The sequence below is a fragment of the Pseudonocardia hydrocarbonoxydans genome (assembly GCF_006539565.1).
Taxonomy (GTDB): domain Bacteria; phylum Actinomycetota; class Actinomycetes; order Mycobacteriales; family Pseudonocardiaceae; genus Pseudonocardia; species Pseudonocardia hydrocarbonoxydans.
Genome location: NZ_BJNG01000001.1, coordinates 227772 through 272805, shown reverse-complemented (window position 1 = coordinate 272805; position 45034 = coordinate 227772). Strand labels below are relative to the sequence as shown.

37 protein-coding genes (1 of these 37 running past the window's edge) are annotated in these 45034 nt (G+C 75.1%); 21 read left to right on the top strand and 16 right to left on the bottom strand.

Annotation, left to right across the window (positions count from 1 at the left end; translation table 11 throughout):
* Positions 1–814: coiled-coil domain-containing protein (locus PHY01_RS01230; protein WP_507763224.1), on the bottom strand; the 814-nt coding region annotated here is incomplete at its 3' end.
* A gap of 248 nt (positions 815–1062) precedes the next feature.
* Between PHY01_RS01230 and PHY01_RS01225 the strand changes: the two genes are divergently transcribed.
* Entirely contained in the window at positions 1063–3885 is a 2823-nt protein-coding gene (locus tag PHY01_RS01225) for an aconitate hydratase (RefSeq protein ID WP_141276282.1), read from the top strand.
* A 219-nt stretch (positions 3886–4104) separates the two neighbouring features.
* Here the strand turns inward: PHY01_RS01225 and PHY01_RS01220 are convergent, their stop codons facing one another.
* From PHY01_RS01220 to egtA, 6 genes are all read right to left on the bottom strand, one after another.
* A complete protein-coding gene (locus PHY01_RS01220; RefSeq protein ID WP_141276281.1) occupies positions 4105–4953 on the bottom strand; it encodes a GntR family transcriptional regulator in 849 nt (282 codons plus the stop codon).
* A gap of 208 nt (positions 4954–5161) precedes the next feature.
* Positions 5162–5617 carry a cupin domain-containing protein gene (locus PHY01_RS01215; RefSeq protein ID WP_246085603.1) on the bottom strand — a complete coding sequence of 152 codons (456 nt, stop codon included), beginning with the start codon at positions 5615–5617 and terminating at the stop codon, positions 5162–5164.
* A gap of 144 nt (positions 5618–5761) precedes the next feature.
* Positions 5762–6739, bottom strand: a complete 978-nt coding sequence (egtD, locus tag PHY01_RS01210; RefSeq protein ID WP_141276280.1) for an L-histidine N(alpha)-methyltransferase — start codon at positions 6737–6739, stop codon at positions 5762–5764.
* Positions 6736–7497: an ergothioneine biosynthesis protein EgtC gene (gene egtC, locus PHY01_RS01205; protein ID WP_141276279.1), complete on the bottom strand. Its 762-nt coding sequence runs from the start codon at positions 7495–7497 to the stop codon at positions 6736–6738. Before egtC ends, egtD begins: the two co-directional genes overlap by 4 nt.
* A gap of 6 nt (positions 7498–7503) precedes the next feature.
* Positions 7504–8877 carry an ergothioneine biosynthesis protein EgtB gene (gene egtB, locus PHY01_RS01200; RefSeq protein WP_141276278.1) on the bottom strand — a complete coding sequence of 458 codons (1374 nt, stop codon included), beginning with the start codon at positions 8875–8877 and terminating at the stop codon, positions 7504–7506.
* Positions 8874–10223: an ergothioneine biosynthesis glutamate--cysteine ligase EgtA gene (egtA, locus tag PHY01_RS01195; protein WP_246085602.1), complete on the bottom strand. Its 1350-nt coding sequence runs from the start codon at positions 10221–10223 to the stop codon at positions 8874–8876. Before egtA ends, egtB begins: the two co-directional genes overlap by 4 nt.
* Positions 10224–10331: 108 nt before the next feature.
* On the opposite strand from egtA, the gene PHY01_RS01190 reads away from it, so the two are divergent.
* The gene (locus PHY01_RS01190; protein ID WP_141276276.1) at positions 10332–10895 is read left to right on the top strand and encodes a TetR/AcrR family transcriptional regulator; all 564 of its coding nucleotides are present in this window, start codon (positions 10332–10334) and stop codon (positions 10893–10895) included.
* 13 nt (positions 10896–10908) lie between these two features.
* Here PHY01_RS01190 and PHY01_RS01185 read toward each other — a convergent pair whose 3' ends face one another.
* From PHY01_RS01185 to PHY01_RS01170, 4 genes are all read right to left on the bottom strand, one after another.
* On the bottom strand, positions 10909–12843 hold the full coding sequence (locus PHY01_RS01185; RefSeq protein WP_174824072.1) for an ABC transporter ATP-binding protein: 1935 nt from the start codon (positions 12841–12843) through the stop codon (positions 10909–10911).
* Positions 12844–13058: 215 nt separating this feature from the next.
* The gene (locus PHY01_RS01180) at positions 13059–13850 is read right to left on the bottom strand and encodes an enoyl-CoA hydratase/isomerase family protein (protein WP_141276275.1); all 792 of its coding nucleotides are present in this window, start codon (positions 13848–13850) and stop codon (positions 13059–13061) included.
* 25 nt (positions 13851–13875) lie between these two features.
* A complete protein-coding gene (locus PHY01_RS01175; RefSeq protein ID WP_141276274.1) occupies positions 13876–14085 on the bottom strand; it encodes a helix-turn-helix domain-containing protein in 210 nt (69 codons plus the stop codon).
* A gap of 291 nt (positions 14086–14376) precedes the next feature.
* On the bottom strand, positions 14377–15999 hold the full coding sequence (locus PHY01_RS01170; protein ID WP_141276273.1) for an ABC-F family ATP-binding cassette domain-containing protein: 1623 nt from the start codon (positions 15997–15999) through the stop codon (positions 14377–14379).
* Positions 16000–16113: 114 nt separating this feature from the next.
* Between PHY01_RS01170 and PHY01_RS01165 the strand changes: the two genes are divergently transcribed.
* A complete protein-coding gene (locus PHY01_RS01165; protein WP_141276272.1) occupies positions 16114–16893 on the top strand; it encodes an SDR family oxidoreductase in 780 nt (259 codons plus the stop codon).
* Positions 16894–16905: 12 nt separating this feature from the next.
* Here the strand turns inward: PHY01_RS01165 and PHY01_RS01160 are convergent, their stop codons facing one another.
* Positions 16906–18318, bottom strand: coding sequence for a deoxyguanosinetriphosphate triphosphohydrolase family protein (locus tag PHY01_RS01160; protein WP_141276271.1), 1413 nt, complete (start codon positions 18316–18318; stop codon positions 16906–16908).
* A gap of 51 nt (positions 18319–18369) precedes the next feature.
* Here PHY01_RS01160 and PHY01_RS01155 point away from each other — a divergent pair, with 51 nt between their 5' ends.
* The 5 genes from PHY01_RS01155 (at position 18370) to PHY01_RS01135 (ending at position 23509) form a co-directional block, all read left to right on the top strand.
* Positions 18370–19548: a lycopene cyclase family protein gene (locus PHY01_RS01155; RefSeq protein ID WP_141276270.1), complete on the top strand. Its 1179-nt coding sequence runs from the start codon at positions 18370–18372 to the stop codon at positions 19546–19548.
* Positions 19549–19613: 65 nt separating this feature from the next.
* Positions 19614–20063 (top strand): universal stress protein, encoded by a 450-nt coding sequence (locus tag PHY01_RS01150; protein WP_141276269.1) that lies wholly within the window; start codon positions 19614–19616, stop codon positions 20061–20063.
* A 2-nt stretch (positions 20064–20065) separates the two neighbouring features.
* Positions 20066–21106 carry an adenylate/guanylate cyclase domain-containing protein gene (locus PHY01_RS01145; protein ID WP_246085600.1) on the top strand — a complete coding sequence of 347 codons (1041 nt, stop codon included), beginning with the start codon at positions 20066–20068 and terminating at the stop codon, positions 21104–21106.
* A gap of 75 nt (positions 21107–21181) precedes the next feature.
* Positions 21182–21982, top strand: coding sequence for an arylamine N-acetyltransferase family protein (locus PHY01_RS01140; protein ID WP_170183589.1), 801 nt, complete (start codon positions 21182–21184; stop codon positions 21980–21982).
* Positions 21983–22159: 177 nt separating this feature from the next.
* Positions 22160–23509 carry an MFS transporter gene (locus PHY01_RS01135; protein ID WP_174824068.1) on the top strand — a complete coding sequence of 450 codons (1350 nt, stop codon included), beginning with the start codon at positions 22160–22162 and terminating at the stop codon, positions 23507–23509.
* Here PHY01_RS01135 and PHY01_RS01130 read toward each other — a convergent pair.
* From PHY01_RS01130 to PHY01_RS01120, 3 genes are read right to left on the bottom strand one after another with little or no spacing between them, the layout of a single operon-like run.
* A complete protein-coding gene (locus tag PHY01_RS01130; RefSeq protein ID WP_141276267.1) occupies positions 23436–24485 on the bottom strand; it encodes an ABC transporter ATP-binding protein in 1050 nt (349 codons plus the stop codon). The two genes, PHY01_RS01135 and PHY01_RS01130, sit on opposite strands and share 74 nt — an antisense overlap.
* Positions 24482–25183: an ABC transporter permease gene (locus PHY01_RS01125; protein ID WP_141276266.1), complete on the bottom strand. Its 702-nt coding sequence runs from the start codon at positions 25181–25183 to the stop codon at positions 24482–24484. The genes PHY01_RS01130 and PHY01_RS01125 overlap by 4 nt, the downstream gene beginning before the upstream one ends.
* Before the next feature lie 3 nt (positions 25184–25186).
* Complete coding sequence (locus tag PHY01_RS01120; RefSeq protein WP_141276265.1) at positions 25187–26026, bottom strand: ABC transporter substrate-binding protein; 840 nt, start codon at positions 26024–26026, stop codon at positions 25187–25189.
* Positions 26027–26088: 62 nt separating this feature from the next.
* Between PHY01_RS01120 and PHY01_RS01115 the strand changes: the two genes are divergently transcribed.
* The 13 genes from PHY01_RS01115 to PHY01_RS01055 all read left to right on the top strand — a co-directional run bounded on the left by PHY01_RS01115 (position 26089) and on the right by PHY01_RS01055 (position 44623).
* Positions 26089–27003, top strand: a complete 915-nt coding sequence (locus PHY01_RS01115; RefSeq protein ID WP_141276264.1) for a GntR family transcriptional regulator — start codon at positions 26089–26091, stop codon at positions 27001–27003.
* A gap of 99 nt (positions 27004–27102) precedes the next feature.
* Positions 27103–27960, top strand: a complete 858-nt coding sequence (locus tag PHY01_RS01110) for an NTP transferase domain-containing protein (RefSeq protein ID WP_218029953.1) — start codon at positions 27103–27105, stop codon at positions 27958–27960.
* Positions 27961–27976: 16 nt separating this feature from the next.
* The gene (locus PHY01_RS01105; protein ID WP_141276263.1) at positions 27977–29812 is read left to right on the top strand and encodes an aldehyde ferredoxin oxidoreductase family protein; all 1836 of its coding nucleotides are present in this window, start codon (positions 27977–27979) and stop codon (positions 29810–29812) included.
* A gap of 116 nt (positions 29813–29928) precedes the next feature.
* Complete coding sequence (gene fdhF, locus PHY01_RS01100; protein ID WP_141276262.1) at positions 29929–32856, top strand: formate dehydrogenase subunit alpha; 2928 nt, start codon at positions 29929–29931, stop codon at positions 32854–32856.
* On the top strand, positions 32853–34610 hold the full coding sequence (locus PHY01_RS01095) for an NAD(P)H-dependent oxidoreductase subunit E (protein ID WP_218029952.1): 1758 nt from the start codon (positions 32853–32855) through the stop codon (positions 34608–34610). The genes fdhF and PHY01_RS01095 overlap by 4 nt, the downstream gene beginning before the upstream one ends.
* A 55-nt stretch (positions 34611–34665) precedes the next feature.
* Positions 34666–35886 (top strand): molybdenum cofactor synthesis domain-containing protein, encoded by a 1221-nt coding sequence (locus tag PHY01_RS01090; protein WP_141276261.1) that lies wholly within the window; start codon positions 34666–34668, stop codon positions 35884–35886.
* Positions 35887–35950: 64 nt separating this feature from the next.
* On the top strand, positions 35951–37855 hold the full coding sequence (locus PHY01_RS01085; RefSeq protein WP_141276260.1) for a molybdopterin biosynthesis protein: 1905 nt from the start codon (positions 35951–35953) through the stop codon (positions 37853–37855).
* A gap of 27 nt (positions 37856–37882) precedes the next feature.
* Positions 37883–38710, top strand: coding sequence for a formate dehydrogenase accessory sulfurtransferase FdhD (fdhD, locus tag PHY01_RS01080; protein ID WP_141276259.1), 828 nt, complete (start codon positions 37883–37885; stop codon positions 38708–38710).
* Between the two features lie 155 nt (positions 38711–38865).
* Positions 38866–39897: a LacI family DNA-binding transcriptional regulator gene (locus PHY01_RS01075; RefSeq protein ID WP_141276258.1), complete on the top strand. Its 1032-nt coding sequence runs from the start codon at positions 38866–38868 to the stop codon at positions 39895–39897.
* A gap of 133 nt (positions 39898–40030) precedes the next feature.
* Positions 40031–41335, top strand: a complete 1305-nt coding sequence (locus tag PHY01_RS01070; protein WP_141276314.1) for an ABC transporter substrate-binding protein — start codon at positions 40031–40033, stop codon at positions 41333–41335.
* Positions 41336–41337: 2 nt separating this feature from the next.
* On the top strand, positions 41338–42291 hold the full coding sequence (locus PHY01_RS01065; RefSeq protein WP_246085599.1) for a carbohydrate ABC transporter permease: 954 nt from the start codon (positions 41338–41340) through the stop codon (positions 42289–42291).
* The gene (locus PHY01_RS01060; protein ID WP_246085598.1) at positions 42288–43175 is read left to right on the top strand and encodes a carbohydrate ABC transporter permease; all 888 of its coding nucleotides are present in this window, start codon (positions 42288–42290) and stop codon (positions 43173–43175) included. Before PHY01_RS01065 ends, PHY01_RS01060 begins: the two co-directional genes overlap by 4 nt.
* Positions 43172–44623 (top strand): GH1 family beta-glucosidase, encoded by a 1452-nt coding sequence (locus PHY01_RS01055; protein WP_141276257.1) that lies wholly within the window; start codon positions 43172–43174, stop codon positions 44621–44623. Before PHY01_RS01060 ends, PHY01_RS01055 begins: the two co-directional genes overlap by 4 nt.
* A 77-nt stretch (positions 44624–44700) precedes the next feature.
* Here the strand turns inward: PHY01_RS01055 and PHY01_RS01050 are convergent, their stop codons facing one another.
* Positions 44701–45034, bottom strand: the 3' portion of a protein-coding gene (locus tag PHY01_RS01050; protein ID WP_246085610.1) for a metal-sulfur cluster assembly factor. The gene runs 14 nt beyond the window's last position; 334 of the gene's 348 nt are visible here — the last part of the coding sequence; the start codon falls outside the window, past its right edge; the stop codon is at positions 44701–44703.

The window sequence follows — 45034 nt, the reverse complement described above, 5'->3', positions numbered from 1 at the left end:
GGCGGGCGGCCTCCTGCTCGGCCAGCACCCGCTGCCACTCGTCGTAGCGGGCCCGCTGGTCGCGCAGCCCGGCGTCGGAGGCGACGGCCGCATCGAGCTGGGCCTGGACCTGCTCGCGCTCGGCCTGCACCGCGTCGAGCAGGGCCGCCTGCTCGCGGGCGGCGGCGTCGGCCGCGGCGTACGCGGCGTCGGCGCTGTCCTTGGCCCGCGCCGCCTCCTCCTCGCGGGCCCGGGCCTCGTCCAGCAGCGCGCGGGCGGTGGAGTCGGCGTTGGCCTTGTCGACCCGCGCCCGCTCCAGCCCGTCCTGGGCCGCGAGCTGGGCCCGGGCGAGCAGGTCGGTGAACTCGGCGCGGGCGACGAGCTCCTCGGGTGTCTGCGCCGAGGTGAGCAGGCCGAGCGGGCCGGTGTCGAGACCCTCCTGGTAGGTGGCGGTGACGAAGTCGTCGAGCCGGGCGCGGGCCTCGTCGATGGCGAGGGTGGCGGCGTCGGTGGCGACGCGCGCGGCCGCGGCGCGCTCGCCGGCCTCCGCCGCGGCGGACTCGGCCGCCTGCAGGTCGACGAGTGCGGCCTCGGCGTTCTCGCGCTGCCCGGCCAGCTCGGCGGCGAGGTCGTCGGCCTGCGCGTCGAGCTCGGCGAGCCGGCCGGTGAGCGCGCCGAACTGCCCGGCCCGGTCCTGCACGGCCTGCTGGCTGTTGCGCAGCTCGTCGTCGCTGGGGTTCGGCGGGGGCGGCGGCTCCTGCGCCAGGGCGGGGGCCGTTCCCCCGAGCAGGGCGAGCAGCAGGACGAGCACGACCACCCGAACGGACCTGTGCACCGGACGACCTTCCCTGACTCGGCGGTTGAACCGCGCCGAACTGTGCCACCGGTGTCGTCACCCATCCGGTTGCCACGCGCGCCCGGATCACGAACTACTCCATCGGGGTCAGTGTGATCGTCACCCCGGCCCTGCCGTTTTAACCGGACAAGCGTACTGTTTGGAGGTGAGAGGGGTCTCGTACCCGCCACGGATGCGGTACGCGAGACTCCGAGCAACCCGCGCCCACCACCGCAGGAGGACAACCAGTGGCCAGCACCGACAGCTTCGGAGCGAGAGGGACCCTGCAGGCCGGCGGGGCCGAGCACGAGATCTACCGGCTCTCCGCCGTCGAGGGCTCCGAGAAGCTCCCGTTCAGCCTCAAGGTGCTGCTGGAGAACCTGCTCCGCACCGAGGACGGCGCCAACGTCACCGCCGACCACATCCGCGCGCTCGCCGGATGGGACCCGTCGGCGGAGCCGGACACCGAGATCCAGTTCACCCCGGCCCGCGTGATCATGCAGGACTTCACCGGCGTGCCGTGCGTCGTCGACCTCGCGACCATGCGCGAGGCCGTCACCGAGCTGGGCGGCGACCCGGCCCGGGTCAACCCGCTCGCCCCCGCCGAGCTGGTCATCGACCACTCGGTGATCATCGACGTGTTCGGCACCCCGGACGCCTTCGAGCGCAACGTCGACTTCGAGTACGGCCGCAACAAGGAGCGCTACCAGTTCCTGCGCTGGGGCCAGGGCGCCTTCGACGAGTTCAAGGTCGTCCCCCCGGGCACCGGGATCGTGCACCAGGTCAACATCGAGCACCTCGCGCGCGTGGTCATGACCCGTAACGGGCAGGCCTACCCCGACACGCTCGTCGGCACCGACTCGCACACCACGATGGTCAACGGCCTGGGCGTGCTGGGCTGGGGCGTCGGCGGCATCGAGGCCGAGGCCGCGATGCTCGGGCAGCCCGTCTCGATGCTCATCCCGAAGGTCGTGGGCTTCAAGCTCACCGGCGAGATCCCGCCGGGCGCCACCGCCACCGACGTCGTGCTGACGATCACCGAGATGCTGCGGCGCCAGGGCGTCGTCGGCAAGTTCGTGGAGTTCTACGGCGAGGGCGTCGGCGCGGTGCCGCTGGCCAACCGCGCCACGATCGGCAACATGAGCCCGGAGTTCGGCTCCACCGCCGCGATCTTCCCGATCGACGACGAGACCATCCGCTACATGAAGCTCACCGGCCGCCCCGCCGAGCAGCTCGAGCTCACCGAGGCCTACGCCCGCGAGCAGGGCCTCTGGCACGACCCGAGCCGCGAGCCGGTGTTCTCCGAGACCCTGGAGCTGGACCTGTCGACGGTGGTCCCGTCGATCGCCGGCCCGAAGCGCCCGCAGGACCGGATCGAGCTCACCGACGCGAAGTCGGCGTTCCGCAAGTCGATCCACGACTACACCGACGACGCCACGGGCGAGGCCTCGCTCACGGGCGTCGACGAGTCCTCGGACGAGTCGTTCCCGGCCAGCGACGCGCCCGCGCTCTCCTTCGCCGACGACGAGGCGGCCCCGGTCGTGATCTCCGCGGCCGACGGCTGCGACGGCCGCCCGACCAAGCCCACCACGGTGCGCTCGGAGACCCGCGGCGAGTTCGTGCTCGACCACGGCGCGGTCGTGATCGCCTCGATCACCAGCTGCACCAACACCTCCAACCCGTCGGTGATGCTCGGCGCGGCGCTGCTGGCGAAGAACGCGGTGGACCGCGGGCTCGCCGTCAAGCCGTGGGTGAAGACGTCGATGGCGCCGGGCAGCAAGGTCGTCACCGACTACTACGAGCGGGCCGGCCTGTGGCCGTACCTGGAGAAGCTCGGCTACCACCTGGTCGGCTACGGCTGCACCACCTGCATCGGCAACTCGGGCCCGCTGTCCGACGAGATCTCCGCGGCGGTGAACGAGGCCGACCTCACGGTGGTCTCGGTGCTCTCGGGCAACCGCAACTTCGAGGGCCGGATCAACCCCGACGTCAAGATGAACTACCTGGCGTCGCCGCCCCTGGTCATTGCCTACGCCCTCGCGGGCACGATGGACTTCGACTTCGACAACCAGCCGCTGGGCACCGCGACCGACGGCACCGAGGTATACCTGCGCGACATCTGGCCCTCGGCCAAGGACGTGCAGGACACCATCGACTCCGCGATCGACCAGGAGATGTTCGGCTCGAGCTACGCCGACGTCTTCGCGGGTGACGAGCGCTGGCGGTCGCTGCCCACGCCGGAGGGCAAGACCTTCGAGTGGGACCCGCAGTCCACCTACGTGCGCAAGCCCCCGTACTTCGACGGCATGTCGCCCGACCCGTCGCCGGTCACCGACATCTCCGGCGCGCGGGTGCTGGCCCTGCTGGGCGACTCGGTCACCACCGACCACATCTCCCCCGCCGGGGCCATCAAGCCCGGCACGCCCGCCGCCGAGTACCTCATCGAGAACGGCGTGGAGAAGAAGGACTTCAACTCCTTCGGCTCGCGGCGCGGCAACCACGAGGTGATGATCCGCGGCACGTTCGCCAACATCCGGCTGCGCAACCAGCTGCTGGACGCGATCGTCGACGGCGGGGTGAGCGGCGGCTACACCCGCGACTTCACCCAGGACGGCGGCCCGCAGGCCTTCATCTACGACGCCGCGCAGAACTACTCCGCCGCAGGCACCCCGCTGGTCGTCCTGGGCGGCAAGGAGTACGGCTCGGGCTCGTCGCGCGACTGGGCGGCCAAGGGCACGGCGCTGCTGGGCGTGCGGGCCGTGATCGTGGAGTCCTTCGAGCGCATCCACCGCTCGAACCTCATCGGCATGGGCGTCATCCCGCTGCAGTTCCCGGCGGGCGAGTCGGCGTCGTCGCTGCACCTCGACGGCACCGAGACCTTCGACATCGCCGGCATCACCGCGCTGAACGACGGCTCCACCCCGCGCACGGTCGCCGTCACCGCGACGAAGACCGACGGGTCGACCGTCGAGTTCGACGCGGTCGTCCGCATCGACACCCCTGGCGAGGCGGACTATTACCGCAACGGCGGGATCCTGCAGTACGTGCTGCGCGGCATGCTGCGCAGCTAGTCCTCCCCTCTCCCCCGGCGGCCGCCGCTCCTCGACGGGGCGGCGGCCGTTGGCGTCTCCGGGCCCGTCCGGCGACGTCGTCGATTCATTGCCGATCCGTTGCGTCAATGTTTCATTGACATCTGAGAGTGGCGCACGCGGAGCGGGCGGTCGCACGGGCTGCAGCCGGTGCGCCGCACCGGACCGTGCGCGTGAGGGCCTGTCGGTGACGGGCCGGGGTCAGGTCCGGGCCCAGGGCGGCGCGGTGGACCGGGCGGCGGCGTCCTCGCGGTCCAGCCGCACCGCCACGCCGTCCAGGAGCAGGCGCAGGCCCGCCGCGAACAGGGCGTCGAGATCGGGGTCGGACCCGACCGCCGTCCCGCGGACGAGGTGGACGAGGGTGCGGTGCAGGTCGGCCGCGACGGGCGGGGCCAGATCGGGCGTGACCGTCGTCAGCCGCTCGAACACCGTGTCCGCGGGCGCCGGTCGCCCGGTGGCCAGCGCCTCGGCCGCCCACCGGCGGCGGCGGACCGCCGTCCACAGCGCCCAGGCCGCCGACTCGACCCGGGGCCGCCACCCCGCCGCGCCCTCGGCCGGGGGGACCGCGTCCCGCAGGGCGGCGTCGAGCATCCGGTCGACCAGCTCGTCCTTGCCGCCCACGTGCTGGTAGAGGGCCATCGGTGCGGCGCCGAGCTCGGCGGCGACCCGGCGCACGGTCACCGCGGCGAGACCCTCGGCGTCGGCCACCCGGACGGCGACCTCGACGATCCGGTCCGGGCCCAGCACCCGCGCCGGCTCCGCCGCGGGCCCCCCGGCCCGGACCCACGGCGGCACGGACCCGGCCGGGGCGTCGGTGCGGTCCGCCGCGCCGGCGGAGGGCTCGGCGACGACCGTCCCGACCCCCGGCACGACCCGCACCAGCCCCTCGGCCCGCAGCGTCGCCAGCACGCGGCTCGCCGTGGCGATCGCGACACCCCACTCGCGCGCGATCGCCCGCGTCGAGGGCACCCGCTCCCCCGGCGCCGGCGTGCCGGACACGATCCGCCTGCGCAGCTCCGCGGTGATCGCCGCGGATCCCGTCCTCGCCACCCCTGTACTAGTACACCGCCCGCCCCGGCGATCTCCGGTCGGTCCGAGCTGCGACGGACGGCCCCCGATCGCCGTGTACGCCGTACGTGAACGCGTGGACGGCGTACGCGGGGTGGGTCCGGCGTCCACGACTCGTTGTCGGTCCGTCGTGTCAATGATTCGCTGACATCGAAGGGGCGGGGCGGGCCCACCGGCGGAGCCGTGCGGCTCAGCTCCCGTGCAGCGGGTCGACCCAGCGCACCGGCTCCGGCTGCGCCACGCCCTCGATGTCGAGGTTCACCACCACCGGTTCCTGGCCGCTGCGGGTCAGCACGCACTCCAGCGGCTCGTCGTCGAGGGCGTTGATCTCCTGGTGCGGCACCCACGGCGGCACGAAGATGAACCCGCCGGGGCCCGCCTCGGCGGTGAACTCCAGGCGCTCGCCCCAGCGCATCCGCGCCCGGCCGCGCACCACGTAGATGACGCTCTCCAGCTCGCCGTGGTGGTGCGCGCCGGTGCGGGCACCGGGATGGATGGTGACAGTGCCCGCCCACAGCTTCTCCGCGCCGGCCCGCGCGTGCGTGACCGCGGCGGCGCGGTTCATGCCGGGGGTCTGCGCGGTGTTCGTGTCCAGGGAGTCGGCGGGGATGACCCGGACCCCGTCCGTGCGCCAGTCGGTGCTCACGCCCCCGATCCTGCCCCACCACCCCGCGGGTCGGGGTCCCGTCGCGCGACGACACCCCGACCCGGTCGCGTCCACACCCCGACCCGGTCGCAGCCACGCACCGACTCGTGCGCAGCCACGTCCCGACTCGCGGGAGGGCGGGGGTCAGACCGCGGTGGCCAGGGTCAGGGCGAAGCGGGCGTCCGGGTCGGTCCAGGTGTGGGCGACCGCCCAGCCCGTGGCCTCCAGCGCCTCGGCCACCCCGTCGGGCCGGAACTTCGTGGAGATCTCGGTGCGCATCTCCTCCCCCTCGGCGAACTCGACGGTCAGGTCCAGCTCCGCGAGCCGCACCGTCATCGCCCGCTGCGCCACCAGCCGCATCTCGATCCAGCTGTTCTCCGCGTCCCACAGCGCCCTGTGCGCGAAGGAGTCGACGTCGAAGTCGGCCCCGAGCTCGCGGTTGAGCACGTGCAGCACGTTGCGGTTGAACTCCGCGGTGACCCCCGCGGCGTCGTCGTAGGCCGGCACCATCACCGACTCCTCGACGACCAGCCCGGTGCCCAGCAGCAGCTGCTCCCCCGGCTCCAGCACCTCCCGCAGCTGGGCGAGGAAGGCGTAGCGCTCGTCGCGGGTGAGGTTGCCGATGGTGCCGCCCAGGAACGCGACCATGCGCCGCCCCCCGCGCGGGAGCCGGTCGAGGTGCCGGGTGAAGTCGCCGACGACGCCGTGCAGCTCCAGGTCGGGGTAGTCGAGGGCGAGCGCGTCCATGGCCAGGCGCAGCGCCGACTCGCTGACGTCCTGGGGCACGTAGCGCCGCAGCGTGCCGGTGCGCCCGAACGCGTCCAGCAGCAGGCGGGTCTTCGACGACGACCCCGACCCCAGCTCGACGAGGGTCTCCGCGCCCGACGCCGCCGCGATCTCGTCGACGCTGTGGGTGAGCAGCGCCGCCTCCGTGCGCGTCGGGTAGTACTCGGGCAGCTCGGTGATCTTCTCGAACAGCGCGCTGCCGCGGGCGTCGTAGAACCACTTCGGCGGCAGCGACTTGGGCACGGCGGTCAGCCCGGCGGCGGCGTCGGCGCGCAGGGCGCGGTCGGCGTCGCCGTCGGTGAGGTGGACGTCGAGCAGGGCGTGCTGGGCACTCATCGGACTCCCGTTGTCGTCAGAAGCGGTTCCGTGCGGTGGTCGCCCGGGCGGGCGACCACGAGGTGCCGGTCGGGCACCCCGGTCCAGGAGGGGTGGTCGTCGAGCGGTTCGGACGCGACGAGCGCGCAGCCGTCGTCGACGCGCAGCGACAGGGCGTGGTCCCAGGCGGTGGCCCAGATCGTGGCGCCGTCGGTGAGCAGCAGGTTCAGCCGCGATCCGGGGGCCGCCGCGGCCACCGTGGTGACGACGCCCGCGAGCACGGCGGCCGGGTCCTCCCCCGCGCGCAGCCTGCGCCGCACCAGCGCCCACAGCAGCGCGGAGTCGGTCGGGGCGTCGAGGGTGAGCAGATCGGTCACCGGCAGCTGCGCCGCCTGCGCGGCCACCGCGTCCGGCCAGCCCGCGACGCGGCCGTTGTGGCTGAACAGCCACCGCCCGTCGACGAAGGGGGCGTTGGCGGCGGGCGTCACGGGCATGCCCGTGGTGGCCGAGCGGACGGCTCCGAGCAGGGCCGTCGTGCGGGTGGCGGCGGCCAGCGCGGCGAAGGAGTCGTCGGCCCAGATCGGGGTCGCGCTGCGGTAGCGCAGGGCGTCGCCGCCCGGTTCGGGGTACCAGCCCGCGCCGAAGCCGTCGACGTTGACCGTGCCCCCGCCGCGCATGTCGGTGGGGGCGTAGGACTGGTGGCGCAGCGAGTGCGGCGCGTCGAGCACCGGCGACGACAGCGTCACCGGTGGCCCGAGATAGGCCAGATGCCGGCACACCCTCCGCTACGCCACCGCTCCGCCGCCGAGGGGCCGGTCGCCGAGGGGCCGGTCGTCGCGGGGCCCGGCGTCGCGGGCGCACCGGAAGCCGGCGAAGATCTGCCGCCGGACCGGGTGGTCCCAGTTGCGGAACGTGGCGCGCACCGCCGACGGGTCGGTGCCGAAGGAGCCGCCGCGCAGCATCCGGTAGTCGCCGCCGAAGAACACCTCCGAGTACTCCGGGTACGGGAAGGTCTCGTAGCCCGGGTAGGCCTCGAAGCCGGAGGACAGCCACTCCCAGACGTCGCCGACGAGCTGGTGCACCCCCAGCGCCGACACACCCGCCGGGTAGGCCCCCACCGGGGCGGGCTGCAGGTGGCGCTGGCCGAGGTTGGCGTGCCGCTCGGTCGGCTCCTCGTCGCCCCAGGGGTAGCGGCGCGAGCGGCCGGTGGCCGGGTCGTGGCGGGCCGCCTTCTCCCACTCCGCCTCCGTGGGCAACCGGCGGCCGGCCCAGCGCGCGTAGGCGTCGGCCTCGTGGAAGCAGACGTGCACCACCGGCTCGTCGGGCACGACCGGCGCGAGCACCCCGAAGCGGCGGCGGTACCAGGTGCCGGAGCCGTCGCGCTCCCAGAACTGGGGGGCGCTCAGCCCGGCGTCGAGCCGGTGGCGCCACCCGGCCGCGCTCCACCAGCGCGGGTCGTCGTAGCCGCCGGCGTCGACGAACTCGGCGTAGGCGCCGTTGGTGACCGGTGCGGTGTCGATCCAGAAGGCGTCGACGTGGACGGCGTGCGCGGGGCGCTCGTTGTCCAGGGCCCACGGCTCGACCGAGGTGCCCATCTCGAACGGCCCGGCCGGCACGTACACCTCGCGGGCCGACGGCGTCCGGCCCGGCGGCGGGGCCGGCGCGTGCAGCACCGGGGCTCCGGTGCGCAGCTGGTGGGTGGCGAGCATCGTCTCGTCGTGCTGCTGCTCGTGCTGCACGATCATCCCGAACGCGAACCCGTCGCGCTCCAGGCGCCGCCCCGACAGCGGGCTGCGGTGCAGCGCGTCGAGGGCCTTGTCCCGGACCTCGGCCACGTAGGTCCGGGCCTCGGGCGGGGTGAGCAGTGGCAGCGTGACGCGGCTGGCGCGGGAGTGCTGGAAGGCGTCGTAGAGGCCGTCGATCTCGGGGCGCAGCGGCTCGCGGCCGCCGACGTCCCGCACGAGCCAGAGCTCCTCCTGGCTCCCGATGTGCGCGAGGTCCCAGACCAGCGGCGACATCAGCGGGGAGTGCTGGGCCACCAGGTCGGCCTCGTCGACGGCGTCGGTCAGCGCGGTGCTGCGCGCCCGGGCCGCGGCCAGCAGGCCGGCCACGCGGGTGCGCAGTGCCTCGGGGCTGTCGCCCTCGGCGAGGGTGGTCATGCGGTCTCCCCTCCGGAGATCCCCGGCTCGAGCCGGGGGGCGGTGACGGCGTCGCGGTCGCCGGGTGCCGGGTCGTCGGCGGGACATCGGCCGCGCAGCACGTGCCGCTCGGTCATGGTCGTGAGCGCGTCGAGCACGCGGCGCGGCGCACCGAGACCGGGTAGCCGTTCCAGCGCCAGGGTGAACACGGCGGCGGCGGCGCGGGCGAGCACCCGGTCGTCGAGGCCGTGCCGGGCGCCGGACACCCAGCGCCCGCGGGCGGGCTCGCACAGCTCCAGCACCCGGTCGACGGTGGCGGGCGCGGCCAGCAGCGCCGCCAGCACCGCGGTGGGCAGCGCCCACCCGTCCCCGGCCTGGGCGTCGACGTAGCGGACCTCCAGGAACCCGTGCGGCCGGACCGGGGGGAACAGCGTGGACACGTGGTAGTCGAGGTCGGCGGTGGTCGGCGGGGTCGGCAGGGCGCCGTCCACCCAGTCGCGGAAGGTCACCCCGCGCGGCACGGCCCAGCTGCCCTCCCGGCGGACGCACAGCAGCGGGCTGGCCAGCACCCGCCGGGCCCAGGCCGGTGCGGGGTCGCGGTCCGGGTCGGTGTCGGACGGCGGTGGGGCCCCGGTCCGGGCGGGGTCGCACGCCAGCCAGGCCGCCCAGCGCGACGACTTCCAGCCGGTCCGCCGCCCGTGCAGCACGGGCGAGTTGGCGAACGCGGCCAGCAGCACCGGGCCGACGGCGTGCACCGCGGCCCAGCGCCGCGCGACGTCGGCGCCCTCGCCGGTGTCGAGGCAGACCTGCACGGCCGCGGTGGAGCACATGGCGCTGCGGCCGTAGGGCCCGATCCGGTCGAAGGACTGCTCCATCGCGCGGTAGCGCGGCACCTGCAACAGCCGGACCGGCGGGCGCAGGGGGTCGGCGGCGCGCGGGTGCGGGTACAGGCCGTGGGCGGCGAGGCGGCCCAGCAGGGCGGCGCCGTCGGCGCGGACGGTGTCGAGCAGCAGACCGAGATCGGCCAGCGGGGGGCTGGCCAGTTCGGCCTGCCCGCCGGGTTCGACGGTGATGGTGGAGCCGGCCGGGAGGGGCTCGGCGGGCGATGTGGGGTTCAGCGTGCGGGGGGCGTGCGGGCCCAGCGCGGCCACGAGGCGCTCGGCGTCGAGCGGGGCGTCCGGGACGGCCCTGCGGTGCAGCAGCCATTCGAGCTCGACGCCGATCAGCCGCGGGGGGCCGTGCTTGAAGCACACCGACGCGACGTAGGCCTCCGCGTCGGCGCAGTCGTGCAGCACCGACGGGCCCGGGTCCGGCGGATCCGGGGTGGGCGCCGGCGCGGCGGCCCCCGACGTCACGTCCTGGGTCACGCGGAACGACGCTACCCGCGGTCCGGGCGTCGCGCAGGTGCTTGTGGCGAACGAACCCATGACGTCGGTCCCAAGCCGTACGTACGTCTGGGTGGCTAGGGTGGTGCGATGCCCCGCGTCAGCACCGACCAGCTCGCGGCGCGGCGCCAGGAGATCCTCGACGGGGCCCGCACCTGCTTCGCCCGCCACGGCTACGAGGGCGCCACCGTCCGGCGGCTCGAGCAGTCCACCGGGCTGTCCCGCGGCGCGATCTTCCACTACTTCCGCGACAAGGACGCCCTGTTCCTGGCCCTGGCCGAGCAGGACGCCGAGCGGATGGCCGACGTCGTCGCCGCCGACGGGCTGGTGCAGGTCATGCGCAACCTGCTCACCGACCCCGTCGACGAGCGGAGCTGGCTGGGCACCCGCCTGGAGGTGTCGCGGCGGCTGCGCACCGAGCCGGAGTTCCGCGAGCGCTGGAGCGCGCACTCCGCGGCCCTGACCCGGGCCACCCGCGCCCGCCTGGAGCGGCAGGCCCGCGCGGGCGCCGTGCGCGACGACGTGCCCGTCGCCGTCCTCGCGCAGTACCTGGAGCTGGTGATGGAGGGCCTGGTGTCGCACCTGGCGATGGGCCTGTCCGCCGACGACCTGGGCCCGGTCCTGGACCTCGTCGAGGCGGCGGTGCGCCGCTGACCCGCCGTCGGCCTCAGCCGACGACGTGCTCCTCGCGGTGGCGCACGGTGCAGCCGTCGATGCCGCACTCGACCCCGTCGTCGACGGCGGCGGGGGCGGGGGCGGTGTCCTGGGCGAACTGCGTGCGGTGCAGCACCGCGTACCGGCCGCCGGCCGCGATCAGCTCGTCGTGGGTGCCGCTCTCCACGATCCGCCCGTGCTCGACGACCGCGATCCGGTCGGCCCGGCGCACCGTGGAGAGCCGGTGCGCGATGACGATCGCCGTGCGCCCGGACAGGGCCTCCACCAGCGCCTCCTGCACCGCCGACTCCGACTCCGAGTCCAGGTGCGCCGTCGCCTCGTCCAGGATCACCACCCGCGGGCGGGCCAGCAGCAGCCGCGCGATCGTCAGCCGCTGGCGCTCGCCGCCGGAGAGCCGGTAGCCGCGCTCCCCCACGACGGTGTCGAGCCCGTCGGGCAGGCCCTCGAGCAGATCGCCGAGGCGGGCGCGGCGCAGCGCGTCGACGATCTCGGCGTCGCTCGCGTCCGGTTTCGCGTAGCGCAGGTTGTCGCCGATCGAGCTGTGGAACAGGTGCCCGTCCTGGGTGACCACGCCGACCGCGCCGCGCAGGTCGGCGAAGCCCAGGTCGCGCACGTCGACGCCGGACAGCGTCACCGCACCCGAGTCGACGTCGTACAGGCGCGGGACGAGCGAGGCGATCGTCGACTTCCCGGCCCCCGACGACCCGACCAGCGCCAGCAGCTGCCCGCCCCCGACCTCCAGGTCGACGCCGTGCAGCACCTCCTCGCTGGGCCGCTGGTCGAGCACCGCCACCTCCTCCAGCGACGCCAGCGACACGTCCTCGGCGCCGGGGTAGCCGAACCGGACGTCGCGCAGGGCGACGGTGACCGGCCCCGCGGGCAGCGGGACCGGGTCGGGCCGCTCGCGGATCATCGGTTCGAGGTCGAGCACCTCGAAGACCCGCTCGAACGACACGAGCGCGGTCATGACGTCGACGCGGGCGTTGGCCAGTGCCGTCATCGGGGTGTAGAGACGGGTGAGCAGCAGGGCCAGGGTGACGACGGTGCCGGGCTCGATCACACCGGTGACCGCGAGGTAGCCGCCCAGGCCGTAGACCAGCGCCTGCGCCAGCGCCGAGACCAGCGACAGCGCGGTGACGAACACGCGCGACACCATCGCGGTGCGCACCCCGATGTCGCGCACGCGCTCGGCGACGGCGCCGAACTCGGCGGCCTCCTCGTCGGGGCGGCCGAACAGCTTGACGAGGGTGGCTCCGGGCGCGGAGAACCGCTCGGTCATCTGCGTGCTCATGCCGGCGTTGAGGTCGGCCGACTCGCGGCGCAGGTCGGCGATGGTGCGCCCCATCCGGCGGGCGGGCAGCACGAACACCGGCAGCAGCAACAGGGCCAGCAGCGTGACCTGCCAGGCGAGGGTGATCATCACACCGAGGGCGAGGATCAGCTGGATGGAGTTGGACAGCACCGTGGCCAGCGTCGAGGTGATCGCCGACTGTGCCCCGATGACGTCGTTGTTGAGCCGGCTGACCAGCGCCCCGGTGCGGGTGCGGGTGAAGAACGCGACCGGCATCTTCTGGACGTGGGTGAACACGGCCTTGCGCAGGTCGACGATCAGACCCTCCCCGATCCGGGAGGAGAACCACCGCGACACCAGCCCCGTGACGGCCTCCAGGACCGCCAGTGCCGCGATCCCCGCCGCCAGCCCGACGACGGTGGCGGCGGCCGCGGAGGCGTCGCCGCCCGCCACGATCGCGTTGACGACCTGCCCCGCGAGCACCGGCGTCGCGACCCCGATCGTCGCCATCACGACGGTGAGCAGCAGGAAGGTCAGCAGCCAGCGCCGGTACGGGGCGGCGAACCGCCAGATGCGGCCGATGGTGCCGGGCGCGACCGAGCGCGGTGCGTCCACCCCGGACGCCACCCTGCGCATCATCCCCACAGGCCGTTCCACGACCACCTCCCGACACCGGCGCCACCGGACCGAACACCGTCCGGCCCCGGACTACTCCCTACCGGCCCCCACCCCGGCCCGCGACCCGACCCCACCCGTCGCACGCCACGCCGCCCGTCGCACAGGGTGCAGCCTCTGCGACGCGCCGGAAGCCGTGCGACGCGGGACGGGGTCGGGCCCGGGCGGGGGGCGCCTCAGCCGGTGCCGGCAGCGAGGGAGCGCAGGCGGCGGACCTGGGCCGCCCGCTCCGCCGCCAGCGCCGCGGCGGGATCCAGCCCGTCGGCGACGCCGGCGAGCAGGCGCAGGGTCTCGGCCGCGGCCTCCCGCGGGGCCCCGACGAGGGCGGTGGCGAGCTCGTCGGCCGCCGCGTCCAGCTCGGCGGGCGGTACCGAGCGCAGGGCGAGGCCGATCCGCACCGACTCCTCGGCGCCGACCCGGCGTCCGGTCAGGCAGATCTCGACCGCGCGGGCGTACCCGACGGCGCGCACCAGCGGGTGGGTGCCGCCGAGGTCGGGCACGATGCCCAGCGCGGGCTCGGCCATGCAGAACTGCACGTCGTCGGCGACGACCCGCAGGTCGCACGCCAGCGCGAGCTGGAACCCGCCGCCGATCGCGTGCCCCTGCACCGCGGCGATCGTGACGCGTGCCGGATCACGCAACCAGGAGAACCCGGCCTGGTAGCCCGCGATCGTCAGGTCCGCCTCGTCGGGCGGCATCGTGCCCAGCGCGGCGATGCCGGGCCGCCCGGGCGCGGGCGTGAACAGGCTGCGGTCGAGCCCCGCCGAGAACGCCCGACCCGCCCCTCGGACGACGACCACGCGCACGTCGTCGCCGAGGGACTCCCCGATCGCGGCCAGCGCCGCCCACGTGTCCGGGGTCTGCGCGTTGAGCGAGTCGGGACGGGACAGCGTGATGGTGGCCCGGGCGCCGTCGACGTCCAGGGCCAGCCCACCGCGCTGCAGGAGGTCGGATTCCGCGAGGGTCATGCCGGCAGGCTACCCCCGAGTAGGGCTACTTCTTCTTGGTGCGCGTGGCCCCGCCGCGCCCGCGCAGGGTGACGCCGGTCTCGGACAGCACGCGGTGCACGAAGCCGTAGGACCGGCCCGTGGACTCCGCGAGGGCCCGGATGCTGGCGCCCTTCTCGTACTTCTTCTTCAGGTCGCCCGCGAGCTTGTCGCGCTGGGTGCCCGTGATGCGGGCGCCCTTCTTCAGGTCGGGCATGACGTCGCGCCTCCTCGTTGCCGTCCCGCGGGTCGCCCCGCGGAAGGGGATCGTCCGGCCCCCCGGTGGATCAATGATCGTCCAGCGCGATGACCGGGAACAGGAGATCCATTCGATGATCGGTGAGCGGTTCGCCCGAACGGACCACGCGTACGGGTGATCATCTCCGGCTGCTCGACGCCGCAGCGTCACCCCGACGCCACCGGGCCGTCACCCGGTCGACGCCCCACGAGGAGGAGAGCCGCGTCACACCGGCGTTCGGGTGGTGCGGACGGGGCCATGATCGCCCGTTCAGGCCAACTGGACGAGTTCCAGGTAGTCGGCCGACCAGAGGTCCTCGGTGCCGTCGGGCAGCACGATGACCTTGTCCGGGTCCAGCGCCTCCACCGCCCCGGGGTCGTGCGAGACCAGCACGACGGCACCGGTGAACCGGCGCAGGGCGTCGAGCACCTGGGCGCGGCTGGCCGGGTCGAGGTTGTTGGTGGGCTCGTCGAGGAGCAGCACGTTGGCGGCACTGGACACCAGACCGGCCAGCGCGAGGCGGGTCTTCTCCCCGCCCGAGAGCGTGCCGGCGGGCTGCTGGAGCTGCTCGCCGGAGAACATGAACGTGCCGAGCACCGTGCGCAGCTGCTGCTCGCCGGTGTCGGGCGAGGCGTGGCGGATGTTCTCCCAGACGGTGGCGTCGGGGTCGAGCGTCTCGTGCTCCTGGGCGAAGTAGCCCACGCGCAGCCCGTGACCGGGGAGCACGTCGCCCGCGTCGGCCCGCTCGGTGCCCGCGAGCAGCCGCAGCAGCGTGGTCTTGCCCGCACCGTTGAGCCCCAGCACGACGACCTTCGCCCCGCGGTCGACGGCGAGGTCGACCCCGGTGAACACCTCCAGCGACCCGAACGCCTTGCTCAGCCCCTCCGCGGTGAGCGGGGTCTTCCCGCACGGCGCCGGGTCCGGGAAGCGAATCTTCGCGACGCGGTCGTGCTGCTGCTCGGGCTCCAGACCGGCGAGCAGCTGGTCGGCCCGGCGGGCCATGTTCTTCGCGGCGACGGCCTTGGTGGCCTTCGCGCCCATCTTCAGCGCCTGGGTGTGCAGCACCGAGGCCTTCTTCTCGGCGTTGGCCCGCTCGCGGCGGCGGCGCTTCTCGTCGGTGGCCCGCGCCTCCTGGTAACGCTTCCAGTCCATGTTGTAGGTGTCGACCTCGCCGCGCGTGGCGTCGAGGAACCACACCTTGTTGACGACGTCGGCGAGCAGGTCGGTGTCGTGGCTGATCACCACGAGGCCGCCGTCGTGGTTCTGGAGGAACGAGCGCAGCCAGGTGATGGAGTCGGCGTCGAGGTGGTTGGTGGGCTCGTCGAGCAGCAGCGTGGTGTTGCTCGACGCTCCGCCGTCGGTGGCCGAGAACAGGATGCGCGCGAGCTCGACCCGGCGCCGCTGGCCGCCCGAGAGCGTGGCGATCTGCTGGTGCAGGATCCGGTCGGGCAGGCCCAGGTGCGCGCAGATGCGGGCGGCGTCGCTCTCCGCGGCGTACCCGCCGAGCGCGGAGAAGCGCTCCTCGATGCGGCCGTAGTCGCGCACCGCCTTGTCGTTGGCCGCGCCGTCGACCAGCTCGGCCATCGCGTTCTGCGCCTTCTCCATCTGGCGCAGCATCACGTCGAGACCCTTGGCGGACAGGACGCGGTCCTTCGCCGTGACCAGCAGGTCGCCCTCGCGGGGGTCCTGCGGCAGGTAGCCGACAGGGCTGTTGGCGTGCACGCCGCCGCCGTAGGGCTCGCCCTCGCCCGCGAGCACCCGCATCGAGGTGGTCTTGCCGGCGCCGTTGCGCCCGACGAGCCCGATCCGGTCGCCGGGCTGGACGCGCAGCGTGGCCCCGGACAGCAGGATCCGGGACCCGGCACGCAGTTCCAGGTCGGAGGCGGTGATCACGAGGAGGACTCCAGAGCTCGGGGGGACGTGGGCCGAAGACGGCCGCTACCCGATCCGGATCACGGCCCCAGAGTACCGGCCGGGCCGAACGGATTCCCGAAGTAGGGTCGGCGCATGACTGATCTCACCAGCCTCGCCGGCCGCACCGCACTCGTCACCGGGGCCAGCCGCGGCATCGGCTACGCCATCGCCGCCGAGCTCCTGACGCGCGGTGCCTCGGTGACGATCACCGCCCGCAAGATCGACGAGCTGAACGCGGCCGCGGAGAAGCTGGGTGCCGGCAGCGACCCGGCCCGGGTGCTGGCGGTCGCCGCCAACGCCGGGTCGGCGGAGTCGCGCGAGGCGTCGGTCACGCAGACCGTCGAGCGCTTCGGCAGCCTGGACATCCTGATCAACAACACCGGCATCAACCCCACCTACGGCTTCCTCATGGACGCCGACCTCGGGGCCGTCAGCAAGACCTTCGACACCAACGTCGTCGCCACGCTCGCCTACGTGCAGCTCGCCTACCGCGCGTGGATGGCCGAGCACGGCGGCGCGGTCGTCAACGTCGCCTCGGTGGCCGGCCTGCGCTCCAACGGCGTCATCCCCGCCTACGGGGCCTCGAAGGCGGCGCTGATCCGGCTCACCGAGGAGCTGGCCTGGCAGCTCGGCCCGAAGATCCGGGTCAACGCGGTGGCGCCCGCCGTCGTCAAGACGAAGTTCGCCGCCGCCCTCTACGCCGAGGGCGAGGAGAAGGCCAGCGCCCCCTACCCGCTCAAGCGCCTGGGCGAGCCCGAGGACATCGCGAACGTCGTCGGCTTCCTCGTCTCCGACGCGGCGGGCTGGATGACGGGCGAGACCGTGCGCGTGGACGGCGGGATCCTCTCCACCGGCACGCTCGGCGCGGTCTGACCGGTCCGGGTATCAGAGCACCGCGGCGTCGGTCCAGAGCCGCCCGTTGCGGCCGGTCAGCACGTCGAGCAGGGCACCGGCCTGGCCGTCGGTCAGGCTCGCGGTGTAGTCGATGACCGCGCGGCCCCTGGCCTGCTCCAGCGGCGCGCCCTGGCTGCGGGCCAGCTCGGCGAGGTCGTGCAGGCGCGGGGGCAGCCGCGGGGCGTCGTCGTCGGCGAGCCAGTCCGCCAGCGCCCCGACCAGCGCGGTGAGCACGGTGCCCTGCCCCCGCTGGTAGGAGGCGAGGTCGGCGCGGCCCAGGACGAACCGCTGGTGCACGAACTTCAGCACCGCCACCTCGTGCCACTGCGCGCCGGCCAGTGCGACGGGACCGGAGCGGACCGGCGGGTCGGGGTCGCGGACGACCCCCGCGGCGAGCCGGGCGGTCCACCGCGCGGAGAACTCCGCCACCGCGCGCTCCGCGGCCATCGACCCGTCGAACGCGACGCCCAGCAGGCCGTCGACCAGCTCGTCGCGGACCCGGTCGACGGCCGCGGCGAACAGGTCGTCGTGGTAGGCCCAGCCGTCCTTGTCCGCCAGGCGCCGGCGCAGCGCCTCCAGCCCGGAACCCGGCCCGGACGTCCCGGCGTGGCGGCGCCACCCGGCGAGCTCGGCGGCCACCCCGGCCTGCTGGAGCACCCCGACGCGGTGGAAGTCCTCCAGGTCGTGGATGGCGTAGGCGATGTCGTCGGCGGTGTCCATCACGGCGGCCTCGACGGTCTGGCGCCACGGCCCGGTGTCGGGGAACGCCGCGCGGGCCGAGCGCAGGTCGTCGAGCTCGGTCTCGTAGCAGGAGAACTTCGCCGATCCCGCGTCCGGCTCGCCGGGCAGCGGGCCGCCGCCGCGCGGGGGCAGCGCGGCCCGGGACGGGTGCGGGTCGGGATGGCCGCGACGGGTCCACGGGTACTTGAGGATCGCTGCGCGGACGGCGGCGGTGAGGTCCAGGCCGTTGCCGGTCGGCCCGTGCAGGTCGATCGTGGTGACGATCCGGAAGCTCTGGGCGTTGCCCTCGAACCCGTCGGGCAGCCCGAGCCGCCCGCGGGCGAGCCGGTCGAGCACCTGCTCGCCGAGGTGCCCGAACGGCGGGTGCCCCAGGTCGTGGGCGAGCGCGGCGGCCTCGACGACGTCGGGGTCGCAGTCGGGCACCCGTTCGGCGATCGCGCGCGCCACCTGCGCCACCTGCAACGAGTGCGTGAGCCGGTTGTGCACCAGCAGCCCGGCCCCGGCCGGGCTGACGACCTGGGTCACCCCGGCGAGCCGGGCGAAGAACGGCGAGGCGACGATCCGGTCGCGGTCGACGCGGAACGGGCCGGTCGCCAGCCCGGCCCCGGACTCCCCCGGGCCCGACCGTCGCGCGGTCCGGGCACTGGCTGTCGGATCGCTCACGGACCAGACGCTAGCGGCCCCCCGTCCGGCGATCACCGGTAGAACTGCGTCATGACCCCCACCGACGACGTGCTGGTCGTCGGCGGCGGCCCGGCCGGCCGGGCGCTGGCCGCGGAGTGCGGGGCGCTCGGCCTGCGCACCACCCTGCTCGACCCGGCGCCGGACCGGCCGTGGCCCGCCACCTACGGGGCCTGGGACGACGAGCTGGCCGGCCTGCCCGGACACGTCGTCTCCGCGCGCGCCGCGGGCCGGGCGATCGCGCTGACCGAGCACCGGCTCGACCGCGTCTACGCCGTGCTCGACGTGGCGGCGCTGCGCACCCACCTCGACGACCGGCTCGCCCGCGGTGGCGTGCGGGTCCGCGCGGGACGGGCGGTGGCCGCCCCCGCGGCGGGCACCGTCGCGCTCGCCGACGGCACCGTCCTGCGCGCGGGCGCGGTCGTCGACGCCGGGGGGCGCGCCCAGCCCCTGGACGCCCGGCCGGTGCGGGCCCGGGTGCCCGCCGAGCAGACCGCCTACGGCGTCGTCGTCGACGCCGCCGCGGCCCGGCCCGTCGTGGCCCCCGGCGAGGCGCTGTTCATGGACTGGCGTCCCGACCACGGCGAGCCCGGCGCCCCGACGTTCCTCTACGCGATCCCGCTGGACGGCGACCGGGTGCTGCTCGAGGAGACCTCGCTCGCCCGGCGCCCCGGCCTGCCGCTGCCCGTCCTGCGCAGGCGCCTGCTCGCCCGCCTGCGCCACCACGGGGTCACCGTGCCGCCCGGGGCCGCCATGGAGAAGGTGTCCTTCCCGCTCGACCGGCCCCGGCACCGCGGGCACGTGCTCGGCTTCGGGGCGGCCGCCCCGCTGGTGCACCCGGCCAGCGGGTACAGCCTGGCCACGGCGCTGGGGCTGGCCCCCGCCGTCGCCCGCGCGCTGGCCCGCCGCCCGGGCGCCGCGGGGGCCACCGTCTGGCCGCCCGCCGCCCGGGTGGTCCACCACGTACGGGGCATCGGGCTGGAGGCCCTGCTGCGGATGCCCCCGGCGGAGGTCGCCCCGTTCTTCGAGGTGTTCTTCGGCCTGCCCGACCGGCACCGCCGCGCCTACCTCTCCGGCCGCGACGACCTGCGCGGCACGCTCGCGGCGATGGCCGCGCTGTTCGGGGCCGCCGACGCCACGCTGCGCCGCAGGCTCGTCGGGCCCGCCGTGCTGCCCCGGCTGCGACACAGCGAGGCTGCCCCGAACGGGTGAGGGAGGTGGTGCGGCAACCGAGTGCTACCGGGAGTAACCTGACGGTCCCCGAGACGGAGGCACCCATGTCCGCGTACCGCACCATTGTCGTCGGCACCGACGGCTCCGACACCTCCCTCGCCGCGGTCGACCGTGCCGCGGCGGTGGCCGCCGACAGCGGCGCCGAGCTGGTCATCGTGTGCGCCTACAGCCCGGCCGGGCGCGACGACACCGCGAGCGCCGAGGACGCGCTCAAGGACGAGGCCTACCTCGTCGTCGGCTGGACCCCGGCGGAGGAGACGCTGCGCACCGCCGAGGAGCGCGCGGTGGCGGCAGGCGCCAGGACGATCCGCACCGTCGCCGCCGACGGCAACCCGGTCGAGGTGCTCCGCGCCGCGGCCGAGGACGCGAAGGCCGACCTGCTCGTCGTCGGCAACCGCGGCCTCAACACGCTGTCGGGCCGGATCCTCGGCTCGGTCCCGTCCGACGTCGCGCGCCGCTCGGGCGTCGACGTGCTCATCGTCCACACGACCTGAGGGTGGGGCGCGGGAGCCGTTTCCTGGCCGGCGTCGGGCGGCTCTTCAACGGCGCCGTCGTCCGTCACCTGGCCGGTGACGCCCCGCTGGACGAGGCCGTCGAGGAGATCGTGCTCGGCGCGCCCCGGCGCTACACGCGCGCCGGGCTGGCGGAGGCCGCCGACCTCGACCCCGACGAGGGCCGCAGGCTGTGGCGCTCGCTCGGGTTCGCCGAGGTCGGCGACGACGAGGTGCTGTTCACCGACCAGGACGTCGCCGCCGTCCGGCTGATGGCGGGCCTCACCGAGGCGGGCGTGCTGGAACCCGAGGTGCGCGAGGCCGTCGCCCGTGCGGTGGCGCAGTCGATGTCGCGACTGGCCGAGTGGCAGGTCGGGATGCTGCGCAGGCTGCTGGAGGGCCACGACGAGGACCTGACGCCGGTGGAGTCCCTGCAGGTCGCGGCCGCGGTGATCCCGGCCCTGGAGCAGCTGCAGAGCTACGTGTGGCGCCGCCACCTGGCCGCCACCGTGCACCGCGTGCTGGCCACCCCCGCAGGCGACGGCAGCGACACCTGGCCGCTGGTCGTCGGGTTCGCCGACATGGTCGGCTTCACCCGCACCACGCGGCGGCGCTCGGCCGACGAGCTGTCGGAGATGATCGAACGGTTCGGCTCCACCACCACCGAGGTGATCGCCGAGGGGCGCGGCCGGATCGTCAAGACCGTCGGTGACGAGGTGCTCTTCGTCGCCGACGCGGCCGCCGACGCGGCCGCGATCGCGCTGGGCCTGCAGGAACGGGTCCGCGCCGAGGACGCCCTGCCGCAGCTGCGCATCGGGCTCGCCGCCGGCCCCGTGCTCACCCGCTACGGCGACGTGTACGGCGAGGTCGTCAACATCGCCTCCCGGCTGACGACCCACGCCCGACCGGACTCCGTGCTCGTCGACGACGCGGTCGCCGCCGCGCTGGACGGCGACCCGCGGTTCCGGGTGCGCGCCCTGCGCCCGGTGGCGGTGCGCGGGTACCGCAGCCTGCACCCGTGGTTGTTGGAGCCGACGACCGGTTGACCGAGGTCCGCGCGCAGAGCCTGCACGCGACCGGCCCTTGACCTGCACCCGGGTCGAGGGGGCACGCTCGCGTCCGTGAACGAGCGCTACTTCGCCCGGATCGGCATCCCGGCCCCGGCCGTCCCGGACCTCGCCGGGCTGCGCGCGATCGCGGCGGCCCACACCCGCAGCATCCCCTTCGAGAACCTCGACAGCTGGACCGGGATCGAGGTCGACCTCGATCCCGCCGCTCTCACCGCCAAGCTCGTCGACGCCCGCCGCGGCGGCTACTGCTTCGAGCACAACGCGCTGCTGCGCCGGGTCCTCGACGACCTGGGTTACCGCACGACCGGCCTGTCCGCCCGGGTGGTCTGGGGCGCCGGGCCCGAGGCACCGCCCGGCCCGCGCAGCCACATGCTGCTGCGCGTCGACCTGCCGGAGGGGCCGCACGTCGTCGACGTGGGGTTCGGCGGGCAGACGCTGACCGGCGTGCTCGCGCTCGAGCCCGACGTCGAGCAGGCGACGCCGCACGAGCCGTTCCGGCTGCGCCGCGACGGCGGGATCCACGAGCTGCAGTCGCTGATCGGCGGACAGTGGCGCCCGCTCTACCGGTTCGACCAGGTCCCGACGCCGGCGGCGGACTACGAGGTGAGCAACTTCTACGTCTCGCGCCACCCGCGGTCCGGCTTCGTCACCGGGCTGATCGCCGCGCGGGCCGCGGCCGACCGCCGCTACGCCCTCGGCGGCCGGACGCTCGCGGTGCACCGCCTCGGCGGGCCGTCGCAGCGCCGTGAGCTGGGCTCCCCGGCCGAGCTGCGCGAGGTGCTGGAGCGCGACCTGCTGATCGACACCTCCGGCCTGCCCGATCTCGACGGACACCTCGCCCGCCTGTTCTGAATCGATCGTGAGGGTTCTCACCTGCGGGGGATTTGCCTCTCGGGGGTGGTCGGGCCGCACCATGGAGCGCGACGCACGCGGTCGTGCGTCCTTCCTCCGACCGCCCGCGACACCCGCCGGGCCCCGCTGCGGCAACAGCCGCCGCACGCGCGCCCCGCCCGGCCAGAGGTCCCCCCGATGTCCTTCCTCCCCGCGCGCCTGCGCGCGCCCTCCCCCGCCGGCGCCGTCGCCGGTGTCTTCGCCCTCGACGGGCTGCTGTTCGGCAGCTGGGCCGCCCGCATCCCGGACGTGACCGCCGCCGTCGGCGCCACGCACGCCACCCTGGGCGCGGCGCTGTTGTGCCTGTCGGTCGGGGCGCTGGCCGGCATGCAGCCGGCCGGTGTCCTGTGCGCCCGCTTCGGCGCCGGGCGCGTCACGACGGCCGGCGCCGTGCTCTCCGCCCTCGCCGTGGCACTGCCCGGGACCGCCGGGTCCGTGCCGGTGCTCGGCGCCGCCCTGGTCGTCTTCGGCGCGGCGACGGGGCTGCTCAACGTGGCCGTCAACAGTGCGGGGGTGCAGGTCGAGGCCCGGGCCGGACGCCCGATGCTGCCCGCACTGCACGCCGCCTTCAGCCTCGGCGGGCTCGCCGGGGCCGCGGCGGGCGGGCTGCTCGCCGGCTCCCTCGGGGTCGCGGCGCACCTGACCGCCGTCGGTACCGCGGGCCTGATCGTGGCCGCCGCCACCGCGGGCGGGCTGCGCCGTCTCGGCACCGCCCCCGCGCCCGACGCCGTCGTGGCCGGGCGGCCGGTGGGCCGCACCCGGGTGCCCGTCGTGCTGCTCGGGGTGATCGCGGGCTGCACCGCCTTCGGCGAGGGGGCGCTCACCGACTGGGGTGCACTGCACCTGACGCAGAGCCTCGGGGCGTCCGCGGGCCTGGCCGCCGCCGGGTACGCCGGGTTCTCCCTGGCCATGGCGGCAGGGCGGCTGGCCGGGTGCCGGCTGCTGGTCCGGTTCGGCGAGACCCGCCTGCTCACCGGCGGCGCGCTGCTCGCCGCCGCCGGGATGGCGCTCGCCCTCGTCGCACCGTCGGCGCCGGTCGCGCTGGCCGGGTTCGTACTGGTCGGGCTGGGGTTCGCCAACCTGTTCCCGGTGACCATCGCCCGGGCCGGGGCGCTGGGCGGGTCCGGCGGTGTCGCGCTGGCCTCGACCGTCGGCTACAGCGGGCTGCTCGGCGGCCCGCCGGTCATCGGGTTCCTGGCCGAGCACTCCGGGCTGCCGGTCGCGCTGGCCACGGTGCCGGTGCTGGCGGTGGTGGCCGCGGCGCTCGCGGCGCTCGCGGTGCTGGTGGCCGTCGGGCGTCCGCGGGTCCCGGTGCGCGCCCCGCTCACCCGGCTCGTGACGGCCGCCGCGCGCGAGGTGGGCGCCCCGGCCGCGCAGGCGGCACGGCGCGGCGGCTCCGAGCTGCCCGCGCTGCTCACCGCGGGCGGCCCGACCGGACCCGGCCCGCGGATCCGCCCGTACCCGGGGCTGGAGATGCTGGCGGCCTGACCGGGTCGACCCCGTCGCCGAGCGCCCGGGTCGCGCTCGCCACGACGTGCGCCGCGCCCCCCGGGGACGGCACCGCCGGGGCCGGGCCGGGGTGCAGGCACATCACCGGCCCGGCCGCGGTGTCGACGTCGACGCGCGTGACCTCGCCCAGCCCGACCACGCGCCGGACCGTGCCCCGCACCGCACCGGCGACGGGGTCCGGCCCGGCCCGGCAGTCCTCGGGGCGCGCCACCCGCCGTGGCCCGTCGCCGTCGGGCGGCAGCAGGTTGGTGAAGCCGAGCAGCCGCGCGGTGTCCTCGTCGACCGGCCGGTCCAGCACCTCCGCGGTCGGCCCGAGCCCCCGGACCCGGCCGCCGACCAGCAGCGCCGTGCGCGTCGCCAGTGCGCGTGCCTCGTTCCGGTCGTGGGTGACCAGCACGGTGGCGGTCCGCCGCCCGTCCAGGACCGCGCGCAGGTCGGCGAGCAGGTCGGCCCGGGTCGCAGCGTCCAGCGCCGCGAACGGCTCGTCGAGCAGCAGCACCCGCGGCCCGACGGCCAGGGCCCGCGCGACGCTCACCCGCTGCGCCTCCCCGCCCGACAGGGTGCGGGCGTCGCGGGCCGCGAGGTGGGCCACGCCCAGCGCGTCGAGCCAGGGCGCCACCCGGGCCAGGGACCCGGCTCGCCCGGCGCCGCGCAGCCGCAACCCGCTCGCGACGTTGGCCGCCACGGTGCCCCGGCGCAGGATCGGGCGCTGCAGGACCGCCGCCACCGCCGACCGCATCCCGTCGACCGTCGCCGGGCGCCCGTCGAGCAGCACCTCGCCGGTGACCCGGCGCGGCGGCAGGAGCAGGCCCAGCGCACGCAGCAGCGTCGACTTGCCCGCGCCGTTGGGCCCCAGCACCGCCAGCGTCGAGCCGTCGGCGACGTCCAGCGCGTCGACGTGCAGCACCTCCCGGTGCCCGGCCCGCACCCGCAGGTCCCGGCAGCCGATGCTCACCGCGGCACCGCGGTGCGCTGCTGCACCACCGTCAGCACCAGGTTCACCGCGAAGGCGATCAGCAGCAGGATCAGCCCGAACGCGATCGCCAGCGCGAACTGGCCGCGGCTGGTGGCGAGCACCGCGGCCGTGGTGAGCACGCGGGTCTGCCCGACCAGGTTCCCGCCGACCATCTGCGCCGCGCCCACCTCGCTGACCACCGCCCCGAACGCGGCCATCGCGGCCGCCAGCAACGGCAGCCGGGCCTCGGCCAGCAGCGCCAGGTGCGCCCGCAGCGGGGTGGCACCCAGTGCCTGCATCTGCACCCGGAAGTCGGGGTCGACCTGCTGCAGCGCCACCGCCACCAGTGCGACGACGACCGGCGTCGCGATCGCGGCCTGGGCGATCACCATCGCGGCGGGGGTGTAGAGCAGCCCGAACGCCCCGAGCGGGCCGCTGCGCCACAGCAGCACCGTGACGAACAGCCCGACGACGACCGGCGGCAGGCCCATGCCGGTGTTCGCCCCGGCCAGCAGCACCCGGCGGCCGGGGAACCGCGCGACCGCGACCGCCGTGCCCAGCGGGACGCCCACCAGCAGCGCCACCGCGGTGGCGCCCAGCGACACCCGCAGGGTGAGCGCGGTGATCGCCCAGGTGTCCTCGTCCCCGGTGGCCAACAGTCGCAGCGCCTCCACCAGCCCGTCGAGCAGGACGTCCACCCGTCAGCCGCCCGGGGTCGCGGGGTTCCGCCCGGCGTCGGCGGTGAACAGCGGCTGCCCGAACTCGGCCGTGCCGAACCCGCCGATGAGCTCCTGGGCGGGGGCGGAGACGATCCAGCCGGCGAACGCGGCGGCGCCGTCGGGCTGCACGCGGTCACCGGCCCGGGTCGTCATCTCGATCACGTGGTAGACGTTGAGCAGGCCCGGGTCGCCCTCGCCGAGCACCTCGAGCGCCAGCGTGTCGCGCTGGGCGAGATGGGTGGCACGGTCGGAGAGCGTGTAGCCGCCCAGCTCGCTCGCCACCCGCAGCGTCTCCCCCATGCCCTGCCCGGTCTCCTGGTACCAGGTGCCGCCGGGCGCGACGCCCGCGGCGGACCACAGCCCGTCCTCCGCGGCGTTCGTGCCGGAGTCGTCGCCTCGGGAGACGAACACCGCGCGCGCCGCCGCGATCCGGGCCACGGCCTCGACCGCGGTGACGCCGCGGATCCCGGCCGGGTCGGCCGCGGGCCCGAGCAGCACGAAGTCGTTGTGCATCACGAGCCGCCGCTGCCCCGCCGTGCCCTCGGCCACGAGCTCCTCCTCGGCCGCGGGCGAGTGCACGAGCAGCACGTCGGCCTCGCCGCGGCGGCCCAGCTCGATGGCCTGCCCGCTGCCGACGGCCACGGTCCTCACCTGCCACCCGGTGGCGGCGGTGAAGGCGGGGAGCAGCTCGTCGAGCAGGCCCGAGTCCTGGGTGCTCGTGGTGGTGGCGAGGATCAGCGACCGCTCCGCGGAGGGAGCGGCCCCGCATCCCGTGAGCGCGAGCGCGGCGACGACCAGCGCGAGCACGGCACGACCGGCCACGGTGCCTCTTTCTGAACCATCTCAGAGCAGTGCAGACCGGCCCGAGCCTAGAGTGCCCTCCCGTGACCCGGTACCGGGAGATCTGCACCGCCCTGGCCCGCCGCGCCGGGTCCGGTGACCTGTGCCCCGGCGACGAGCTGCCCGGTGTGCGCGAGCTGGCCCGCGAGTGGGGCACCACGGCGTCGACGGTGAGCCGCGCGCAGCGCCACCTCGCCGAGGCCGGTGTCCTGGAGCTGGCCGACCGCCGCCGCGCCCGGCTCACCGCGGACGCCGCCGTCGCCGCGCGCCGGTTCCTGCACGCCGAGTCGGTGTTCACCCTGGCCGGCAGCGACGACCCCGCGTTCGACCTGGTCACCCGCACGCTCGCCGGGCGGGTGCGGACCCTGACCGGGCAGGGGAGCTTCGCCGGCCTGGCCGCCGTGCGGCAGGGCCGTGCGGACGGCGCGGCCATCCACCTGCTGCACCACAGCGGCGTCTACAACGCACCGTTCGCCCGCGGCCTGCTGCGGCGCCTCGACCCGCACCTCGTCCACCTGTGGCGCCGCGAGCAGGGCCTCATCGTGGCACCCGGCAACCCCGCGGGCGTCACCCTCGCCGGACTGGTGCGCCACCGGGTCGCCGCCCGGCGGCCGGGCACCGGCACCCGGGTGCTGCTCGACCGCCTCCTGCTCGACGCAGGCGAGGACCCGGACGCGGTGCGGGGCCCGCAGCTGGGCACCCACCTCGAGGTCGCGCTCGCGGTCGCCACCGGCACCGTCGACGTCGGGCTCGGGGTGCGGTCGGCCGCCGCCGACCTCGATCTCGACTTCCTGCCGGTCGCCTGGGAGGACTACGACATCGCGCTGCCCGGCAGCGCGCTCGACGCCGCCGCACCCCTGGTCGCGGCCCTGCACGGCGCACCGCTGCGGGCCGCGGTCACGGCGCTGGGCGGCTACGACGCCACCCGCTCCGGGACGGTCACCCCGGCGGCCGGGTAGCTCCTACCCGCCGCGGGGGTCCGCCACCGGTGCCGGACCCGTGTGCCTGACCCGTGTGCCGGACCCGGGCGTCGTGCGCGAGCCGCCTACGATCGCCGCGTGGGTGACGGGGACGGCGCGGCGGGGCTCGTGCTGGCCGGCGGGCGGTCGTCGCGGATGGGGACGTCCAAGGCCGCGCTGGAGTGGCACGGCTCCACGCTGCTCTACCGCGCCACGGCGCTGCTGGCCCGGACGGTCCCCGGCCCGGTGCTCGTCGTCGCCTCCCCCGACCAGGAGCTGCCCGACCTGCCCGCCGGCGTCGAGGTGGTGGAGGACCCGGTCGAGGGCGTCGGGCCGATGCAGGGCATCGCGACCGGGCTCACCGCACTGGACGGGCGCGCGGCGGCGGCGTTCGTCTGCTCCACCGACATGCCGTTCCTGCACCCCGCGTTCGTCCGGCGGGTGCTGGCGGGCCTGGCCGGGCCCGGCACGGACGTGGCGCTGCCGTTCGCGCGGGGCTTCCGCCAGCCGCTGGCCGCCGGGTACCGCACCGGGCTCGCCCCGCTGATCACCTCGCTCATCGCGCAGGGCCGCAGCCGGCCCGGGATGCTCTACGAGCACTGCACGGTGGCCCGGCTGGAGGACGCCGACCTGCTGGCCGACCCCGACGTCGCCCGGCTGGATCCGGCGCTGGACTCGGTCGTCAACGTCAACGAGCCCGCCGACTACGCCGAGGCCCGGCGCCGGGAACCCGCTCCGGTGCAGGTGCAGTGCTTCGGCGCACTCGCCGGTGCCGGTCGCCGCGGGCCGCGCACCCTGCACGTCGCCACGCTGGGCTCGGCGGCCGCGGCCGTCGGGCTCGAGCTGGACCGCCACGTCGTCGCCGCCCTCAACGGCGACCGGATCACCCGCGACCCGGGCCTGCCGCTGGTGGCCGGCGACGGCGTCGCCTTCCTGTCGGCCGACGCGGGCGGGTGAGCCTACAGTCGGCCCCATGGTGGCCGGTGGGTACTTCGGGAGGGCGCTCGTCGTCGACGTCGGCGGGAGCACGGCCACCGGCACCGCCCTCGAGCTCGACGACCGGGTCCTGCGCGGCTACCTGGGCGGCGTCGGGCTGGGCACCTGGCTGCTGCACCGGCTCGCCCCGCCAGGGACCGACCCGCTGGCCCCGGCCGCGCCGCTGGCGTTCGTCTTCTCCCCGCTGGTCGGCACCCCGCTGACGACCAGCGCCAAGTTCGCCGTGGTCGCCCGGTCCCCGCTGACCGGGCTGCTCACCGACGCGCTGGCGTCGAGCCGGTTCGCCATCGCGGGCAAGCTCACCGGGCACGACGCGATCGTGGTGCGCGGCCGCGCCGACGAGCTGTCGGTGGTGCTCGTCGACGCCGACGGCGTACGCCTGGAACCGTGCCCCGAGCTGGCCGGGCTGCCCGCCGCCGACGCCGAGACGGCGCTGACGGCCCGGTTCGGCCGCGGCTGGAACAGCGCCGCGATCGGCCCGGCGGGCGAACGCGGCGTCCGCTTCGCCACGATCAGCCACGACGGACGGCACGCCGGGCGCGGCGGGCTCGGCGCGGTGCTCGGGGCCAAGAACCTCAAGGCCGTGCTGGTTCGGGCGGGGACGAAGGCCGCCGTCGCCGACGCGCCCGCCGTCCTCGCCGCCGCCCGTGACCTGCGGGAACGCAGCTTCGGCCCGGCCACGAAGAAGTACCGCGAGCTCGGCACGCTGGCCAACCTGCTCGCGTTCAACGCCGTCTCCACCCTGCCCACCCGCAACTTCACCGCCGCCACCTTCGACGGCGCGCACCGCCTCGCCGCCGAGGAGCTGCACGAGCTGCGCGGCGTGGCCCGCAACAGCTGCGCGTCGTGCTCCATCGGCTGCGAGCACATCTACTCGCGCAAGGGCGGCGGCAGCCAGCGCATGGAGTACGAGAACGTGTTCGCGCTCGGCCCGATGTGCGGGGTGTCCGACCCCGACGACGTGTTCGCGGCCAGCGCCCGCTGCGACGAGCTCGGCATCGACACGATCTCCGCGGGCGGCACGATCGCCTGGGCGATGGAGTGCGCCGAACGGGGGCTCCTCGACGCGCCGTGGCTGCGGTTCGGCGACGGCGCCGCGCTGCTGCGGGCCCTGGACCTCATCGGGTCCCGCTCGGGGGTCGGCGAGCTGCTGGCGCAGGGCTCCCGGCACGCCGCGGGGGTCGTCGGCGGCGGCTCGATCGACTTCGCCCCCCAGGTCAAGGGCCTGGAGCTGCCCGGTTACGAGCCGCGCACGCTGCAGGCGATGGCGCTGGGGCTCGCGGTGAACTCCCGCGGCGCCGACCACAACCGCTCCGGCGCCTACGAGGCCGACCTCTCCGGCGAGCTGGACCGTCTCGACGGCGGCGACCCGCACGTGGCCGCCGCCGTCGCCACCGAGGACCGCGCCGCGGTGATGGACTCGATGATCCTGTGCAAGTTCCTGCGCGGGGTGTTCACCGAGCCCTTCGACGAGTGGGCGGCGCTGCTGCGGCCCGTCACCGGCTGGGACGTCGACGCCGACGAGCTGCGCGCGACGGCCCGGCGGATCGTGCTGGCGAAACGGGTGTTCAACCTGCGCGCGGGCGCGACCGCGGCCGACGACACGCTGCCCGCCCGGATGCTGCGGACCCCGCTGCAGCTGGCCTCGGGCCGGGCGGCGACGCTCACCGCCACCACCCTGCAGGCCATGGTCGACGGCTACTACCGCGCCCGCGGCCTCGACGCCGCCGGCCGCCCGGACCCCGCCGCCCTGCCCGACCTCCTCCTGCCCGACCCGCACCCGGCCGACCCGCAGCCGGCCGACCCGGCGTGACCGGCCCCCCTCGGGTGCCCGGCACGTCGTGACGACGTGGCGGTCGTGGGGGCAGCCGATCCCCGTGGGGTCAACTAGGGTCGGACCTCCGCATCGCCGTCGATCGGGGGATCCCTATGACCGCCCTGCACGAGCCGCCCGCCGCCACCCGCGTGCCCACGGTGGAGGCGACCATCGACGGGCGCGAGGTCACCGTCCCCGAGGGCACGACGATCTACGACGCCGCGCGGCGGGCCGGCATCGACATCCCCGTGCTGTGCCACGACGAGCGCTACGACCCGGTCGGCGTGTGCCGGATGTGCGTGGTCGACACCGGCGGCCGGGTGTTCGCGGCCGCGTGCGTGCGGCCCTGCGAGGACGGGATGGAGGTCGTGACGACCTCGGAGGAGCTCGAGCGCAGTCGCGCCGTGCTCACCGAGCTGTTGGTGTCCGACCAGCCCCCGCGCGCCGAGGACCCCAAGCAGACCACCACCGGCGACAACCTGCTCCTCGCGCTGGCCGACGGCTTCGACGTGTCCCGCGAGGACACCGCCCTGCCGTGCGGGTCGGGCCGGGGCACCGACTCGTCGAACCCGGTCATCGACGTGAACCACGACGCGTGCATCCTGTGCGACCGCTGCGTGCGTGCCTGTGACGACATCCAGGGCAACGACGTCATCGGCCGCACCGGCAAGGGCTACGGCACGCGCATCGCGTTCGACCTGGACGACCCGATGGGCGCCAGCTCGTGCGTCACGTGCGGGGAGTGCGTGCAGGCCTGCCCGACCGGCGCGCTGACGAACAAGCCCATCCGCGACATCCCGATCCGGCCCCGCTCCGAGCTCGACGCCGTCGACTCGGTGTGCCCGTACTGCGGTGTCGGCTGCGCACTGACCTACTACGTCGACCGCGAGCGCGGCGCGATCTCCTTCGCCGAGGGCCGCGACCAGCCCGGCTCGCAGAGCAGGCTGTGCGTCAAGGGCCGCTACGGCTGGGACTACGCCGCCTCCCCGCAGCGCCTCACCGTGCCGCTGATCCGGGTGGAGGGCTCCTACCCCAAGGGCCCGCTCTCGGCCGACGTCCGCGGCGAGGGCACCGGCAAGCAGGCCACGGACAACGACCGCGGCCGCGGTGGCGACGGCGGGAACCGCAGCGAGCGCAAGCCGGGCGACAAGCGCGGCGGCAACCGCAAGCCCGGCGGCCTGGTCGACTACGACGAGGTGTTGCCGCACTTCCGCGAGGCCACCTGGGAGGAGGCGCTCGACCTCGTCGCACGCCGCCTCAAGGAGGTGCACGCCGAGGGCGGGCCGGGCGCGATCGCCGGCTTCGGCTCGGCGAAGTGCTCGAACGAGGAGGCCTACCTCTTCCAGAAGCTCATCCGCACCGCCTTCGGCACCAACAACATCGACCACTGCACCCGGCTGTGCCACGCCTCCAGCGTGGCGGCGCTGTTCGAGGGCGTCGGCTCGGGCGCGGTGTCCACCACCTACGGCGACGTCGTCAACGCCGACGTCGTGATCATCACCGGCTCCAACCCGACCGCGAACCACCCGGTCGCGTCGAGCTTCTTCAAGCAGGCCCGCCGTGCCGGCACGAAGATCGTCTACGTGGACCCGCGCGCGTCGACGGTGGCCGAGCATGCCGACGTCCACGTCCAGCTCAAGCCGGGCACCGACGTGGCGTTCTACAACGCGGTGATGCACGAGATCATCCGCAACGGGCACGTCGACCGGGAGTTCGTCGCCGCCCGCACCTCGAACTACGACGAGCTGGCCGCCACCGTGGCCGACTACCCGCCGGAGCGGGCCGCGCAGATCACCGGCGTCGACGCCGACACCATCCGCGAGGTCGCGCGGCTGTGGGGCGAGGCGGGCGCCGCGGTCGTCTACTGGGGCATGGGGATCTCCCAGCACACCACCGGCACCGACAACGCCCGCTGCCTGATCGCGCTGTGCTCGATCACCGGGCAGGTCGGGCGCCCGGGCACCGGGCTGCACCCGCTGCGCGGGCAGAACAACGTGCAGGGCGCCTCGGACGCCGGGCTGATCCCGATGTTCTACCCCGACTACCAGGGCGTCGACCGGGCCTCCACCCAGGCCCGCTTCGAGGAGGCGTGGGGCACCGCGCTCAACCCGGACCGCGGCCTCACCGTCACCGAGATCATCGGCTCGGTGCTGCAGCCCGGCGGCGTGCGCGGGATGTACATGCTCGGGGAGAACCCGTTCCTGTCCGACCCCAACATCAACAAGGTGCGCAAGGCGCTGTCCGCGCTCGACTTCCTCGTCGTGCAGGACATCTTCCTCACCGAGACCGCCGAGTTCGCCGACGTGATCCTCCCGGCCACCTCCTACCTGGAGAAGGACGGCAGCTACACCAACACCGACCGGCGCGTGCAGCTCGGCCGCAAGGTGATGGACCCGCCCGGCCAGGCCCGGCCCGACTGGGAGATCGAGCAGGACATCGCCCGGCGTCTCGGCCTGGACTGGCACTACACGAGCCCGAGCGAGGTCTTCGACGAGATGGTCGCACTCATGCCGTCGTACGCGAACCTCGCCTACGACAACCTCGGGCTCACCGGCAAGCTCTACCCCAACGCCGATCCCGAGCACACCGACGGCACGATCGTGATGTTCGACGAGAAGTTCAACACCGACGACGGCCTCGCCCACCTGGTGCCCGCGCAGTGGCTGCCGCCCAAGGAGCTGCCCGACGCCGAGTACCCGCTGGTGCTCAACACCGGGCGGCTGCTGGAGCACTGGCACACCGGATCGATGACGCGGCGCAGCTTCGCCCTCGACGCGATCTCCCCGATCGCCGAGGTCTACATGCATCCCAAGGACGCCGCCGACCGCGGGCTGGCGCACGGGCAGCGGGTCCGCACCCGCTCACGGCGGGGGCAGATCGAGCTGGTGGTCCGCATCTCGCACCGCGAGCAGCTGGGCAACGTGTTCATCCCGTTCCACTTCCGGGAGGCCGCGGCCAACCTGCTGACGATCGACGAGATCGACCCCTACGGCAAGATCCCCGAGTTCAAGTTCTGCGCGGTGCAGGTGGAGGTTCTGTGAGTGCCGAGGTGACGGCGGAGGTGACCGAGCGCGCGGCCGAGGTCCGGGCGCGCAAGGTCCCCGGTGTGGAGGCGCGGGCCGGGAAGTTCCCCGGGCCCTCGCTCATCCCGGCGCTGAACGCGATCCAGGCGCGGCTGGGGTGGCTGCCCCGGGAGGAGCTCGAGCAGCTGGCCCGCGACACCCGTCGGCCCCGCTACGAGATCGAGGGCCTGATCTCGTTCTACCCGCACTTCCGCACCTCACCCCCCGCACCGGTCGCGCTGCACGCCTGCCACGACCTGCCGTGCTGGCTGCAGGGCGGCGAGGAGAAGATCGCCACGCTGCGGGAGCGCTACGGGGACGAGGCGGACGTCGAGCTGGTCGAGGTCTCCTGCCTGGGCCGCTGCGACGTCGCACCCGCGGTGGCGGTGAACGAGCGGCCCGCCGCGCTCGCCGACGTCGACGCGCTGGTGGCCGACGCCCGCGGGAGCGGTGTCGGGGACGCCCCCGCCCGGACCCGCGAGGAGCCGTGGCCCAACGACCCCTACCCGGCGGGCTCCGGCGTCGCGCAGCGCTACGCCACGCTGCGCCGCCTGCTGGCCGGTGAGCTCGACGCGGACGCGGTCGTCACGGCGCTGAAGGACTCGGGCCTGCGCGGCATGGGCGGAGCGGGCTTCCCCACCGGGCAGAAGTGGGACCTGGTCCGCGGCACCCAGCCGGGCAGCGTCAAGTACGTGATCTGCAACGCCGACGAGTCCGAGCCGGGCACGTTCAAGGACCGGCAGATCCTCGCCACCCAGCCGCACCTGGTGCTGGAGGGGCTGCTGCTGGGCATGGCCGTGGTCGGCGCGCAGGAGGGCTGGGTCTTCATCCGGCACGAGTACGGGCCGGAGGAGCACGTGCTGCGCGCCGAGATCGACGCGCTGCGGGCGGCCGGGATCGTCGGCCCGGACGCGTGCGGCAGCGGCCGGCGCCTCGACGTCGACGTGTTCGTCTCCCCCGGCGGCTACATCCTCGGCGAGGAGACCGCGCTGCTGGAGTGCATGGAGGGCCACCGCGGCGAGCCGCGCAACAAGCCCCCGTTCCCCGGCAACTACGGCCTGCACGGGCGCCCCACCCTGATGAACTCGGTGGAGACCTTCGCCGACGTGCCGGTGATCGTCGAGCGCGGGGCGCAGTGGTGGGTCGACCAGGGTGCCGGGGAGTCGGTGGGCTGGAAGTTCTTCGCCGTCTCCGGGCACGTCGAGCGGCCCGACGTGTACTGCGTGCCGATGGGCACCACCGTGCGCACCCTGATCGAGCTGGCGGGCGGGGTGAGCGGCGGGCGCGAGGTCGGGGCGGTGCAGCCGGGCGGCGCGTCGTCGAACTTCATCGGCCCCGACCGGCTCGACCTGGCGCTGGACTTCGGCACGGCCGCCGAGGCGGGCACCATGCTCGGCTCGGGGGCGCTGGTCGTGCTCGCCGCGGGCACCGACCTGCTGGCGGCCTCGACGAACGTGCTGCGCTTCTTCCGCGACGAGTCGTGCGGCAAGTGCGTGCCGTGCCGCGTCGGCTCGACCAAGGCCCACGCCCTGCTGGAGGGTCGCAGCACGGTCGACGACGACGAGCGCGCGCAGATCCTGCGGCTGGAGGAGGCCATGCGCAAGACGAGCATCTGCGGCCTGGGCCAGGTGGCGCTGGGCCCGGTGGTGAGCGTGCTGGGTCTGGACAAGGGCGGCGCCGCGGCCCGCGATCAGCCCAAACCCGGCGGCGAACCGGGCCAGCCCGACCGATGACCCCACCCCCCACCCGCGAGTCGGGACATCCGTGCGACCGAGTCCGCGCGCCCCGGTGACGGGACGGGAGTTCTTCCGCACCCGCACCGTCGCCGAGGCACTGGCCGGCTTCCGGCCCGCGCGGCGCACGCCCGCGGAGACGGTCCCCCTGGCGGACGCGCTGCACCGGGTCCCGGTCGCGCCGGTCCGGGCGCCCGCGGCACTGCCCGGGTTCGCCCGGTCGACCGTGGACGGGTTCGCCGTGCGGGCCGCCGACACCTACGGCGCCTCGGAGGGCCTGCCGTCCTACCTCGACCTCGCCGGGGCGGTGCTCATGGGCGCCGCACCCGGCGTCGAGGTCGGGCCGGGGCGGTGCGTCGCGATGCCGACCGGCGGGGTCCTGCCCGACGGCGCCGACGCCGTCGTCATGGTCGAGTTCACCGCCGAGACGATGCCCGGCACCATCGAGGTGACCCGGCCGGTGGCGCCGGGGGCGGGCCTGGTCCGCGCCGACGAGGACGTGGCCGCCGGGGCCGACCTGGTGCCGGCGGGCCGCCCGCTGCGCGCCCCCGACCTGGGCCTGCTCGCCGCGGCCGGGGTCGTCGACCTGGCTGTGCACGCCCGGCCGCGCGTCGTGATCATCTCCACGGGTGACGAGGTGGTGGCGCCGTCGACGGCCACGCTGCGGCCCGGCCAGGTGCGCGACGCCACGGCGTCCGCGCTCGCCGGGCTGGTCCGCGACGCGGGCGGCGAGCCGGTGTACGCCGGGATCGTCCCGGACGACCCGGGGGCCCTGGAGGCCGTCCTGCGCGAGGTGCTGCCCGGCGCCGACCTCGTCGTCGTCTCCGCGGGGTCGTCGGTCGGTGCGCGGGACGAGACCGCGGGCGCCGTCGCCGCGCTGGGCGAGATCTGGTGCCACGGCCTCGCCGTCAAGCCCGGGAAGCCGACGCTGCTCGCCGAGTGCGCGGGCGTGCCCGTGGTCGGGCTGCCGGGCAACCCGCTCTCCGCGCTGGTGGTGTTCCGCCTGGTCGGGGTGCCGCTGGTGGGGCGGCTCGCCGGCGCGGACGCCCCACCCCCGGAGCCGACGGTCCGGGCCCGCCTCGCCCGTGACGTGCCGTCGGCCGCCGGGCGGCTCGACGTCGTGCAGGTGACGGTCCGCGACGGCGTGGCGGAACCCGTCTTCGGGCCATCCGCGCTGCTGTCGGTGCTGACGCGCGCCGACGGCTGCGTCGTCGTCGGGGAACCGGCGACCGGGCTGGACGCCGGCGCGGAGGTCGAGGTCACCCTCTACCGGTGACCGCGGGACCGCGCGGCGATCACCCCGGCGGTGGGGGCACCCGCCGCCGGGTTACCGTCGGCCCGTGACCCCCGCGAGCCCGTTCGTCTCAGACGTCCCGGCCGCGGAGGCCGCGGCCGCCTGGCGGGCCGCCTGCGCCGACGCCGGCTGCCCGCAGCGCGTCGACGGCGTCCGGGTGCCCGTCGGCGACGCCGTGGGCCGGGTCACCGCGGAGCCGGTGTGGGCGCGGCGCTCGTCGCCCGCGTTCGACTCGGCCGGGATGGACGGCATCGCCGTGCGCGCGGCCGACACCGTCGGCGCGGCCGAGACCGCTCCGGTGCTGCTGGACGACTTCGCGGTCGTCGACACCGGCGACCCCCTGCCCGAGGGCTACGACGCCGTCGTGATGCGCGAGCACGTCCACCACACCGGGGGGCGGGCCGAGCTGCGGGCGGCCGTCCCGCCCTACCAGCACGTCCGCTCGATCGGCGAGGACATCGGCGCCACCGAGCTGCTGCTGCCGCAGGGTCACCGGCTGCGGCCCGTCGACGTGGCGGCCTGCGCCGCGGCCGGGGCGGTCGAGCTGCGGGTGCGGCGCCGTCCGGTGGTGGCCGTCGTCCCGACCGGGGACGAGATCGTCCCGGTCGGCACCGAACCCGCGACGGGCCAGATCCTCGACACCAACTCGCTGATGCTCGCCGCGCAGGCCCGCGAGCTGGGCTGCGCCGCGCGGGTGCACGACATCGTGGCCGACGACCCGGCCGCCATCACCGCGGCGGTGCGCGCCGCCGCGGCGGAGGCCGACCTCGTCGTGCTGGTCGCCGGGTCCAGCGCCGGGCGCGACGACTACACCGCCCGGGTCGTCGCGGCGGCCGGGACGCTGGCCGTGCACGGCGTGGCGGTGCGGCCCGGGCACCCGGTGGTCCTCGGCGTCGTCGACGCCACCCCGGTGCTCGGCGCACCCGGCTACCCCGTCTCGGCGTCGCTGACCTTCGACATCTTCGCCGCGCCCCTGCTCGCCGCGCTCGAGGGCGCCGCACCGCGCGAGCGCCCGACGACGACCGCCCGGATGGCCCGCAAGCTCGCCTCGTCGATCGGCTCCGACGACTGGGTACGGGTCCGGCTCGGCCACGTCGGCGGCGACGTGGTGGCCACCCCGCTGCCCCGCGGCGCCGGGGTGCTCACCTCGCTGGTGCGGGCCGACGGGCTGCTCGTCGTCCCCTCGGGGGTGGAGGGCCACCACGCGGGCGAGCGGGTGCGCGTGGAGCTGCTGCGCGGGCTCGACGAGATCGGCCGCACGATCGTCGCCATCGGCTCGCACGACCTCGTCCTGGACGTGGCCGCGTCCCGGCTGCGGGCCGCCGACCCGCTGGTGACCCTCGCGTCGTCCAACGTCGGGTCGCTGGGCGGGCTGGCGGCGCTGCGTGACGGGCTGTGCCACGTCGCCGGTTCGCACCTGCTCGACCCGGCGACCGGCGAGTACACGCTGCCGTATGTCGACCGGCTGTTCACGGATGACGTCGCCGTCGTCCGGCTCGTGCACCGCGACCAGGGACTGATCGTCGCCCCGGGCAACCCGCTGGGCCTCACCGGCGTCGACGACCTCGTCCGCCCGGGCCTGCGCTACGTCAACCGGCAGCGCGGCGCGGGCACCCGGGCCCTGCTCGACCACGAGCTGGGGCGGCGCGGCCTCGACCCGGCGCGGGTGTCGGGCTACTCCCGGGAGGAGCACACCCACCTGGGCGTCGCCGCTGCGGTGTCGGCCGGGCGGGCCGACACCGGGATGGGCATCCTGGCCGCGGCGCGCGCGTTCGGTCTGGACTTCGTCCCCGTCGCGCGCGAGCCCTACGACCTCGTGCTGCGGGCGTCCACCGTCGATGACGACCTCCTGGCGCCGCTGTGGGACCTGCTACAGCAGGACGGGTTCCGGGAACATGTCGAGGCCCTGGGTGGGTACTCCTGTGCGGAGACCGGCCGTCGCGTCCGCTGACGGCCGCCGCGCAGCGAGAGGACGTCCATGGGCCGCCTGAGTGTCCGACGACCCGTCGTCCGGATCGGACCCGACGGTGCGCAGCACACGCTCGACACCCTGGCCGCCGAGGAGCCGCTGGAGCTGCGGGTCGGGGGCAGGCCGCTGTCGGTCACGATGCGCACCCCCGGCCACGACGTCGAGCTGGCGCACGGGTTCCTGCTCACCGAGGGCGTGCTGGGCGCCGCAGCCGACATCGCCACGGCGCGCTACTGCGACTCCTTCGACGCCGACGGCCGCAACACCTACAACGTCCTGGACGTGGCGCTGGCGCCGGGCGTCGAGCCGCCGGACACGAGCATCGAACGCAACTTCTACACCACGTCCTCGTGCGGGGTGTGCGGCAAGGCCAGCCTCGACGCGGTCCGGCTCAAGACCCGCTTCTCCCCCGCCGCCGACCCACTGACGGTCACCCCGTCCCTGCTCTCGGCCCTGCCGGACCGGCTGCGCGCGGCCCAGCGACTGTTCGACTCCACCGGTGGGCTGCACGCCGCGGGCCTGTTCACCGCCGACGGGGAGCTGCTCGTGGCGCGCGAGGACGTCGGGCGGCACAACGCCGTCGACAAGGTGCTGGGGTGGGCGCTGCTCGACGGGCGGGTGCCGGCCGCGGGCACGGTGCTGATGGTGTCCGGGCGGGCGTCGTTCGAGCTGGTGCAGAAGGCGGTGATGGCCGGCGTACCGATGCTCGCCGCGGTGTCGGCGCCGAGCTCGCTCGCCGTCGAGCTGGCCGACGACGCCGGGGTCACCCTGGTCGGCTTCCTGCGCGGGGAGACGATGAACGTCTACGCGGGGGCGCAGCGGGTCGCCACGACCTGACCCCCGCGCGCACCCCGTGGGCGCGCGCGCACCGTCGAGGGTGCGCGCGGGGCCGGTGGGTGCGCGTGGGGTCCGGCGGCCGGGCCCGCCGCGCCGCGCGGTCCGGCCGGCCCCGCACCTGCCACGATGTCCCCTGGACCACCGAAGGAGGACCGATGGCGGGGCGGAACGGCGGTGGCGCGCCCACCCTGGAGTCCGTGGCGCGGCGCGCCGGGGTCTCGCGCGCGACGGCGGGCCGCGTGCTGTCCGGGTCGACGACGGTCGGGCCGCAGGCGCGCGAGGCGGTGCTGCGGGCGGCCGCGGAGCTGCGCTACGTCACCAACCGGGCGGCGCGCTCGCTGATGACCCGGCGCAGCGACTCGATCGCGTTCGTCGTCGCCGAGTCCGAGGACCGCTTCTTCGCCGACCCCTACTTCTCGCAGGTCCTGCACGGGGCCCACGCCGTGGTGGCCCAGCACGACATGCAGCTCGTCTTCACCGTCGTGAGCCGCGACGACACCGAGCGGCAGCGCTTCGAGCGGTTCGCGCTCGGCGGTCACCTCGACGGCGCCATCCTGGTCTCCCTGCACGGCGACGACCCGCTGCCGCGGCGGCTGCAGGACGCCGGGGTGCCGGTCGTGCTGTCCGGGCGGCCGTTCGCGCACGAGTCACGCACCCCGCTCACCTACGTCGACGCCGACAACGTGGGCGGCGCGATGGCCGCGGTGCGGCTGCTGGCCCAGCAGGGCAGGCGGCGGATCGCGACGATCACCGGCCCGCTGGACATGGCCGCCTCGGTCGACCGGGTCGACGGGTTCCGGGCCGAGCTGGCCGCCCACGACGTCGTCGACGCGGGCTCGGCCGACGGCGACTTCAGCATCGTCGGGGGGCGCCGCGCGATGCTCGACCTGCTCGCCGCCGACCCCGCGATCGACGGGGTGTTCGCCGCGAACGACCTGATGGCCGCGGGTGCCCTGCAGGCCGCCAGGGAGCTGGGCCGCCGCGTGCCCGAGGACCTGGCGGTGGTCGGGTTCGACGACTCCGCGATCGCCGCGTCGGCGCAGCCCGCGCTGACGACCGTCCGCCAGCCGATGGTCGAGATGGGCCGGACGCTGGCCACGCTGCTGCTCGACCAGATCACCCACGGCGGGGAGCCGCAGGCACCGGTGATCCTGCCGACGGAGATCGTGCGCCGCGACTCCGCCTGACGCTCTCACGGGCCTCGTGAGAGCGCTCTCTTGACTTCTCACCCGATCGGGGCCACGCTCTGCCCACGGTGTGAGCGCGCTCTCACGAGCCCGTCCACCGCCGACGACGCCGCCGGCCCAGGAGGACATCGAGATGACCGGACGCCCGACCCCTCGACGCACGACCACGACCGCCCTCGCCACCGCCGTGGCGGGCACGCTCCTGCTGGCCGCCTGCGGGGGCGGCGGCAGCGGGAACGCCGACGACGGCACGGTGGAACTGACCGTGGGCCTGTTCGGCACCTTCGGCTACGAGGAGGTCGGCCTGTTCGACCGCTACGAGGCCGAGAACCCCGGCGTCACCATCACCTACGAGTCGACCCAGGGCGAGGACACCTACTGGCCCGCGCTGCAGACCCGGCTCGCCTCGGGCAGCGGTGTCGCCGACGTCCAGGGCATCGAGGTCGCCCGCATCGCCGACGTCGTCACCAACCAGGCGGACCTGTGGACCGACCTGCGCGACACCCCGGCGGCCTCGGCGATCGGCAACTACGTCGAGTGGAAAGAGCCCGCCGCCACCACCGCCGACGGCGCCGTGCTCGGCCTCGGCACCGACATCGGCCCGATGGGCATCTGCTACCGCACCGACCTGCTCGGCCAGGCCGGGCTGCCCACGGAGCCCACCGCGCTGGCCGCGCGCATGCAGACCTGGGACGACTACGTCGCGCTCGGCCGCGAGTACCAGGCCGCCGCGCCCGCGGGCAGCGCGTGGATGGACTCCGCGGGCGGGTTCTACAACGCGATCGTCTCCACCGAGCAGGAGATCTACTACGACGCCTCCGGGGCGCTGGTGCACGACTCCAACCCCGCGGTGCGCGCCGCCTTCGACACCGCCGCCGCCGCCGGGCAGGCCGGGCTCACCGCCCGCCTGGAGCAGTTCGTCGACCCCGGGTGGGACGCCGGGTTCGCCTCCGGCAGCTTCGCGACCATCGCCTGCCCCTCCTGGATGATCGGCTACATCAAGGGCAAGGCCGGTGACGCCGGGGCCGGGCTGTGGAACGTCACGACCCTGCCCGGCGGAGCGGGCGGCAACTGGGGCGGCGCCTACCTGGGCATCCCCGCCGCCAGCGAGAACGTCGAGGAGGCCGCGAAGCTGATCGCCTGGCTCACCGCGCCCGAGCAGCAGGCCGAGGTGTTCGCCTCGGTCGGCAACTTCCCGTCGACGACGGCGGCGATCGAGATGGTCGGCGACGCCACCGACCCCTGGTTCAACGACGCCCCGATCGGGCAGATCTTCTCCGCGTCCTCGACCAACGCGCCCGTGCAGATCCTCGGCCCGCAGGACGGCGTGATCAAGAGCGCGATGGTGCAGGCACTGCTGTCGGTGGAGGCCAACGGGGTCGCCCCCGCGGACGCCTGGACCGCCGCGCTGGCCGACGTCACGAACCAGGTCGGCTGAGCGTGCCGACCGTCCAGCGTCCCGTCCCCGGGGAGCGCACCGCGCCCCCGGGGGCGGGGACCCCGTGGCGCGCCCGGCTCTTCCGGGTCGAGGAGCGCTCCGCCCCGTACGCCTACGTGGCCCCGTTCTTCCTGCTCTTCGCCGCGTTCGGGCTGTTCCCGCTGGTGCACACCGCGTGGATCAGCCTGCACTCCTACCGGCTCGGCTCGGAGATGGAGTGGCTCGGCCTGGAGAACTACGCCTGGCTGCTGTCCAACCCGGCGTTCTACAACGCGCTGTGGAAGACCTTCACGATCGGCGTGCTGTCGACGGTGCCGCAGCTCGCGCTGGCCCTGGGCCTGGCGCACCTGCTGCACTACCGGATGCGCGGGCGCACGTTCTTCCGCGTGTCGATGATCATGCCCTACGCGACGTCGGTGGCGGCCGCGGCGCTGGTGTTCGCGCAGCTGTTCGGGCGCGACGCCGGGGCGGTCAACTGGCTGCTCGGGATCGTCGGCGTGGACGCCGTGGACTGGCGCAACGGCGACTGGACCGCCCAGCTCGCCATCTCGGTGATCGTCATCTGGCGGTGGACCGGCTACAACGCGCTGATCTACCTGGCCGGCATGCAGTCGATCAGCCAGGACCTCTACGAGGCCGCCGCGCTCGACGGGGCGAGCCGCTGGCAGCAGTTCCGGCACGTGACGCTGCCCGGCCTGCGGCCCACGATCCTGTTCACCGTCGTCGTGTCGACGATCGGGGCCAGCCAGCTGTTCGGCGAGCCGCTGATCTTCGGCGGCGGCAAGCCCGACGGCGGCGCGCTCGGGCAGTACCAGACGCTCGGGCTGTTCATGTACCAGCAGGGCTGGACCTACGGCAGCCTCGGCCGCGCGGCCACCGTCGCCTGGGTGACCTTCCTGCTGATCATCGTGCTGGTACTGGTCAACACCCGGATCGCGAAGCGGAGGGCGACGTGACCGCCACCCTGGAGCGTCCCCCGGTCACGCCCGCCACCCGGGTGCCCGCGCGCGGGCGCCTGCGCCGCAACGACTCGGCGGGCCCGCTGACCTACGTGCTGCTCTGCGTCACCGCGTTCGTGTTCCTGGTGCCCTTCTACTACATGGTCGTCGCGGCCAGCCGGCCGATGGCGGAGATGAACCGGACCCCTCCGCCGCTCACGCCCGGCCCGGACCTGTGGTCCAACATCGCCAAGGCGGTCGAGTCGCAGGACATCGGGCTCGCGCTGCTGAACTCGACGATCGTCTCCGGCGTGGTCACCGCCAGCACGGTGCTGCTGTGCACGCTGGCCGGGTTCGCGTTCGCGAAGCTGCGGTTCCGCGGGCGGTCGGCGCTGTTCGCCGTCGCGCTGGGGACCATGATGATCCCGCCCAGCCTGGGCGTCGTCCCGCTCTACGCGCTCATGGCGAACCTCGGGCTGGCCGGCGAGCTCAGCTCGGTGATCCTGCCGTCGCTGGTGGCCGCGTTCGGGGTGTTCTTCATGCGCCAGTACCTGGTACAGGCGCTGCCCGACGAGCTGCTCGACGCGGCCCGCGTCGACGGGGCCACCTCGCTGCGGACCTTCGTCTCCATCGTGCTGCCGATCGCCCGCCCGGGCATGGCCGTGCTCGCGATGCTCACGTTCATGACGGCCTGGAACGACTTCTTCTGGCCCGTCATCACGCTCAACTCGACCAACCCCACCGTGCAGGTGGCGCTCAACAATCTCGGCAGCGGGTACGTCCCGGACACCTCGGTGATCATGGCGGGCACCCTCGTCGGGACGCTGCCGGTGATCGTGGTCTTCCTGCTGCTCGGCCGTCAGATCGTCGGCGGCATCATCGCCGGCGCCGTGAAGGGATGACCCGCGTGACCACCACCCACCCCGTCGCGGTGACCGCGCCGCTGACGTTCCCCACCGGCTTCCTGTGGGGCTCGGCGACCGCCGCCTACCAGATCGAGGGGGCCGTCGACGAGGGCGGGCGCACCCCGTCGATCTGGGACGTCTTCTCCCACACCCCCGGACGGGTCGCCGGTGGCGACACCGGTGACGTCGCCGTCGACCACTACCACCGCTTCCGCGACGACGTGGCGCTGATGGCCCGGCTCGGGCTCACCTCCTACCGGTTCTCGGTGTCCTGGTCGCGGATCACCCCGCAGGTCACCGCGGACGCGCTGGGCCCGGTGAACCCCGACGGGCTGGCGTTCTACTCCGACCTCGTCGACGCCCTGCTGGCCGCGGGCATCACCCCGGCCGTCACGCTCTACCACTGGGACCTCCCGCAGGCCCTGGAGGACGCGGGCGGCTGGACGTCGCGGGCCACGGCGGAGCGGTTCGCCGAGTACGCGGGCGTGGTCGCGGCGGCGCTGGGCGACCGGGTGCGGCTGTTCATCACGCTCAACGAGCCGTGGTGCAGCGCCTACCTGGGCTATGCCAGCGGCGTGCACGCGCCCGGCCGCACCTCCGACGCCGCGGCGCTGGCCGCCGTGCACCACCTCAACCTGGCCCACGGCCTCGGTGCGGCCGCGGTCCGCCGGGCCGCCCCGGACGCCCGGGTGTCGATCAGCCTGAACCTGGTGTGGGTGCGGCCGGAGACCGGCTCGGCGCTCGACGCCGACGCCGCCCGCCGCGTCGACGGGCTGCAGAACCGGGTGTTCCTCGACCCCCTGCTGCGCGGGCACTACCCCGACGACGTGCTGGCCGACACCGCGGGCGTCACCGACTGGGGGTTCGTGCGACCCGGTGACCTGGACCTGATCGCCGCGGGCGGCGTGGACGTGCTGGGGGTGAACTACTACTCCCCCACCGTCGTGCGGCACTGGACGCGCGAGCGGCCCAGGGAGTACGCCGACGGCCACGGCGACGGGGCGGCGAGCCCGTGGATCGCCTGTGACGACGTCGAGTTCCCGCGACGCTCCGGGCGCACCACCGACATGGGGTGGGGCATCGACCCGCGCGGGATGACCGAGCTACTGGTGCGGATGGCCCGCGAGGCCCCCGGCCTGGAGCTGCTGGTCACCGAGAACGGGGCCGCGTTCCCCGACGTCGTCGGCCCGGACGGCCGCGTGGCCGACCCGGACCGCCGCGAGTACCTGCGCACCCACATCGCGGCCGTGCACGCCGCGATCACCGCGGGCGCGCCCGTCGTCGGGTACTGCGTGTGGTCGCTGCTCGACAACTTCGAGTGGGCCTGGGGCTACGGCAAGCGTTTCGGGATCGTGCACGTCGACTACACCACGCAGGAGCGCACGGTGAAGGACAGCGCGTTGTTCTACGCCGACGTGATCCGGGCCAACGCAGTGCAGCCGTAGCGTCCCGGCCCACCCCCGCCTAGACGAACGGCACGTTCACCCGAGGTCGTCGGGTGAACGTGCCGTTCGCGCGGGGCTCAGACGCGGAAGCCGAGGGCCCGCAGCTGCTCGCGGCCGTCCTCGGTGATCTTCTCCGGACCCCACGGCGGCATCCAGACCCAGTTGATCTTGATGTCGTTCACCAGGCCGCCGTTGCCGCCGCCGGTCAGCGCGGAGCGGGTCTGCTCCTCGATGACGTCGGTGAGCGGGCAGGCCGCGCTGGTCAGGGTCATGTCGATGGTGGCGACGCCGTCGGTGGCCGCGATGCCGTACACCAGGCCCAGGTCGACGACGTTGATGCCCAGCTCGGGGTCGACCACGTCACGCATGGCCTCCTCGAGGTCGTCGACCGAGGGGTCGCCGGTCGTGGCG

Coding starts and splice junctions, on each gene's coding strand:
- PHY01_RS01155 (WP_141276270.1), top strand. CDS start 18,370: ATGACCCCCACCGACGACGTGCTGGTCGTCGGCGGCGGCCCGGCCGGC.
- egtB (WP_141276278.1), bottom strand. CDS start 8,877: ATGACCACCCTCGCCGAGGGCGACAGCCCCGAGGCACTGCGCACCCGC.
- PHY01_RS01055 (WP_141276257.1), top strand. CDS start 43,172: ATGACCCGCGTGACCACCACCCACCCCGTCGCGGTGACCGCGCCGCTG.
- PHY01_RS01135 (WP_174824068.1), top strand. CDS start 22,160: ATGTCCTTCCTCCCCGCGCGCCTGCGCGCGCCCTCCCCCGCCGGCGCC.
- PHY01_RS01175 (WP_141276274.1), bottom strand. CDS start 14,085: ATGCCCGACCTGAAGAAGGGCGCCCGCATCACGGGCACCCAGCGCGAC.
- PHY01_RS01150 (WP_141276269.1), top strand. CDS start 19,614: ATGTCCGCGTACCGCACCATTGTCGTCGGCACCGACGGCTCCGACACC.
- PHY01_RS01165 (WP_141276272.1), top strand. CDS start 16,114: ATGACTGATCTCACCAGCCTCGCCGGCCGCACCGCACTCGTCACCGGG.
- fdhD (WP_141276259.1), top strand. CDS start 37,883: ATGGGCCGCCTGAGTGTCCGACGACCCGTCGTCCGGATCGGACCCGAC.
- PHY01_RS01185 (WP_174824072.1), bottom strand. CDS start 12,843: ATGCGCAGGGTGGCGTCCGGGGTGGACGCACCGCGCTCGGTCGCGCCC.
- PHY01_RS01180 (WP_141276275.1), bottom strand. CDS start 13,850: ATGACCCTCGCGGAATCCGACCTCCTGCAGCGCGGTGGGCTGGCCCTG.
- PHY01_RS01070 (WP_141276314.1), top strand. CDS start 40,031: ATGACCGGACGCCCGACCCCTCGACGCACGACCACGACCGCCCTCGCC.
- fdhF (WP_141276262.1), top strand. CDS start 29,929: ATGACCGCCCTGCACGAGCCGCCCGCCGCCACCCGCGTGCCCACGGTG.
- PHY01_RS01075 (WP_141276258.1), top strand. CDS start 38,866: ATGGCGGGGCGGAACGGCGGTGGCGCGCCCACCCTGGAGTCCGTGGCG.
- PHY01_RS01190 (WP_141276276.1), top strand. CDS start 10,332: ATGCCCCGCGTCAGCACCGACCAGCTCGCGGCGCGGCGCCAGGAGATC.
- PHY01_RS01105 (WP_141276263.1), top strand. CDS start 27,977: ATGGTGGCCGGTGGGTACTTCGGGAGGGCGCTCGTCGTCGACGTCGGC.
- egtD (WP_141276280.1), bottom strand. CDS start 6,739: ATGAGTGCCCAGCACGCCCTGCTCGACGTCCACCTCACCGACGGCGAC.